The organism is Thermocrinis albus DSM 14484, assembly GCF_000025605.1.
Taxonomy (GTDB): Bacteria; Aquificota; Aquificia; order Aquificales; family Aquificaceae; genus Thermocrinis; species Thermocrinis albus.
In genome coordinates this window covers 340153-395434 of the sequence record NC_013894.1, presented here as the reverse complement: position 1 = coordinate 395434, position 55282 = coordinate 340153, and the positions used below count along the sequence as shown (strand labels likewise).

At 47.9% G+C, this 55282-nt stretch carries 60 protein-coding genes, 1 tRNA gene, 1 pseudogene and 1 CRISPR repeat array (2 of these 63 running past the window's edge); of the genes and pseudogenes, 40 read left to right on the top strand and 22 right to left on the bottom strand.

From position 1 onward, the window contains the following. The 3 genes in view from THAL_RS01980 to THAL_RS01970 are tightly spaced (at most 34 nt apart) and all read right to left on the bottom strand, a layout consistent with a single transcriptional unit that may run on beyond the window. On the bottom strand, nt 1-12 hold the beginning of the coding sequence (locus tag THAL_RS01980) for an iron-containing alcohol dehydrogenase (RefSeq protein ID WP_012991441.1). 1143 nt of this gene lie to the left of the window's left edge; 12 of the gene's 1155 nt are visible here — the first part of the coding sequence; the start codon lies at nt 10-12; its stop codon lies off the left edge, out of view. Continuing rightward, nucleotides 9-455 (bottom strand): TraR/DksA family transcriptional regulator, encoded by a 447-nt coding sequence (locus tag THAL_RS01975; protein WP_012991440.1) that lies wholly within the window; start codon nt 453-455, stop codon nt 9-11. Before THAL_RS01975 ends, THAL_RS01980 begins: the two co-directional genes overlap by 4 nt. A 34-nt stretch (nt 456-489) precedes the next feature. After that, entirely contained in the window at nt 490-1383 is an 894-nt protein-coding gene (locus tag THAL_RS01970; protein ID WP_012991439.1) for a bile acid:sodium symporter family protein, read from the bottom strand. A gap of 27 nt (nt 1384-1410) precedes the next feature. Here THAL_RS01970 and THAL_RS01965 point away from each other — a divergent pair, with 27 nt between their 5' ends. The 3 genes and pseudogenes from THAL_RS01965 (at nt 1411) to THAL_RS01960 (ending at nt 7420) form a co-directional block, all read left to right on the top strand. Next, nucleotides 1411-2919, top strand: coding sequence for a sigma-54-dependent Fis family transcriptional regulator (locus THAL_RS01965; RefSeq protein WP_012991438.1), 1509 nt, complete (start codon nt 1411-1413; stop codon nt 2917-2919). Between the two features lie 9 nt (nt 2920-2928). Further along, nucleotides 2929-3393 (top strand): annotated as a pseudogene (locus THAL_RS08560) (TlpA disulfide reductase family protein); the annotation flags it as partial. Between the two features lie 35 nt (nt 3394-3428). Further along, nucleotides 3429-5808: a CRISPR direct-repeat array (repeat unit 29 nt; unit sequence CTTTCAACTCCACACGGTACATTAGAAAC). A 340-nt stretch (nt 5809-6148) separates the two neighbouring features. Beyond that, the gene (locus THAL_RS01960) at nt 6149-7420 is read left to right on the top strand and encodes an NfeD family protein (RefSeq protein WP_012991436.1); all 1272 of its coding nucleotides are present in this window, start codon (nt 6149-6151) and stop codon (nt 7418-7420) included. Here THAL_RS01960 and THAL_RS01955 read toward each other — a convergent pair. Next, nucleotides 7380-8216: a lysylphosphatidylglycerol synthase domain-containing protein gene (locus tag THAL_RS01955; protein ID WP_012991435.1), complete on the bottom strand. Its 837-nt coding sequence runs from the start codon at nt 8214-8216 to the stop codon at nt 7380-7382. The two genes, THAL_RS01960 and THAL_RS01955, sit on opposite strands and share 41 nt — an antisense overlap. Continuing rightward, nucleotides 8213-8818, bottom strand: coding sequence for an FAD/NAD(P)-binding protein (locus tag THAL_RS01950; protein WP_012991434.1), 606 nt, complete (start codon nt 8816-8818; stop codon nt 8213-8215). The genes THAL_RS01955 and THAL_RS01950 overlap by 4 nt, the downstream gene beginning before the upstream one ends. Nucleotides 8819-8849: 31 nt before the next feature. Between THAL_RS01950 and metK the strand changes: the two genes are divergently transcribed. The 21 genes from metK to THAL_RS01845 all read left to right on the top strand — a co-directional run bounded on the left by metK (nt 8850) and on the right by THAL_RS01845 (nt 28212). Beyond that, a complete protein-coding gene (metK, locus tag THAL_RS01945) occupies nt 8850-9989 on the top strand; it encodes a methionine adenosyltransferase (protein ID WP_041434068.1) in 1140 nt (379 codons plus the stop codon). A gap of 10 nt (nt 9990-9999) precedes the next feature. Continuing rightward, a complete protein-coding gene (gene lysS / locus THAL_RS01940; protein WP_012991432.1) occupies nt 10000-11709 on the top strand; it encodes a lysine--tRNA ligase in 1710 nt (569 codons plus the stop codon). Further along, complete coding sequence (gene purN / locus THAL_RS01935) at nt 11706-12353, top strand: phosphoribosylglycinamide formyltransferase (protein ID WP_012991431.1); 648 nt, start codon at nt 11706-11708, stop codon at nt 12351-12353. Before lysS ends, purN begins: the two co-directional genes overlap by 4 nt. Further along, nucleotides 12353-13240 (top strand): UDP-N-acetylmuramate dehydrogenase, encoded by an 888-nt coding sequence (gene murB, locus THAL_RS01930; protein WP_012991430.1) that lies wholly within the window; start codon nt 12353-12355, stop codon nt 13238-13240. Before purN ends, murB begins: the two co-directional genes overlap by 1 nt. Further along, nucleotides 13203-14069 (top strand): D-alanine--D-alanine ligase family protein, encoded by an 867-nt coding sequence (locus tag THAL_RS01925; RefSeq protein WP_012991429.1) that lies wholly within the window; start codon nt 13203-13205, stop codon nt 14067-14069. The genes murB and THAL_RS01925 overlap by 38 nt, the downstream gene beginning before the upstream one ends. An 86-nt stretch (nt 14070-14155) precedes the next feature. Next, complete coding sequence (locus THAL_RS01920; RefSeq protein WP_148209088.1) at nt 14156-14797, top strand: cell division protein FtsQ/DivIB; 642 nt, start codon at nt 14156-14158, stop codon at nt 14795-14797. After that, entirely contained in the window at nt 14794-16047 is a 1254-nt protein-coding gene (ftsA, locus tag THAL_RS01915) for a cell division protein FtsA (RefSeq protein ID WP_012991427.1), read from the top strand. The genes THAL_RS01920 and ftsA overlap by 4 nt, the downstream gene beginning before the upstream one ends. Nucleotides 16048-16057: 10 nt before the next feature. Next, a complete protein-coding gene (ftsZ, locus tag THAL_RS01910) occupies nt 16058-17137 on the top strand; it encodes a cell division protein FtsZ (protein WP_012991426.1) in 1080 nt (359 codons plus the stop codon). Further along, nucleotides 17134-17400, top strand: a complete 267-nt coding sequence (locus tag THAL_RS01905; RefSeq protein ID WP_012991425.1) for a hypothetical protein — start codon at nt 17134-17136, stop codon at nt 17398-17400. The genes ftsZ and THAL_RS01905 overlap by 4 nt, the downstream gene beginning before the upstream one ends. Nucleotides 17401-17422: 22 nt before the next feature. Further along, nucleotides 17423-18808 (top strand): amino acid permease, encoded by a 1386-nt coding sequence (locus tag THAL_RS01900; RefSeq protein WP_012991424.1) that lies wholly within the window; start codon nt 17423-17425, stop codon nt 18806-18808. A 1-nt stretch (nt 18809) separates the two neighbouring features. After that, on the top strand, nt 18810-20192 hold the full coding sequence (locus THAL_RS01895) for a phosphoglucomutase/phosphomannomutase family protein (protein ID WP_012991423.1): 1383 nt from the start codon (nt 18810-18812) through the stop codon (nt 20190-20192). Nucleotides 20193-20214: 22 nt separating this feature from the next. After that, nucleotides 20215-21414 carry a methionine adenosyltransferase gene (locus THAL_RS01890; protein ID WP_012991422.1) on the top strand — a complete coding sequence of 400 codons (1200 nt, stop codon included), beginning with the start codon at nt 20215-20217 and terminating at the stop codon, nt 21412-21414. An 11-nt stretch (nt 21415-21425) separates the two neighbouring features. Continuing rightward, nucleotides 21426-21782 carry an NADH-quinone oxidoreductase subunit A gene (locus THAL_RS01885; protein WP_012991421.1) on the top strand — a complete coding sequence of 119 codons (357 nt, stop codon included), beginning with the start codon at nt 21426-21428 and terminating at the stop codon, nt 21780-21782. 180 nt (nt 21783-21962) lie between these two features. Further along, nucleotides 21963-22499, top strand: a complete 537-nt coding sequence (locus THAL_RS01880) for a NuoB/complex I 20 kDa subunit family protein (RefSeq protein WP_012991420.1) — start codon at nt 21963-21965, stop codon at nt 22497-22499. 3 nt (nt 22500-22502) lie between these two features. After that, a complete protein-coding gene (nuoD, locus tag THAL_RS01875; RefSeq protein WP_012991419.1) occupies nt 22503-24260 on the top strand; it encodes an NADH dehydrogenase (quinone) subunit D in 1758 nt (585 codons plus the stop codon). Further along, on the top strand, nt 24257-25270 hold the full coding sequence (gene nuoH / locus THAL_RS01870) for an NADH-quinone oxidoreductase subunit NuoH (RefSeq protein ID WP_012991418.1): 1014 nt from the start codon (nt 24257-24259) through the stop codon (nt 25268-25270). Before nuoD ends, nuoH begins: the two co-directional genes overlap by 4 nt. After that, nucleotides 25198-26202, top strand: coding sequence for a lytic transglycosylase domain-containing protein (locus THAL_RS01865; protein ID WP_245522246.1), 1005 nt, complete (start codon nt 25198-25200; stop codon nt 26200-26202). The genes nuoH and THAL_RS01865 overlap by 73 nt, the downstream gene beginning before the upstream one ends. Beyond that, a complete protein-coding gene (gene mobA, locus THAL_RS01860; protein ID WP_012991416.1) occupies nt 26199-26795 on the top strand; it encodes a molybdenum cofactor guanylyltransferase MobA in 597 nt (198 codons plus the stop codon). Before THAL_RS01865 ends, mobA begins: the two co-directional genes overlap by 4 nt. Nucleotides 26796-26800: 5 nt before the next feature. After that, nucleotides 26801-27013: a heavy-metal-associated domain-containing protein gene (locus tag THAL_RS01855; protein ID WP_012991415.1), complete on the top strand. Its 213-nt coding sequence runs from the start codon at nt 26801-26803 to the stop codon at nt 27011-27013. After that, a complete protein-coding gene (locus THAL_RS01850) occupies nt 27003-27605 on the top strand; it encodes a hypothetical protein (RefSeq protein ID WP_012991414.1) in 603 nt (200 codons plus the stop codon). The genes THAL_RS01855 and THAL_RS01850 overlap by 11 nt, the downstream gene beginning before the upstream one ends. Next, entirely contained in the window at nt 27559-28212 is a 654-nt protein-coding gene (locus THAL_RS01845; RefSeq protein ID WP_012991413.1) for an endonuclease III domain-containing protein, read from the top strand. Before THAL_RS01850 ends, THAL_RS01845 begins: the two co-directional genes overlap by 47 nt. Here the strand turns inward: THAL_RS01845 and THAL_RS01840 are convergent. The 3 genes from THAL_RS01840 to petA are packed head-to-tail and all read right to left on the bottom strand — an operon-like array spanning nt 28190 to nt 30574. After that, complete coding sequence (locus tag THAL_RS01840) at nt 28190-28819, bottom strand: cytochrome c1 (RefSeq protein WP_012991412.1); 630 nt, start codon at nt 28817-28819, stop codon at nt 28190-28192. The genes THAL_RS01845 and THAL_RS01840 overlap by 23 nt on opposite strands. Further along, nucleotides 28816-30027: a cytochrome b gene (locus tag THAL_RS01835; protein WP_012991411.1), complete on the bottom strand. Its 1212-nt coding sequence runs from the start codon at nt 30025-30027 to the stop codon at nt 28816-28818. The genes THAL_RS01840 and THAL_RS01835 overlap by 4 nt, the downstream gene beginning before the upstream one ends. A gap of 28 nt (nt 30028-30055) precedes the next feature. Continuing rightward, a complete protein-coding gene (gene petA, locus THAL_RS01830) occupies nt 30056-30574 on the bottom strand; it encodes a ubiquinol-cytochrome c reductase iron-sulfur subunit (protein ID WP_012991410.1) in 519 nt (172 codons plus the stop codon). A 91-nt stretch (nt 30575-30665) separates the two neighbouring features. Between petA and yajC the strand changes: the two genes are divergently transcribed. Next, on the top strand, nt 30666-30995 hold the full coding sequence (yajC, locus tag THAL_RS01825) for a preprotein translocase subunit YajC (protein ID WP_012991409.1): 330 nt from the start codon (nt 30666-30668) through the stop codon (nt 30993-30995). Nucleotides 30996-30998: 3 nt separating this feature from the next. Then, nucleotides 30999-33485 (top strand): AMP-binding protein, encoded by a 2487-nt coding sequence (locus tag THAL_RS01820; RefSeq protein ID WP_012991408.1) that lies wholly within the window; start codon nt 30999-31001, stop codon nt 33483-33485. Here the strand turns inward: THAL_RS01820 and THAL_RS01815 are convergent. After that, nucleotides 33439-34050, bottom strand: a complete 612-nt coding sequence (locus THAL_RS01815; RefSeq protein WP_012991407.1) for a ribonuclease HII — start codon at nt 34048-34050, stop codon at nt 33439-33441. The two genes, THAL_RS01820 and THAL_RS01815, sit on opposite strands and share 47 nt — an antisense overlap. Beyond that, nucleotides 34047-34421, bottom strand: coding sequence for a 50S ribosomal protein L19 (gene rplS / locus THAL_RS01810; protein WP_012991406.1), 375 nt, complete (start codon nt 34419-34421; stop codon nt 34047-34049). The genes THAL_RS01815 and rplS overlap by 4 nt, the downstream gene beginning before the upstream one ends. A gap of 72 nt (nt 34422-34493) precedes the next feature. Between rplS and hpf the strand changes: the two genes are divergently transcribed. Then, a complete protein-coding gene (gene hpf / locus THAL_RS01805; RefSeq protein ID WP_012991405.1) occupies nt 34494-35096 on the top strand; it encodes a ribosome hibernation-promoting factor, HPF/YfiA family in 603 nt (200 codons plus the stop codon). 7 nt (nt 35097-35103) lie between these two features. On the opposite strand, the gene dxr is transcribed toward hpf, so the two are convergent. The 3 genes from dxr to ppa are packed head-to-tail and all read right to left on the bottom strand — an operon-like array spanning nt 35104 to nt 37726. Then, nucleotides 35104-36231, bottom strand: coding sequence for a 1-deoxy-D-xylulose-5-phosphate reductoisomerase (gene dxr, locus THAL_RS01800; RefSeq protein ID WP_012991404.1), 1128 nt, complete (start codon nt 36229-36231; stop codon nt 35104-35106). Beyond that, on the bottom strand, nt 36228-37193 hold the full coding sequence (locus THAL_RS01795; RefSeq protein WP_012991403.1) for a KpsF/GutQ family sugar-phosphate isomerase: 966 nt from the start codon (nt 37191-37193) through the stop codon (nt 36228-36230). The genes dxr and THAL_RS01795 overlap by 4 nt, the downstream gene beginning before the upstream one ends. Further along, nucleotides 37190-37726, bottom strand: coding sequence for an inorganic diphosphatase (ppa, locus tag THAL_RS01790; protein ID WP_012991402.1), 537 nt, complete (start codon nt 37724-37726; stop codon nt 37190-37192). The genes THAL_RS01795 and ppa overlap by 4 nt, the downstream gene beginning before the upstream one ends. A 122-nt stretch (nt 37727-37848) precedes the next feature. On the opposite strand from ppa, the gene THAL_RS01785 reads away from it, so the two are divergent. Genes THAL_RS01785 through THAL_RS01775 form a run of 3 tightly spaced genes read left to right on the top strand, consistent with a single transcriptional unit; the run spans nt 37849 to nt 39446 of the window. Next, on the top strand, nt 37849-38928 hold the full coding sequence (locus THAL_RS01785; RefSeq protein WP_012991401.1) for a DnaJ C-terminal domain-containing protein: 1080 nt from the start codon (nt 37849-37851) through the stop codon (nt 38926-38928). A 25-nt stretch (nt 38929-38953) separates the two neighbouring features. Beyond that, entirely contained in the window at nt 38954-39193 is a 240-nt protein-coding gene (gene rpsP / locus THAL_RS01780) for a 30S ribosomal protein S16 (RefSeq protein WP_012991400.1), read from the top strand. A 13-nt stretch (nt 39194-39206) separates the two neighbouring features. Further along, nucleotides 39207-39446, top strand: coding sequence for a KH domain-containing protein (locus THAL_RS01775; protein WP_012991399.1), 240 nt, complete (start codon nt 39207-39209; stop codon nt 39444-39446). On the opposite strand, the gene THAL_RS01770 is transcribed toward THAL_RS01775, so the two are convergent. The 5 genes from THAL_RS01770 to THAL_RS01750 are packed head-to-tail and all read right to left on the bottom strand — an operon-like array spanning nt 39438 to nt 43456. Beyond that, a complete protein-coding gene (locus THAL_RS01770) occupies nt 39438-39767 on the bottom strand; it encodes a YraN family protein (RefSeq protein ID WP_012991398.1) in 330 nt (109 codons plus the stop codon). The two genes, THAL_RS01775 and THAL_RS01770, sit on opposite strands and share 9 nt — an antisense overlap. Next, nucleotides 39764-40696, bottom strand: a complete 933-nt coding sequence (locus tag THAL_RS01765; RefSeq protein WP_012991397.1) for a bifunctional heptose 7-phosphate kinase/heptose 1-phosphate adenyltransferase — start codon at nt 40694-40696, stop codon at nt 39764-39766. The genes THAL_RS01770 and THAL_RS01765 overlap by 4 nt, the downstream gene beginning before the upstream one ends. Next, the gene (locus tag THAL_RS01760) at nt 40686-41930 is read right to left on the bottom strand and encodes an aspartate kinase (protein WP_012991396.1); all 1245 of its coding nucleotides are present in this window, start codon (nt 41928-41930) and stop codon (nt 40686-40688) included. The genes THAL_RS01765 and THAL_RS01760 overlap by 11 nt, the downstream gene beginning before the upstream one ends. Continuing rightward, on the bottom strand, nt 41923-42534 hold the full coding sequence (gene rdgB / locus THAL_RS01755; protein ID WP_012991395.1) for an RdgB/HAM1 family non-canonical purine NTP pyrophosphatase: 612 nt from the start codon (nt 42532-42534) through the stop codon (nt 41923-41925). Before rdgB ends, THAL_RS01760 begins: the two co-directional genes overlap by 8 nt. After that, nucleotides 42524-43456 carry a mechanosensitive ion channel family protein gene (locus THAL_RS01750; protein ID WP_169301982.1) on the bottom strand — a complete coding sequence of 311 codons (933 nt, stop codon included), beginning with the start codon at nt 43454-43456 and terminating at the stop codon, nt 42524-42526. Before THAL_RS01750 ends, rdgB begins: the two co-directional genes overlap by 11 nt. 115 nt (nt 43457-43571) lie before the next feature. On the opposite strand from THAL_RS01750, the gene THAL_RS01745 reads away from it, so the two are divergent. The 5 genes from THAL_RS01745 to THAL_RS01725 all read left to right on the top strand — a co-directional run bounded on the left by THAL_RS01745 (nt 43572) and on the right by THAL_RS01725 (nt 48480). Further along, nucleotides 43572-44951: an RNA-guided endonuclease InsQ/TnpB family protein gene (locus THAL_RS01745; protein WP_012991393.1), complete on the top strand. Its 1380-nt coding sequence runs from the start codon at nt 43572-43574 to the stop codon at nt 44949-44951. Nucleotides 44952-45046: 95 nt separating this feature from the next. Continuing rightward, entirely contained in the window at nt 45047-45289 is a 243-nt protein-coding gene (locus THAL_RS01740) for an AbrB/MazE/SpoVT family DNA-binding domain-containing protein (protein WP_012991392.1), read from the top strand. Further along, nucleotides 45286-45897: a flagellar hook assembly protein FlgD gene (locus THAL_RS01735; protein ID WP_012991391.1), complete on the top strand. Its 612-nt coding sequence runs from the start codon at nt 45286-45288 to the stop codon at nt 45895-45897. Before THAL_RS01740 ends, THAL_RS01735 begins: the two co-directional genes overlap by 4 nt. A gap of 2 nt (nt 45898-45899) precedes the next feature. Next, a complete protein-coding gene (locus THAL_RS01730) occupies nt 45900-47264 on the top strand; it encodes a flagellar hook protein FlgE (RefSeq protein WP_012991390.1) in 1365 nt (454 codons plus the stop codon). Between the two features lie 43 nt (nt 47265-47307). Further along, nucleotides 47308-48480 (top strand): type III PLP-dependent enzyme, encoded by a 1173-nt coding sequence (locus tag THAL_RS01725; protein WP_012991389.1) that lies wholly within the window; start codon nt 47308-47310, stop codon nt 48478-48480. Here THAL_RS01725 and THAL_RS01720 read toward each other — a convergent pair. From THAL_RS01720 to mog, 4 genes are all read right to left on the bottom strand, one after another. Beyond that, the gene (locus tag THAL_RS01720; RefSeq protein ID WP_012991388.1) at nt 48443-49282 is read right to left on the bottom strand and encodes a P-loop NTPase family protein; all 840 of its coding nucleotides are present in this window, start codon (nt 49280-49282) and stop codon (nt 48443-48445) included. The genes THAL_RS01725 and THAL_RS01720 overlap by 38 nt on opposite strands. Beyond that, the gene (locus THAL_RS01715; RefSeq protein WP_012991387.1) at nt 49279-50232 is read right to left on the bottom strand and encodes an acetyl-CoA carboxylase carboxyltransferase subunit alpha; all 954 of its coding nucleotides are present in this window, start codon (nt 50230-50232) and stop codon (nt 49279-49281) included. The genes THAL_RS01720 and THAL_RS01715 overlap by 4 nt, the downstream gene beginning before the upstream one ends. Before the next feature lie 17 nt (nt 50233-50249). Then, a tRNA-Val gene (locus THAL_RS01710) sits at nt 50250-50322 on the bottom strand. Nucleotides 50323-50341: 19 nt separating this feature from the next. Continuing rightward, complete coding sequence (gene mog, locus THAL_RS01705; RefSeq protein WP_012991386.1) at nt 50342-50872, bottom strand: molybdopterin adenylyltransferase; 531 nt, start codon at nt 50870-50872, stop codon at nt 50342-50344. Between the two features lie 19 nt (nt 50873-50891). Here mog and cysS point away from each other — a divergent pair, with 19 nt between their 5' ends. The 5 genes in view from cysS to THAL_RS01680 are tightly spaced (at most 12 nt apart) and all read left to right on the top strand, a layout consistent with a single transcriptional unit that may run on beyond the window. Then, nucleotides 50892-52364, top strand: a complete 1473-nt coding sequence (gene cysS / locus THAL_RS01700) for a cysteine--tRNA ligase (RefSeq protein ID WP_012991385.1) — start codon at nt 50892-50894, stop codon at nt 52362-52364. After that, entirely contained in the window at nt 52349-53236 is an 888-nt protein-coding gene (folD, locus tag THAL_RS01695; protein ID WP_012991384.1) for a bifunctional methylenetetrahydrofolate dehydrogenase/methenyltetrahydrofolate cyclohydrolase FolD, read from the top strand. The genes cysS and folD overlap by 16 nt, the downstream gene beginning before the upstream one ends. 12 nt (nt 53237-53248) lie before the next feature. Then, nucleotides 53249-54229, top strand: coding sequence for a DHH family phosphoesterase (locus THAL_RS01690; RefSeq protein WP_012991383.1), 981 nt, complete (start codon nt 53249-53251; stop codon nt 54227-54229). Further along, nucleotides 54229-55074, top strand: coding sequence for a deoxyribonuclease IV (locus tag THAL_RS01685; protein ID WP_012991382.1), 846 nt, complete (start codon nt 54229-54231; stop codon nt 55072-55074). The genes THAL_RS01690 and THAL_RS01685 overlap by 1 nt, the downstream gene beginning before the upstream one ends. Next, nucleotides 55058-55282 carry the 5' portion of a damage-control phosphatase ARMT1 family protein gene (locus tag THAL_RS01680; protein WP_052293037.1) on the top strand. 648 nt of this gene lie beyond the right edge of the window, so 225 of the gene's 873 nt are visible here — the first part of the coding sequence; it begins with the start codon at nt 55058-55060; the stop codon falls past the right edge of the window. The genes THAL_RS01685 and THAL_RS01680 overlap by 17 nt, the downstream gene beginning before the upstream one ends.

Genomic DNA, 55282 nt, shown 5'->3' with positions numbered 1-55282 from the left:
CTCAAACTTCATGCCTCTGTGATGTCTTCTCTTTGAATCTCTATGTCCTCCGGTATGGTTCCCTCAAAGCCTCCGGGTACCGTATAGGTGGGCATTATACCCTCCTCTTCCACTTTCTCCGCACACTGAGCATGATAACGGGTCCACGGTATGGCTCTCAGTCTTTCCAGTTCTATATACTCGCCACAGTACTCACATATACCGTACGTTCCTGCCTGCATTTTCTGAAGGGCATAGTCTATCTCTCTCAGTAGGAAAACCTCGCGGGAGGAGAGATTGTCCAGAACTTCCTGCGTGTAGGTCATCTGGCTTATGTCTTCAAGATCTCCGGGCTCTTTCACCTCCTCCCCTATTCTGGCCTGCGTGTCTTCCATCTTCTGTACCCTCTCCAGAAGTTTTCTCTTCTCCTCCAAAAGTTTCTCTTTCAGTTCACTGAGCTCCTGGCTGCTGTACATCTTAGATACCTCCCTTCTAAGATAATTCGGTAAATTATAACCATCTTCTATAAATATGTGCCAGCAGTAGTCCGTTCACATTTTGCACTACACTAAAGACAGCACCTGGCAGTGCAGAGCTGGGAGAAAAGTTACTGAGAGCTAAGGCTACCGCCAGTCCTGAGTTCTGAGTACCCACCTCTATGGACAGAGTTCTTGCCATGTACCTGTCCAGACCCGTGAGTTTGCCGATGAAAAAACCCAACGCGAGTCCCATCAAATTATGAAGAAAAACCGCCACGAAAAGTGGCACAGACACCTGCAGTATTCTATCCTTACTGACAGCTACCACCACACCCACTATAAGACCTATAACCAATATAGAGAAAACTGGGAAGAAAGATTCCAGCTTGCTGAGCTGAGGGAACGTACGCCTCAGTGAAAACCCCAATACCACCGGCAACACCACAACCGCCAAGGCCTCCTTGGCCAGTTTTAAAAGATCTACCTCCACCACGTGGCCGGCCAGCAAGTAAGTCCAGAGAGGTGTCATTATAGGTGACAGTAGAGTAGAGAAGACCGTTACACCCACCGCGTAAGGAAGATTACCTCCCGCCATGTAAGTGAGCACGTTGGAAGCTGTACCGCTGGGAGAAGCACCTACCAGTATCATACCTACGTAAAGATCTTTATCAAGCTTGAGTAAATGGGACAAAACATAGGCCAAAAGTGGCATAACGGTGTAGTGAACAAAGGCTCCGTAAGTAACCAACAGAGGAGACTTTATAACCTTCATCAGGTCCTCTTCTCTCATAGAAAAACCTACACTCCACATAACCAACACCAAAAGGGGCACAACAAACCCTTTCAAGTTAGCCAACGTTGAGCTGAAGAAGAAACCTATCAGGACAAAACCCAGAATGACCAGTATCCCCACTATTTCCCGCATGAAGGAGATATTTTAAAATTTATAAAAATGAGACACAGTATAGAAGGTCGCTCTCTAAGTGTGATTAATCAAGTGGCTAAGACGATGAGCAGAACCCTCAGTTTTAAGGAGAGCGTAGAGGAAGTTCTTAAGACGCTATACTCCTTTTGGGACGTTAAACACAGTTACGTGGCTCTCTACGATAAACAATCCAGGCTTCTTAGAATAGTGGGTGCCTTCGGTCTAACGGAAGAAGAGATAGAAAGAGGGCTTTTTAAAAAAGGAGAAGGTATAGTGGGGAAGGTGTACAAAAGCGGTGTTCCCACAGTACTTTCTGATCTCAGTATAGCCTCCTACCTTAACAGAACAGGTCTCAGGAACCGGTTGGAGGGTGACGAAACTTTCATAGCGGTACCTATAAGGGTAGGAGAAGAGATAATAGGTGTGCTGGCTATCTTTAAGAGGTTCGAAAAAGAGAGCGTGGAAGAAGGACTACAGCTTGCCCTCATATTAGGTACTATGCTGGGTATGATGTACAAACTGAGCCAGAGGGTGGACGAAGAAAGGAGAGAGTGGGAAGAAGAGAAGAGGATGTTGACGGAGGCTCTTAGTGAGCGTTACAACCTAGAAGGTATCATTGGCAGAAGCACCGCTATGAGGAATATAATGGAGCTTGTCAAAAAGGTGGCCCCCACTGACATAACGGTTCTCATAACGGGAGAAAGTGGTACAGGAAAGAGCCTTCTGGCCAAGGTTATCCATTTCCTCAGCCGTCGCAAAGATAAGCCCTTCGTTACCATAAACTGCTCTGCCATTCCTGAGACCCTCTTGGAGGCGGAACTCTTTGGCTACGAGAAAGGTGCCTTTACAGGCGCATACACCTCCAAGAAAGGGAAGTTTGAGTTAGCCGACGGTGGAACGGTATTTCTAGATGAGATAGGGGATATGCCCTTGAGCCTACAACCCAAACTCCTCAGAGTCATACAGGATAAAGAAGTGGAGAAGTTGGGAGGTGAGAGAACGGTTAAGGTAGATGTGCGAGTGATAGCTGCCACCAACAGAGATTTGGGACAGTTGGTAAAGAACGGTCTCTTCAGAGAGGATCTTTACTACCGCCTTAACGTTTTTCCTCTCCACATACCACCTTTGAGGGAAAGAAGAGAGGATATACCTCTTTTGATAGATCACTTCCTGAGGGTTCTTTCCGCACGGTACAACAAGAAGGTGAGTATATCACCTCGTGCGGTGGAACTTATGATGGAGTACCCGTGGTACGGAAACGTGAGAGAGCTGGAGAATCTATTGGAACGCCTCGTTATCCTTAAGGAAGGCACCATAACGGAGAAAGATCTCCCCTCGTACTTTTGGGTAGAGCTCCAGAAAGATAAACCGAGAAGCATACCGGAGTTAGTCCAAAATACAGAAAGAGAAGAGATCCTTAAGGCCCTTCAGATGACAGGATACGTAAAATCAAGAGCAGCCAAGCTTTTGGGTTTAACTCTGCGCCAGCTGGACTATAGGATAAAGAAGTACGGAATAGAAATAAAAAAGATATAATCTCTCACTATGCGGAGAGAACTTGTACCAATCGCTTTAGCAGCCATCCTGTTAGGTATGATCCTCTTCTTTGCCTTTCAACACGAAAAGGAAGATAAGCAGGGCGTAAGTGTGCAGACCGGGAACATTCAACTACCGGATATGGTATTTAGGACTTTGGACGGAAGAGAGGTGAGACTTTCTCAGTATAGAGGTAAGGTGGTACTCCTCAACTTTTGGGCCAGCTGGTGTCCGCCTTGCAGGGAAGAGATGCCTATATTTGAGCAAGTTTACAATCGCTACAAAGACAAAGGCTTTGAAATCTTAGCTGTCAACATGGATGACTCAGAGGAATCCATGAAGAGGTTCTTGGAAAAAAACAAACTATCTTTCACCATATTGAGACCTACAGGAGACTTAGAGAAGGAGCTGCGCTTAATGGGTCTTCCCACCTCTTACCTTATAGACAGAAACGGTAAAGTGGTTAAGATGCACCTTGGAGTGTACAGAGATTTGGAGAAAGACCTAATCTCTCAACTCCACATGGTACGTTAGAAACTTTGAGCAAAGGATTTTTACCGATTTATCATAAGCCTGCTTCCAACTCCACACGGTACATTAGAAACCGGGAGTACTGGACAGACGAAAAAATAGATACAGAACTTTCAACTCCACACGGTACATTAGAAACCCCAGCGTAGGAAGACCTCTCGTCAGCACTATCCCCATCTTTCAACTCCACACGGTACATTAGAAACATAGAGTTTGAGCAAAGGTTTATCCAGACAGAACCAAGACTTTCAACTCCACACGGTACATTAGAAACTTTGAGAGTGGTGATTTTAGGAAAGCTTTGAAAGACACTTTCAACTCCACACGGTACATTAGAAACTTGACAAGGGGCTTGGGATAATGAGCATAGATCCTAACTTTCAACTCCACACGGTACATTAGAAACCCCGGGCTTCTCCTCAAAGCCTTTATGCAGGCTGAGAACTTTCAACTCCACACGGTACATTAGAAACATAGAGTTTGAGCAAAGGTTTATCCAGACAGAACCAAGACTTTCAACTCCACACGGTACATTAGAAACGAGGACTTCATCAACCGTGTCATCATTTCATTGACTAACTTTCAACTCCACACGGTACATTAGAAACCAGAATGGCTTATCAGATAGCTGACCAGCTCGTATCAGACTTTCAACTCCACACGGTACATTAGAAACCTCGTTACTGGTAGGATGAAACAATAGAAAAGATAGCCTTTCAACTCCACACGGTACATTAGAAACCGGTGGGTCACGAGTCCACCGCAAGGATCCTAAGCACACTATTCTTTCAACTCCACACGGTACATTAGAAACCCATACATTAGCAAAGCCGACACCTTTCCTGATGTCCATCTTTCAACTCCACACGGTACATTAGAAACGCTATTTCTACCTTTACTGCTCTCTCAAGAATGGTCTCTTTCAACTCCACACGGTACATTAGAAACATGAATACTACGATATAGGGCGTAAATGGAAAGCAGACTTTCAACTCCACACGGTACATTAGAAACCCCTATGCTTTTGAGTATCTCAAGCATGTTAACTACATCTTTCAACTCCACACGGTACATTAGAAACTTTCCGACAAAAAAAATTTTTTTCTCAACTGGGACAAAACTTTCAACTCCACACGGTACATTAGAAACGTCCCTATCACAAACAGAAGCACACATCCTTATATGAACTTTCAACTCCACACGGTACATTAGAAACCTGTATGCCCTAGATGCTACCTCTATCAGCAGATAGTCTTTCAACTCCACACGGTACATTAGAAACCAAATTAGGGCAATTTACAGGTCAGGCATTTTAGCTAACACTTTCAACTCCACACGGTACATTAGAAACAGCCACAAAAGAACACTCTTTCAGTGAACGCCCGTCCTTTCAACTCCACACGGTACATTAGAAACTTTTACGGAAATACAGGATTGAGCTTCTTCGCCCTCACTTTCAACTCCACACGGTACATTAGAAACAAGATGTCCGTGTATGAGAGTGCCATCTATCTCATAGATGACTTTCAACTCCACACGGTACATTAGAAACCTCTACGAACTTACAGAGGAGCACATAAATCGCTATAGCTTTCAACTCCACACGGTACATTAGAAACGCGAAGAAGAGGTGAAAGCTCTTCCTTACAAACTTCTTTCTTTCAACTCCACACGGTACATTAGAAACTCCAGCCGTTCTCTTCCGAGAGCCAGGAGACACTCCTCCTTTCAACTCCACACGGTACATTAGAAACGGGCTTGAAAGCCACTATCGGCTATACACATGTGCCTTTCAACTCCACACGGTACATTAGAAACGCTGGTAAAGGATGGCACAATGAAAAAAGTTCCCATCCTTTCAACTCCACACGGTACATTAGAAACGCTGGTAAAGGATGGCACAATGAAAAAAGTTCCCATCCTTTCAACTCCACACGGTACATTAGAAACGATTTTCCTGAGTATAGGGGGGATATACCCATATCACTTTCAACTCCACACGGTACATTAGAAACTAGCTTCAGGAATGGAAATAATAGTAGAAGATGTTTACCTTTCAACTCCACACGGTACATTAGAAACACAGCAAGGGTCGCCCAGTAAAACCTGTAGAGTTAAACCAGTATATCTTTCAACTCCACACGGTACATTAGAAACACAATTATAGCAGGAAGAAGTAAAATTTCAAAGCATGACCTTTCAACTCCACACGGTACATTAGAAACATATTACCACGAGCGCTTAGTGTATGAAGTCAAAACCCTTTCAACTCCACACGGTACATTAGAAACAGACTTTAAACATGCTTTTAGACCAGCCAGCAAATACCCTTTCAACTCCACACGGTACATTAGAAACCCCAACTCATCATATTAATCTTATCCTACAGAATCAATAACTTTAGAGAGGGGGTACCCTTCGCAAAATGAAGTTTATTTTCGGAAACTCCAGATGTCTCGGAGAGCACCCAAAAGTACCCCTCTCTGAGCTTACTCTCTCAAGCATTAGAAATTTCTGCATCAAGACATCAATACTAAAAAATGTCCAGATGCCTAAAAGTCACTCTTGTAAAGAAATACCAACCCTCTATTCAGTTGCCAAGATAACAAGGGTCCTATGTGGACCCTCCTTACTTACCTACAGCTATATGATATAACCAAACCCTTTTTGTTGTCAAGATAGGTTTATTCTATATCCTATGAGGATACTACTGATTCTTTTTGTTCTTTTGGTACAGGGCTGGGGCAAAGTGCTGATAGGACAGTGGGATGATGTGGTGAGTCCTGTTATGGAGGAGTACGTAAAGAGAGCCATAAGAGAAGCGGAGGAAGGATCCTTTCAGATCTTTGTTTTAAAACTCAACACACCGGGAGGGCTTGAGACCTCTATGAGGAAAATACTTCAGGAGATAGAAAAAACGCCGGTTGTGGTGGTAGTCTATGTGTATCCTCCGGGTGGTAGGGCTGCTTCTGCCGGTGCTATTATTACCACCTTCGCGGACGTGGCAGCTATGGCACCGGGCACCAATATAGGAGCGGCACACCCCGTGCAGATGGGAGGAGATGGAGAGGATAAAACTCTTAAAGAAAAAGCTCTTCAGGATATGTTGGCTTTTGTAAGAAGTATGAGTCAGAAGAAGGGAAGGAACGCTACTGTTCTGGAGAGGATGGTAAAAGAGAGTTTGGCCTTAACTCCCCAAGAAGCTCTCAGAGAAGGTGTTATAGACCTCATAGCTTCTGACGAAAAGGAACTTCTGCGCCTTCTAGACGGGCGTACGGTGGTAAAGCACGGCAGAAGTATTCAACTTAAGACAAAGGATACTCAGGTGGTATACATAGAACAGAGTTTCAAGGAGAAGTTTCTTATGACGGTTACAAACCCTACAGTAGCCTATCTGTTACTTCTGATAGGGTTTTACGGCATCTTCTTTGAACTTTATAACCCGGGTACCGTGCTACCCGGTGCGGTGGGAATCATCAGCCTCCTTTTGGGGCTCTATGGCCTTGGCATTATAGGAATCAACTGGTTGGGTCTTTTGTTGTTATTGGCAGGTATAGTCCTTCTGGTACTGGAACTTGTGACACCTTTCTCGGGAGCTCTGGCGGTGGCGGGTAGTTTGGCGGTTGCCATAGGATCCTTTATACTGGTGGATCCCAACTCTCCCTACGGTAGGATTCCCATAAGCTTGGTGGTCAGCATGGCGGTGTTTACCGCCCTATTCTTTCTGTTTATAGGACGTCTTGGGCTTCAGGCTCAGAAGAGGAAGAAGATGACAGGTGCTGAGGAGTTGATAGGAGAAGAGGCAGAGGTTATAACAGATTTTGTAAAGGGAAAAGGTAAAGTAATGGTGAAAGGTGAGATATGGAACGCTGTATCACAGGAAGATCTCCGCAAAGGTGACAGAGTGAAGATACTGGATGTGAAGGGCCTTACCCTCTACGTGGGTTATAAAGGTGAAGAAGAACCATAGAAGGAATTCCCAGAAGAGCTGAGGAAACAAGGAGAAAGCTGTGAACAGTGAAAGCATGAGCCAAAAAAGGACGGATAGATTCACCCAAAAGCTTCACAGGTAGAGCAAAGGCAAACTCGTAGGTACCCAAACCCCCTAAGCTGTGTATAGGCAGAACTGTACTGAGCTCACCTCCCACAAATCCAAGCACTATAGGAACACTGGGTTTGATACCTAAAAGTACCAGAACAGCCGCCAGTTTGAGGATTACAGAGAGGGAAGAGAAGAGTAAAAGAAGAAAACTAACGGACAGATTCATGTTATTAGACACGTGTTCCCGAAGCTGTTTCAGCCAACCTACAGAAGGCAAAAGAAAAACCAGTTTATAAAGGAAAAGGGATAAAAAAAGTAGAATAGGTAGAGCAAACCACATGTAGTGAGCTAACAGAAGAAGGAGAGCCAAAAAATCGTAAAGCCTCCCCACTAAAAAGGTCCAAAAAGAGGCTGTTAGGTTCACACCCGCTCTGCTGGCATAAAAGAACCAGCTAAGTTCACCCGTTCTGGCAGGAAGAAGGTTGTTGAGAAATACATTGGCGCTGTTGATGAGAAAAACATCCACTGTAGAAAGCTCTTTCAAAAGTATTTTCCACCTTAAGCTTCTCACTATCTGACTTAATGTGTAAAACAGAAAAGCATAAAACACTGAGGTGGGCGAAAGCTGCTGCCATATATGCCATAAAGTCTCGTGAGGTATCAGAAAATGAAGAAGAAGGGCGGAGGCGAGGAAAAGAAAGGTTGGTACTATGTATCTTCTCACTCCTGAGGCACGTCGTGTATGACTATGCGTTTACCCGCCATACGAGAAAGTATCTCCGCAGCCACCTCCACCCCGGAACCTGCACAAGAAGTAAAGTGGGAGCTAAGACCTGCCAATGTACCCGTTACAAACAGGTTGGGAGCTACCTCAAAATCCACGTGTTTTATCATGATCCTTCCGGGCTTTGGTGATCTGGGATTTTCCACAACCTGAATGTCAGCACCTTTTACTTCTATGTCAAAACTGTGAAACCCAGTGGCCAGTACCACAAAGGAAGCCTCATACTCCTTACCTAGTTCGGTAGACAGTTTCCAACCGTCCTCTGTTCTCTCTATCCTGCTCACCTTCTCCTGGAAAAACTCAGCACCACCCCACTCTTGGATCTGCTTCCTGATGAACTCTATGAGTTGTGAACCTGTTTTAGGCTCTACACCCGGTACGTTCTTGAGATAGGCCTTATACAGATCCGAACCGTTGGTGTCAAAAAGGGCGTATTTTCTGTTTTCTGCCCACGCCCAGCCTCTGGACCTGGAAGAAACCAAGGTGAGAATACATGACAACCCAGAAGCGCCTCCTCCTACCACTATCACGTCGTACTTCATAAGAATGGAATTATAATATAACTTAGCTATCATGGGAATATCTGTTCGTATGGCAGAGTCACCCACAGAAGGCCATCCCGATAAGCTGGCGGATCTTATAGCCGATGCTCTCCTGGACGAGTTTTTGAAGAAAGACCCATACAGCAGGGTATCCCTCGAAGTGGTTGTCATATCAGGTATGACCTTTGTGGCAGGTCACGTGTCAACGGAAGGGTACGTGGATATACCTACGGTAGTGAGAAACACCATAAAGGAGGTAGGTTACACAAGACCCGAGTACGGCTTTGATGCGGATGCCTCTGCTGTGATAACTTCCATAGAAGAGCAGAGCCCTGATATAGCCTTAGGTATTTCAGGGGAAGGTGCCGGAGATACAGCCACGGTGGTGGGTTACGCCTGTAACGAGACAGACAGTTACATGCCTCTACCCATAACCCTTGCTCACTCTATCTCCAAGCGTCTGGCCGATATCAGAAAGTCTGGTAAAGCCCCTTTTCTTAGACCGGACGGGAAAGTTCTCATAACGGTGCTGTATGAGAACCATAAACCTGTTTCTGCCAAGGATATCATTGTTTACACACAGCACGATCCAGATGTGTCTCCCGAAAAACTCCGTGAGTTTATCTACGAGGAGGTAATAAAGAAGGTCCTACCGGAAAAGTATATGACCTCTCACACCCGTGTTTTGGTCAATCCATCTGGCAGGTTTGTGTTGGGTGGTCCGGTGGCGGATGTGGGACAGACGGGCAGAAAGATAGTTTCAGATGCTTATGGTGACACCGCTTACTCTGGAGGAAGTGCCTTCTCTGGTAAGGATCCCACCAAAACGGACAGATCAGCCTCTTACTTGGCTCGTATGATGGCAAAGCATGTGGTAGCTTCCGGTCTTGCCGACAGATGTTTGGTGCAGATGGCCTACGCCTTTGGTGTAAGTGAAATGATAGCTTTTGATGTAGAAACCTACGGTACTGAAAAACTGGAGAAAGAAAAGATAGTAAAGGCTCTACTGGAGATTTTCCCTACAAGTCCACGCCAGATAATAGAGTTTTTGGATCTTAGAAAACCCATATACAAGAAAACAGCCTGCTACGGACACTTTGGCAAGGAAGGACTACCCTGGGAGGAGCTACGCTACTTGGAAAAACTCAGAGATATCGCAACAGCTTTATAATTTTCTGCTTATGGAAAGGTCTCGTCTGGAAAAACTTCTCCGCCTAAAAGAACAAGGAAAAGCCTACCCTTACCGGTATCCCACCAGCGGATCTATAGGAGACATAAGAAGAGAGTGGGAAGAAGATCCCAAAGGTGAGAACCTGAGAGTGCGCGGAGTAGTCAAGAGGGTGTCCGCTTTACAGGAAGGCTCCTTCTACGTGAGACTGGCAGATCCCGAAGGTGGTGAGCTGGTGGTCATCACCACCGAAAGCCTTCAGACAGGAGAGGAGTGTGTTCTGGAAGGTAGTCTCGTAAGAAAGGATGGAAAACTCACCCTCCTGCAGGCGTGCAGATCCCAGGACCCTGCCCTAAGTGTAAAGGAGATCCTCCGCAGATACGACAAAGATCCGGACAACAGAGAAGTATCGGTAGCGGGAAGACTTATAAGCCTCAGGTTTATGGGTAAAGCGGTTTTTGGGCATCTACAGGACGCTACCGGAAAGATACAGATATACATAAGGAAGGATCTGCTGGGGGAAGAGGCCTTTAAAGAGTTTGAGGATACTGTGGATCCCGGGGATGTCATCGGCGTTAAAGGTAAGCTCTTTAGAACAAGTACCGGAGAGCTTACGGTGGAGGTTCAGGAATACACCCTGTTGGCAAAGAGCCTTCACCCTCTACCCGAAAAGTGGCACGGTCTTAAAGATGTGGAGGTACGCTACCGCCAGAGGTATCTGGATCTGATAGCTAACCCCAAGACCAGGGAAATCCTTTTACTCCGATCAAGGGTTATCACTGAGGTGAGGAGGTTTCTGGAGAGTAAGGGTTTTGTGGAGGTGGAAACACCTATCCTGCAGCCTGTGGCTTCAGGAGCTAACGCCAAACCTTTTGTTACCTACCACAACTACTTAGAACAGAACCTTTATCTGCGCATAGCGCCTGAACTTTACCTGAAGAGGTTGATAGTAGGTGGTCTTCTGAAGGTTTACGAACTAGGAAAGAACTTCCGCAACGAGGGTGTAGACACCACCCACAACCCAGAGTTCACCATGGTGGAATTTTACTGTGCTTACTGGGATTACAAAGACCTCATGGCCTTTACAGAGGAACTCTTCACCCACATACTCACTGAGGTGATGGGAGGTCTTACCATAACCTATCAAGGCAGACTGTTGGATTTCACACCCCCCTACCGTGTTTACCGTTACTTTGATCTTCTGAAGGAGAAAACAGGTAAGGATAAGGACTTTTTCCTCAGAGACGAGGAAGGTGTGAGGAAGCTGGCGCTGGACATAGGTATACCCAACGCGGAAAAACTGACCCACGCTAAGCTTATTGACAAGATATTTGACAGGTTGGTGGAAGAGGAACTTTGGGGACCATGCTTTGTTATAGACTTCCCTGCCCTTCTTTCTCCCCTTGCCAAGAGACACAGGGAGGATCCTGATCTGGTAGAAAGATTTGAGCTGTTTGTGGCAGGCAGTGAGCTGGCCAACGCCTACTCGGAACTTAACGACCCTATAGAGCAGAGAGAAAGATTTTTACAACAGCTGAGAGAAAAGGAGATGGGTGACGAAGAGGCTATGGAGCTGGACGAGGACTTTGTAAAAGCTCTTGAGTACGGTATGCCTCCCACGGCAGGAGAGGGGATAGGTATAGACAGACTGGTGATGATACTGGCTGACGTTGATTCTATAAGAGAGGTGATCCTGTTTCCCGCTCTGAGGAGAAGAGAATGAAGGTGGGAGTTTTGGTATCGGGAAGGGGGTCCAACTTACAGGCCCTCATAGATGCCATGGAGCAGGGAAAACTGGGTGCTTCTATAGTCTTCGTTATATCTGACAGAGAGGATGCCCTTGCCATAAAGCGTTGTGAAAATCATCGTATACCTTACGCAGTTGTAAGAAGGAAGGATTTTAAAGACAAGGTAGAGTTTGAAAAACGCATGGTGGATCTCTTGAGAGAGAGAGATGTCGAGCTGGTGGTGTTGGCAGGTTTTATGCGTGTTCTGTCATCGGTTTTTCTCTCCGCCTTTCCCCACAAAGTCATCAACATCCACCCATCCCTTATACCTGCCTTTCAGGGAGTAAGAGCCCAAAAACAAGCTGTAGAGTACGGTGTGCTCATATCGGGATGTAGTGTTCACTTTGTAACTGAGGAGCTGGACAACGGCCCTGTGATAATACAGGCTTGTGTACCTCTTTTACCCCACGACGATGAGGAGAGTTTGTCCCAGAGGATACTAAGTTACGAACACAGAGTGCTACCGCAGGCGGTCAGATGGATAGCGGAGGGTAGAGTAAAACTGGAGGGTAGAAGGGTGCGCGTGGAGGGTGCAAAGTACGGCACACTGCCTGTGAATCCGCAGCTGGAGCATTTCTGATGCAGAAGGAAGAGAAAGTGAGCCTCTCACCCTTTACAACACTGAAGATAGGAGGCGTGGCTGACCTCTTCTGTAGTCCGCAGAGGGAAGAGGAACTAAGGCAGTGTATACAGATGGCCAAGGTGAAAGACGTTCCTATACTGGTTATGGGAAGGGGAGCTAACTTGCTGGTAGGCGACGTAGAGGGTCTCGTGGTGAGTACCAGATATATGAGAGGTATGTGGGTAAGGGAAGAGAAGGATGGTTTGAAGGTTAAAGTTATGGCAGGAGAACCCCTGAAGACCCTCATCCAGCTGGCCCTTAAGGAAAACTTGGAAGGTCTATACCGGTTAGCGGGTTTCCCGGCCACCGTGGGTGGTGCGGTAGCTATGAACGCGGGAGCCTTTGGCTACGAAATATCTCAGCACCTTACCCATGTGGCCTTTCTGGACTGGGACGGTCGGCTGCACCGTGTTCCTGCAAAGGAGATAAACTTCTCGTACCGCCACTCACCTTTTCCCAGGTGGGGAATAGTGGTGTGGGCAGAGTTCCTCTTTCCAAGATCCGAAAAGCCAGTTTATGAAGAGTATCTCCAGATAAGAGAGAGGAGGAAGAAGACCCAACCCATCCACCAACCCACCTGTGGATCCACCTTCAAAAACCCACCTGGAGATTACGCTGGTCGACTCATCCAGCTGGTGGGTTTGAAAGGCTACCGATTGGGCAGAGTTGCTTTTTCAGAGATACACGCCAACTTCATCATCAACTTAGGAGGCGCCACCTTCCAAGAAGCCACAGAGCTTATCCAGATAGCCAAAGATAAAGTTTACAGAGAGTTAGGTATAACCTTGGAAGAGGAGGTGAGAATCGTTGAAGGTCGTCGTTCTGATGGGTGGAAGATCCTATGAAAGGGAGATATCTTTAAAAACGGGGGAGGCCATTCTCAGAGCTCTCAGACAGTTGGGACACGAGGCAGTTCCCCTTGATGTGACAGAGGATCTCTGTCAACGCCTCTTGGAGATAAAACCCGATAAGGTCTTCATAGCCTTACACGGCCCTTACGGCGAAGATGGAAGGGTTCAGGCTGTTCTTGATCTTTTGGGTATTCCTTACGTGGGTAGTGGTGTTTTGGCCAGCGCCCTTGCTATGGACAAGGACTTCACGAAGAAGATACTGGCTTTCCATGGTATACCTGTGCCCCGTTGGATCGCCGTAAAAAGAAACGCTCCCTTCCGGTGGAACCTATTTCCTGCGGTGGTAAAACCCGCCGACCAAGGATCCAGCATAGGACTACATGTGGTGGAGAAAGAGGAGGATCTTACGTTAGCTCTTGAAGAAGTCTGGAAAGTTTCCCAAAAAGCCCTTATAGAGGAGTTCATACAAGGAAAGGACGTAACGGTGGGTATACTTAAAGACAAACCCCTTCCACCCATAGAGATAAGACCAAAGAAGGGAGTGTACGATTACGAAAGTAAATACACGAAGGGAATGACCGAATATGTATTTGTGGAGGATCCCTCTGTGGTGGAAAAGCTACAGGAAATAGCTCTAAAGGTACACACCTTACTGGAACTGAAGGATATGTCGAGGATAGACTTCAGGCTGTCCGACGATGGTACCCCCTACGTACTGGAGGTGAACACTATACCGGGGATGACGGAGCTAAGTTTGTTCCCCATGGCTTGTAATAAAGCAGGCATTGATTTTGCTCAGATGGTACATATCTTGTTATCATAATTAACATGATGAACAAAGGGGGGAGCAAAAATAGACATAAGATATTAGATAACAGCCTAATAGGCCTCTGGATAATTTTCATGTCTGTGGCGGGCTTTTTTCTTCCTTACTTCCTTGACTCCATAGAGTTCTTTAAGGTACGCGGAGTATACCTGGAGGGAAACAGGTTTCTGCCACAGGATGTTTTCTTCAAAACTCTGATGTATTTCAAAAACAACTGGCTTTTTATGACGGAGGATAGGTTTCTGAGGACCCTTCAAAGCTACTCGGGTAACTCTGTCAAAAGCCTTCACATAAAGAGAACCTTTCAAAAGGACGGCGTCTATCTTACCATCCAGGTTCAGGAGAGGGAGCCTCTCTTTGCAGCCATGGTGGAGGACAAGGTCCTCTACTTTGATACTGACGGTCAACCCTTCTACTACCCTACCTTTCCCACACCCCCCATCATAGTCTACACCCATAGCCAAACATACCTTCTGGAGGTAAGTAAAAAGTTGGTCCAGCTTACCTCCTCACTTAAAAAACTTTCAGAGGATAAGTGGGAGATCTATCTCACAGACGGTGCCACTGTGCTATATGGAGAAGGCAAGAAGTTGGTGTTACCCCCCTGTCAGGAGATTGAAGAACCAATACTCTCAACAATAGAAAGAGTCTATAATGTTTCTAAGGGGGTTAAGGAGATAGTGGTTTTGAGAGAGAACTTGGCGGTGGTGAAGGAAAAGCCATGAAGTTGCTTATGAGTCTAGATGCGGGTACCAGCAAAACAGTAGCCCTTGTGGGGGAGATGGACAGCTATGGAGACATACATATCATAGGTATAGGCGAAACACCCTCCAAAGGAATAGACAGGGGGTACATCACACGTCTCGATCTGGCTGTTCAGACAGTGACACGCAGCGTTAAGGAAGCCCAGGAGATGGCCGGCACGAGAGTTGACAATATCATAGTGGGTGTGGCGTCGGCAGGAATAAAGAGTCAAAACGAGAAGGACACCATAAGTGTGGCGCCTCAACCTGTGGAGATTGACGAGTCCCACATAGAACGGCTGATAGAGAGGGCCACCACTAGAGCCCGTGAAGAAGGCTACGAGATAATAGCTGCCATACCCAGGAAGTTTATTCTGGATGACCAGGAAGGAGTGATCGATCCGGTAGGTCTCTTAGGATCCAGACTGTCTGCGGAGGTACACGTCACAAAGGTACACGTCAGTAGCTTAAGGAACATGGAGAAGGTGTTACACACAGCAGGTCTTAAGATAGCGGGGAGATACCTATCGGTGCTGGCGTCTGCGGAGGCTGTTCTTTCTCAGGAAGAGAAGGAGGAAGGGGTTCTTCTTTTAGACATGGGGGCAGGCTTGACCAGCTTCATCCTATTTGTGGAAGGTTCTCCCTTGCTTACAGGGAGCGTGCCTATGGGAGGTAACAGTATCACCAAAGATATAGCTCACTTTATGAAGATAACTACAGAACAGGCAGAGAAGATAAAACTGGAACACGGTTTCGCTTTAGCGGACCTTGTAAGTGAATCAGACAGGATAAAGATAAAACCCAGGGGTGAGGAGAAGGAGACAACTGTAAGCAAGAGGAGTCTATCGGAAGTTATTCAGATAAGACTGGAAGAAATAATGGACAGTGTACTACAGTCTGTAGAGTATCAAGGTATAAGCCTGAGCTCCCTTCACGCAGGCGTTGTGGTAACAGGAGGTGGTGCTAAGCTGGCAGGTATGAGGGAGTTTCTGGAGAGGTACACCGACCTCCCGGTTAGGGTAGGTTACCCCACCGGAGTGATAGGTCTAAAGGAGAGGGTACAGGATCCGTCCTATGCCACCGCGGTGGGACTCATAAAGATGGGCTTTCAGGACATAGAACGTGTAAAGAGGAGTACATCTTCGCCCAACGTCAACAAGCTTCAGGACAGTAAGAAAGGCTTTACTTCTTTACTGGAGAGGATAAAATCTTTCTTTAAGGAAGTGTTATGAGGAGGGACTTATGCAGGGACTTAACCCTACAAGAATAAAGGTCTTCGGTGTGGGTGGTGGAGGTTCCAACGCCGTCAACAGAATGTACCTGGACGGCATAGAAGGAGTCGAGTTATATGCCATAAACACGGACGTGCAACACCTCACCTCTCTGGCGGTACCTAACCGTATACAGATAGGAGAGAAAGTGACCCGTGGTCTTGGTGCGGGAGCAAAACCTGAGATAGGGGAACAGGCTGCCTTAGAGGATATAGATCGCATAAAGGAGGTGTTACGGGGAACAGATATGCTGTTTCTGGCTGTAGGCTTGGGAGGAGGGACAGGTACGGGTGCGGCTCCTGTGATAGCAGAAGCTGCCAAGGAGATGGGTATACTGACAGTGGCTGTCGTGACAAAACCCTTTCATTTTGAAGGACCCAAAAGGATGCAGACAGCTTTAGAGGGACTGGAAAGGCTAAAGGATGTTGTGGATACTTACATAGTGATAAATAACCAGAAGTTGGTAGAACTGGCTGATAGAAACTTCAGTATAAAGGATGCCTTTCGTCTGGTGGATGAGGTCCTCTCCAAGGCGGTCAGAGGGATAACCAACATAGTGGTGACGCCTGCCTTGATAAATGTGGATTTTGCGGATGTAAGAACGGTAATGGAGAAAGGAGGGTTAGCCCTTATAGGAATGGGAGAAGCAAGGGGAGACGGTAAGAGAGAAACAGCTATAGAACAGGCTGTGTCCTCTCCGTTGCTGGAGGGTAACACAGTGGAAGGTGCCCGTAGACTTCTCGTAACTTTGTGGGTGAGTGAGGATGTTCCTTTCAGGGATGTGGAGGAGGCCATCACCAGGATAAGGGAGGCAGCTCACGAAGATGCTCTCATCATATTCGGTGCTGTCCTGGAAGAAGGTAAGGAGAACTTTATGCGTGTGGCTGTTGTGGCCACCGACTTTGAGGGTGCCAAAGAACAGAGCCAGTTTAAGGTGGTAAAGAAGGAGCAGAAGGACCTGAAGAAGGTGGTACCTGAAACTCCCATAGAACCGGTACAGCCTGAGGTAGAGGACATCCCAGCCTATCTCAGGAGGAAGAAGAAACTTTGAGAAAGTTGGAGGTAAACAAAGATAAAAGTCTGGCCTTCCTGTTGGGTATCATCTACGGGTACAGAACAGCCCACATAGGTCTGGAGATAAAGGACCTTACCGAGTTTGATAAGAAGAATCATATCAACGATAGGGTGTACTACCTTAACAGGAAGAGTAACACGGTGAGTAGTGAAGAGTTGGAGGAACCTACCCATATCTGTGCTATAAGGGAGGAAAAACAGTCGGGGAAGGTCCTGATCTTCATATACAAAAGGCGTTAGGGAACTTTTATAATTTTATCCTATGGATCTTCTCAGAAGAAAGTGTTACACAGTAGAGGAGGGTAAGTTAGTAAGAAAACTGGGTGTCGTAGACCTGGTGGCTTTAGGTATAGGAGGTATCATAGGCGCTGGTATATTTGTCATAACAGGTAAAGTAGCTCACGCGTACGCAGGACCCGGTATAGTGTTGGCATTTTTGCTATGTGCTGTGGTAGTAGGTATAAGTGCCTTCATCTATGCTGAACTTAGTACCGCGTATCCTATATCAGGAAGCGCCTACAGCTACACTTACGCTACTGTAGGAGAGTTTGTAGCTTGGCTGGTGGCTTGGAACCTTATAGTGGAGTACGGAGTGGCCACCGCCGCCGTTGCCACAGGTTGGTCAGGTTACATGAGGACTTTACTGAAAGAGAATCTTGGTCTTGAGCTTCCCACCTTTCTGTCTGGTCCCTTCAATCTGGAAAAAGGAACCTTTATAGATCTTCTGGCCTTTCTTGCTCTCGTGGCTGTCTTCCTGTTACTCACCGTAGGCATAAAGGAGAGTGCTACTGTTAACAACATTATGGTGGGCATAAAACTGATCACTTTGTTGGTTTTTGTTGTCTTCGGTCTACCCCATATAAACTTTGATAACCTAAACCCCTTCCTCCCTTATGGTCTTACAGGTGTGTGGCATGCCGCTTCTATGATAATATTCGCTTACTTGGGTTTTGATGCAGTATCCACCGTGGCAGAAGAGGCGAAGGATCCCAAAAGAACGCTGCCTGCGGGCCTGATACTGTCTTTAGCTATAAGCACAGCCCTCTACATAGTTGTAAGCTTTACTCTGGTGGGGATGGTGAACTACAAAGAACTGAACGTGCCGGATGCCCTTGCTTACGCCATGTTTCGCACAGGGAACCACACACTGGGATCTTTGATAGCCACCGGAGCCATCATCACCATCACCAGCGTGATGATCGTGATGGGACTGGGGTTCACACGGGTTGTGTTTGCCCTCTCCAGAGATGGACTCTTACCCCTTTGGCTTTCTGAGGTGCACCCACGTTTCAGAACACCTTACCGTGCTACCCTTTTGGGGGGTCTCGTCATCTCTCTCTTGGGTGGCTTCCTCCCTCTGGAAGATCTAGCCAAGTTGGTCAACATAGGTACTCTCTTTGCCTACTTTTGGGTGGCGGTAGGTCTTATTCTCCTAAGATGGCGGGGTGACGCAGAGCCTACCTTTAAGTTGCCAGCTGCCTGGTTCTTCGTGCCTCTTAATATGGCCCTCTTGCTGTTTGTTATGGCAGGTCTCGGAAAGGAGACGTGGGTGAGGTTCCTTCTCTGGAATCTGCTGGGACTTGTCATCTACTTCTTTTACGGATATAGGAACAGCAGATATTACGAAAGAACACCTGCGGAGATGTAAGATGATAAAGTTCGGTACAGATGGTTGGAGGGGAGTTATAGGGGATACCTTTACTTTTGAAAACGTACGCAGGGTAGCTTTAGCTCATGCGAGGGTTCTGGCAGATAAAGGTGCCAAAAGGGTAGTGGTGGGATACGACAGAAGATTCTTGAGTGAGGCTTTTGCTACTCAGGTAGCTGGTGTTTTCAAAGAAGAGGGGTTCGAGGTGTTCCTTTCGGAGAAGGAATGTACAACCCCTATGGTGTCCTTTGCAGTGCGATACATGGGCTTTGACGGAGGTGTTATGATAACGGCATCCCATAACCCTCCCCAGTACAACGGGTATAAGATAAAGGAATCTTCAGGTGGAGCAGCAACCACAGAGTTTATAAGAGAGGTAGAAGAGCACTTGGAGAAGATAACTAACGTGAAACCTCCACCCACTACCGGAATTGAGAGAATAGACATAGAGAAGACATACATAAACATTGTAAGACAGAAGGTGAACATGGAGCTTCTGAAAGAGTACCCTCTTTTGGTGGTGCATGATCCTATGTACGGTTCCTCTGCCGGTCTTCTGGAGAAGGTCCTCGCAGGTACGGAAGTATCAGTAGTGTCAATAAGGCACAGACACGATCCTCTTTTCGGTGGACATGCACCCGAGCCAGTAGAGAAGTACCTTTCTCCCCTCATGGAGAAGGTGAGAAGTATAGGAGCCCATCTGGGAGTGGCCAACGACGGAGACGGCGACAGGTTAGCTTTAGTGGACGAAAAGGGAAGTTTTGTAAACACTCAGCTGGTTTACGTGCTTCTACTTCTTCATCTGGTGAAGGATAAAGGTATGAAAGATGGTGTGGTGGTAAAAACGGTATCTACTACTCAGCTGGTGGATGTTGTGTGCGCGAGGGAGGGCTTGAAACTGATAGAGGTACCTGTAGGCTTCAAACACATTAACGAGATAATGCAGCGGGAAAAGGTGCTGATGGGTGGAGAAGAGAGTGGGGGTTTTGGTCTCACCCATTTCCTACCTGAAAGGGATGGTATATTCTCGGCCCTCAACATAGTAGAGATGCTTTTAGAGAGAGGTAAAAGCCTCTCAGATTTGGTGCAGGACGTATGGAGAGAATACGGGCGCACCTATTACAGCAGAATAGATCTCCACGTAGATGAGAAAACCAAGGAAAAGCTGAAAAACTTGCTGCAAAACCCACCTGAGAAGGTAGGGAGGTTTTCTGTTAGCCACGTGAGTACCTTGGACGGTCTTAAGCTCTTCTTCCAAGGAGGAGGATGGCTTTTGATGAGAGCATCCGGAACGGAGCCTCTCATAAGGGTTTACGGTGAGATGAACACACAGGAGGATCTCCAGCAACTTTTAGCCTCGGCTACAGATATGCTAGGTTTATAATTTGGGATAGGAGGTTAAGAAGGTGGGTCAGATAGTAGTGTCACCTATGACTTTTGAACCTGTTTACCAGCAAGATGTGGAGATAGTGGAGAGGAAGGGTACAGGCCACCCTGACACCATATGTGACCTTTTGGCGGAGGAGCTTTCCAGAAGGCTCTGTCGCTGGTATTTAGATAAGGCGGGTTTTGTATTACACCACAATGTGGACAAGGCGTTACTGGTGGGTGGTGTGGCAGAACCTGTCTTTGGTGGGGGTGAGGTAAAAGAACCGATAGAGATATATCTGGTGGGAAGGGCTGTTCTCCAAGTGAACGGACATAAGCTAAATGCGCAGGATCTGGTAGAAGAAACCGTCAGAGAATGGCTTTCGGAAAACATAAGACATCTGGACTTTAACAGACACGTGAAGGTAGAGGCTCGCATAAGACCGGGTAGTAAAGACCTGGTTGGTATTTTCGAGCGTTACCAGAAGGAGGGCGATGTACCGCGTGCCAACGACACCTCCTTTGGTGTAGGTTTTGCACCCTTTGACCCTCTGGAAAAAGCCGTTTACGAAGCGGAGCGGTTTCTCAACGAGCATCTAAAGGAAGAGCATCCCGAGATAGGGGAAGACATAAAGGTGATGGGAGTGAGAACCAAAGATAGGATTCGTATCACAGTAGCCTTAGCCTTCGTAAGCAGGTACATCAAAAACTTGGACGACTACTTCCAGAGGAAGGAAGCTATACAGCTAAAACTGAAAGAGTACCTTCAGAACCTTTTGGGAAGAGAACTGGAGGTATTCATTAACACAGGCGATAAGAAAGAGGAGGGGAACGTTTACATAACGGTGACAGGTACATCTGCGGAGAACGGAGATGACGGACAGGTGGGCAGAGGCAACAGGGTCAACGGTCTAATAACACCCTACAGACCCATGAGCTTGGAGGCTGCTGCAGGTAAAAACCCCATCTCTCACGTGGGTAAGATCTACAACACGGTGGCCAACATAATAAGTAAGAGAGTGGTGAAAGAAGTGGAAGGTGTGGAGGAAGCCTACTGCTACATAGTTTCCCAGATAGGGAAACCCATAAACGAGCCACAGGTGGTGGACGTGAAAGTGAGGACCAAAAGGGATATAAAGGGTATAGAGGATGTGGTACAGAAGATAGTGAAGGAGGAGCTGGAGTGTATGCCAGAGATATGGAGAGCTTTTGTGGAAGGTGAGTTTTCTGTAGCGTGAGGGTTGACAACATGGAGTACGTAGGTATTCTCATCTTCTTTTTGGTGGCGGTTGTTATAGGTCTTGTGATGACCCTTATCAACGACCTTCTGGGGCCTAAGACAAAGGAGAGGATGGAAGACTATCCTTACGAGTGTGGTGTCCCTCTGTATGATCCTGAGGCCAGGGGTACTTTCAAACAGGGCTACTATCTGCTCGGCCTTCTCATAATCCTGTTTGATATAGAGGCTGCTTTTCTCTTTCCCTGGGCGGTGGTGTTTAGGGAGATAGGTCTTTACGGTCTTGTAACAGCCCTCCTCTTTATCCTCATACTGGCGCTGGGCTTTGCCTATGCGTGGAAGAAGGGAGCACTGCGTTGGCAAATATGATATGAATCATACTTTCTTGGTACAGAGGTTCCTTGGGCTTATCTTATTATTGCTCCCGTTTCCTGGGGCGGGAGCTGTGGTTGGGGAAATAGCGCCTGCCGGGTTCTCCCCAACGTGTAAAGGCGCTATATAAATAGCCCGGCACTCCGGTCGTTAGGCCGGAGTAACCAGGATGGTGTCATGGTTATGTTGAACTCTAACGGATTTGTACTTACAACAGTGGAAGAACTACTCAGTTGGAGTAGAAGAAACGCCCTGTGGCCTGTGACCATAGGCTTAGCTTGTTGTGCTATAGAAATGATGCACGCTGCCGCCTCTCGTTTTGATCTTGACAGATTAGGAGTCATCTTCAGGGCTTCTCCAAGACAAGCAGATCTCCTCATAGTGGCCGGAACGGTGGTCAACAAGGTGGCTCCCATGCTTAAACTTATATGGGAGCAGATGCCCGACCCTAAGTGGTGTATAACCATGGGAGGATGCGCATCCGCCGGTGGACCCTTCCCCACCTACTCTACTTTGCAGGGTATGGATAGGATAATACCTGTGGATGTGTATATACCCGGTTGTCCTCCCCACCCACAGGGCCTCCTTTACGGTATACTTCAACTTCAGAAGAAGATAAAGGAACAGGGAGTGAGAAAGTACGATAGAGCCTTTGAAGAGTTCAAAAGGGATATGCAGAGACAAGGGTTGCTTCCTCAAGAGGTGGAGGTCTGAATTATGCCCTGGATGAACAGGGCCACGGTAGACAGAGTAAAACAGGTGTTTAAGGATGTGCAGGTAGAATGGGGTGAGCACACAGTCAGCTTTCACGTAAGCAAAGATCTACTTCTTTCTTTTCTTAAACATCTCAAGGAAAAAGAGGGCTACCGTCACTTCATAGACTTTACCTGTATAGACTTTCCCGAAAAGGAAGACAGGTTTCTGGGTGTGTACATTCTGTATAACCCGGACGACAACGAGAGAGTTATTGTCAAGAGCTGGGCCAAACACGGCAAGCTACCTTCTGTGGAAAAACTCTGGCCATGCGCTCGCTGGGCAGAGCGGGAAGCTTACGACATGTTCGGCGTAGAGTTTGAGGGACACGAAAACCTACGACGTATGTTCATGTGGGAGGGTTATCCTTACCATCCCCTAAGGAAGGACTTCCCGCTGGGTGGTTTCCCTGAAGTGGAACTTCCCTCTTTAACGGAAGTGTTGCAGGGTAGAACAGACCCTCCCAGCCATGATTTTGAACTCTTACACACAAAGGTGGCAACGCTAGAGGACCTTGAGAGGACTGAGAAGAGCCGTCTCCAGAAGAAGGCCCAGTTGGTTCTCAACTGGGGTCCCCTTCATCCAGGAACTCACGGTACTATATGGTTCCTCTTTGATCTGGATGGAGAACAGGTGGTTCAGTGTGACATCATACTGGGTCAGCTTCACAGAGGGATGGAGAAAATTGCCGAGAACCTCTACTACTTTCAGTTTCTTCCTTACACCGACAGAATGGACTATATATCCGCCATATGTAACGAGCTTGCTTACGTCACAGCGGTGGAGAAGCTCCTGAAGGTGGAGGTTCCAGAGAAGGCTCGTTACATAAGGACTATGTTTGCCGAACTACAGAGGATAAACTCCCACCTTCTGTGGCTGGGAACTGGTGCGTTGGATCTGGGGGCCCTCACCGTCTTCCTATACGCCTTCAGGGAAAGAGAGAAGATAATGGACATCATAGAGGGTAACGCAGGTATAAGACTCACATCCGCCTTTCTCAGAATAGGAGGGGTCCATTATGACCTGGCAGAGGGAACCTTGGATGTGGTTAAAGCCTTTGTGAAAGACTTCCCTAACAGACTCAGGGAGTATCATCAGCTCCTTACAAGAAACAGAATATGGCTACGTAGAACGAAGGAGGTGGGTATAATAACGCGCGAAGATGTTTTTAACTACGGACTTACCGGTCCGGTTGCGCGAGGCTCAGGTGTTCCTTATGACATAAGAAAGCTGGAACCTTACGCTGCCTACGATGAGGTGGACTTTGATATCCCGGTGGGAGAGGTGGGAGACGTATATGACAGGTACTTGGTGAGAATGGAGGAGATGTGGCAGAGCCTGAGGATAGTGGAGCAGTGCGTTCAGAAACTGGAGAAACTTCCTAAGAGTGCACCCTACCTTAACACAGATCATCCCGCTGTTATGGCCCCCAAGGAGGAGGTCTTCAACGCTTTAGAAAGTATGGTTAAAAACTTCCACATAGTGGTACACGGAGAGAAGGCACCTCCAGGTGAGGTGTACGCCAGCGGTGAGAACCCAAGGGGTGAGCTGGGATTTTACATATACTCTAAGGGTGGCTCCAAACCCTACCGTCTGAGGATAAGGTCCGGAGCCCTTTATAACCTCTCCATATTTCCTAAACTGATAGAGGGTAGGACTATAGCGGATGCTATAGCGTTACTGGGAAGCCTAGATCCTGTGGTGGGGGAAACGGACAGATGAGTAGTTGGGTAGTTGATCTGATAGTGACTTTCGTAAAGGTACTGGTGGCGGTAGGTGTGTTTATGGGTTTAGGTGCATACCTTACGTGGTTTGAGCGTAAGCTGGCGGGCCACATACAGGCACGTATGGGTCCTAAGTTGGTGGGTCCTTTCGGTCTCCTCCAGCCTCTGGCGGACGGCCTTAAGCTCCTCACCAAAGAGTCCGTGATTCCCAGAAACGCAGATAGGGTGGTTTATTACCTTGCCGTGGTGATGGCCCTTACTCCTTCTCTTCTACTCTTCTCGGTAATACCCTTTGGTCCGGCCTTCACCATCTTTGGTTATCAAGTGAAACCGGTAGTGGCAGACGTAAACATAGCTCTTCTTTTGGTGTTTGCCTTTGGTTCTCTTTCTGTTTATGGAACCATATTCTCCGGTTGGGCTTCCAACTCTAAGTACGCTTTCATAGGTTCGCTGAGAAAAGCGGCTGTGGTGATAGCTTACGAGGTGGTGTTGGGTTTCTCAGTCTTAGGAGTTATCCTACTGGCGGGTACTATGAGTGCTTCTGGTATAGTGCAGGCTCAGGTAGAAAGGGGTGTGTGGTTCATCCTGTATCAGCCTGTAGCCTTTGTTCTTTACCTCTTCTGTATGTTGGCCGAGTCAGGGAGAGTTCCCTTTGATATACAGGAGGCGGAAGCAGAACTGGTGACAGGCTACAATGTGGAGTACGGGGGTATGCGTTTCGGAGCTTTTCCTTTGGCAGAGTGGTACCTTAACGTGGTGGCCCTCTCTGCTATAGGAGTCATACTCTTTTTTGGTGGATGGTCTGGGCCTCACATCTTTGGTCCACTATCTCCTTACCTTTGGTTCCTCATAAAAACCTTTGGTCTTGTTTTCTTCGTCCTTTGGCTCCACTGGACTTTACCCAGATTTCAAGCCAAAGACATAACGGAGATAGGTTGGAAGGTTATGTTACCTATCGCTCTCGTAAACGTGGTAGCAACAGCTGTGGTATACTACCTCTTAGCGTAGACATGCTAAAGGGGGTACTTCTGTTCCTCACGGCGTGCTTTCTCACCTCCTGTACACCTACCCTGAGGCAGACCCTCTATCCCGACAAAGACAATGCGGTTTTTCTACAACGTGGACAGTTGGTCTTTTCGGAGGAGGAGGAACGCTTCTTGCAGGAAGAAGCTCGCCAGTTTCAGATAGAGGTTCCTGACAGAGAGGAGATAAGAAAGTACATAAGATACTTCCTCTCCAACAAAAGATTCACCCAGTATGCTCTCAAAAGAGCTAACTACTACATGCCCCTCATAAAACCCGTACTGGAAAAACATGGTTTACCTCCAGAGTTGGCCCTACTGCCAGCCATAGAGAGTGGTTTTAATCCTTTTGCCGTCTCCAGATCGGGAGCCGCAGGCCTGTGGCAGTTCATGCCTCAAACCGCACGCAGGTATGGGCTCAGAGTAGACAACTTAGTGGATGAACGCTACGACATACAGAAGTCCACAGAGGCGGCGGCCCGTTACCTCAAGGATCTTTACTCTTTCTTTAAAAACTGGGAACTGGCTTTAGCTGCCTACAACTGTGGTGAGGGATGTGTGTTCAGCAGGACCGGTGGTGTAGACTTTTGGCAGACAAAAGAGTTCCTCCCTTTGGAAACAAGGAACTACGTGCCTGCCTTCATGGCTTTACTACTCTTAGCTAGGTTCCCAGAGAAGTACGGTCTTGACATAAGCGTGGACAGTATAAGCGTTGTGAGAAAGAGGGTTGAGGAAGATACATCCGTAAAGGATCTTATAACGGAGGCACAGATACAAAAGAGTGTGTTTTACGATCTTAATCCCCACATAAAGACGGATAAGATACCTGCCGGTGCGTACGTGTATCTTCCTGCTAACCCTGAAGAAGAGAGAAAGGTCATAAGGTGGGATAACGGTGCCAAATTCATAGTTAGATGATAGATGAAGTCTTCGTGCTGGCAGGTGGTCAGAGCAGGAGATTTGGCAGTGATAAAACCCTCTATCCCATAAGAGGAAAACCTGCCATAAGCTTTCTCATAGAGAACATCCTTCCTGTGTGCCGGCGTGTGGTAGTGGTGGCTAAGGATACAGAAAAGTTCCGTTTCATAGAAAAGGTGGAACTAGTAGAGGATCTTATGGAAGAGCAGATGGTCTTAGCTGGCGTATACACTGCCCTGAAGGAGGCACGAGGCAAAAAAGTGGTCATTCTGTGTGCCGACATGCCTCTTGTAAAACCCCACCTGCTTTTGTATCTCTGGGAGATGTCTCATGACCATCTTGTGACCATCTTCAAAGTGGGTGGAAAGCTCTATCCCTTTCCGGGTGTTTACCCCGTAAAGACGCTACCGCATGTAGAGAGATTCATAAGGGAGGGTGACAGAAGGCTCACCAAACTTTTAGAGCAGGTAGGGTACATAACGATACCCACCACCCATGTCCTTTCCATAGATCCGCTGATGCAGTCCTTCTTCAATATGAACACACCCAGTAGTCTTCACCTGTTGGAGATGCTCTTAAAGTGGTTACAATAGATAATATGAGAGAGATAAGGTTAAAGGTAGAAGGTATGACGTGTCAACACTGTGTACAACGTGTGAGGACTGCCCTTTTGCAGGTAGAAGGTGTTTCTTGGGTAGATGTAAACTTAGAGGAGGGTACGGTGACGGTAAAGGTTGAGGATAACGTGCCCTTAGAATCCTTGCGGGAGGCCATAGAGAGCTACAACTACCGAGTGGCCGGTGAGGTTTAAGGAGTTCAAAAAGCTCCTTAGGGATGTACAGATCTTCAACAAAGGGTGGAGGGGTTACATCTACACGGGGTTTTGGGAGGGTAGAAAGGTAGCTGTTAAGGTGGCAAGGTCTCCCGAAAAGGAGTACGCCATAAAGAAGGAAGCGGAGATCCTCACCCTTCTTAAAGGGCTGAAGAACTTCCCTCAGATACTTTACAGCGGCGAAGATTTCTTTGTGTACCAGTTTATTGAGGGATTACCTCTTCAACAACTCTCCCTCTCTCCGGAAGAAAAAGTACGCATTTACAGAAAGGTTCTCGATTTAGTGGTTCTTTTAGATAAGATGCGCATCAACAGAGATGAGCTTCAACGTCTAGATAAGAACCTATTAGTGGGAGCGGACGGAGAGGTGTATCTCTTAGACTTTGAAAGAGGGCAACCAAACGCTACGAAACCTCATAACTTTACCCAGTTCCTCCAGTTTCTCAGAAAGGAGGGTATTCTCTCTCAGGAAGAGGCTGTACGTATAGGCAAACTCTATAGAACAAACCCTGAGGAGGCCTGCAATGAAGTTAAATCCCTCCTTGATGGGGCTTTACCAACTCCTCCTTGACACCTACGGTCCACAGAACTGGTGGCCTGTGGATCACCTATATCACCGAGAGCACAAGACAGACCCAAAAGACGAAATCATAATAGGAGCCGTACTGACTCAGAACACCTTGTGGAGTAGGGTGGAGATAGCCTTGGATAGACTCAAGAGGATGGGCGAGCTGTCTCTTAACTTTGTGAGAAAGTGTCCTTCAGAGATATTGGAGGAGATAGTAAAACCCGTTGGTTTTTACCGTCAGAAGGTCCGCACTCTGAAGGCGTTGGCAGAACTTTTAGAAAAGGTTAGAGAACCCAACTACGAAGACCTCATAAAGTTAAAAGGTATAGGACCAGAGACAGCCTGTGTTATCCTTCTTTATGCCTTCCATCAGCCTACTTTTGTGATAGATAAATACACCCTCAGGATATTACAGAGGTTATACGGTTTGAAGTTAACACCTAAGAAAGCTAAGAAATTCATGGAAGAACATCTACCGAAGGATGTAGGGATCTACAAAGAGTATCACGCTCTTTTGGACCAACACGCTAAAAAGTTCTGTAAGAGCACCCCCCTGTGCGGAGGGTGCCCTGCGGCCACTTACTGCCTCAGTGCAAACCCATCTTTTTGAGAAGTCTCCCACGCCACACGTAGAGAAGTACTCCCATCAGTATGAGGTAGCCTATGGTAGCCACTCCCATGACCACTCTCTTGGCTTTCTCCTGAGGTGGTGGTTCTGACACAGACTTAAGATAGGCTATTATCTTGGCGGTTTCTTCTGGCCTTCCCGTCATGACAGGTGGCATGGTAGTCCCCGGCAGAACCTTCTGAGGTTCCAGAATGAAGTTAAAGAGATACTCCTTACCCTTCACCAGATAAATGGTGGATAGGTCGGGGGGTACCTTACCGAAGGATTCTTTAAGGGCATTCAGGTCGTTCATGAACACCGACTCGTATATATCTCTGGGCAGTACCTTACCGTACTCCTTCTGAAGCTGTCCCAGTAAAGGATTTGACTGCACAGAAGCTACGTACACTCCATCGTACCTAACTGAGTGACAGGAGTTGCAGTTTTGTAGAAAGAGCTCTTTGCCTTCCTTGGCATACTTGACATCATCCGCTATCTTGGCATACTGGGCGGGCATGCTGTACTCCTCGTGGGGTGCAAAGGGGTTTTCGAACCATATGATGGCAAAAAACACTAAGGTAATGGCCGTTAAGAAAACCGTCCTTATCATGACCTGTTACCTCCTTTAGCTTTGTACCATCCCCACTCCAGTATGGATATGACGGGCAGTGAGAGGAAGAAACTGAGGAATCCCAACGTGAATATCATACCCAGCATGGCGTTGGTGGGAGTGGGAGGCATGGTTCCCAGTATAGTGAGGGCCATGGAGGATATAACAAGCACCAAGAACATGGCGAAGAAGAGGGGCCTGTTGCGGGCACTACGTATAGGAGAGAAGTCTAAGAAAGGTAGTAGTAGCAGTAAGAGCAAAGCTAAGTTGAAGACAACAAACCCTAGGAACTTGTCGGGTATGGAGCGGAACATGGTGTAAAAGGCAAGCAGGTACCACTCGGGAGCTATATGGGGAGGTGTCTTGAAGGGGTTGGCGGGATCAAAGTTGTCGGGTGGTAGGAAGTGATGCATGTAGAAGAACACAAAGAAGAAGAAGACGGCAAGATAACCCATCAAATAGGCACCTTCCTTGAGGGTTATGTAAGGATGGAAAGGTACGCCTTCCTTCTTCTTGTCTATCTCCCTACCGTCCGGGCTGGATATACCGTTGGCCCTTACCAGGTACAGGTGTAAACCTACCAGGCCGAGAAGTATCAGAGGTAGTAGCCATATGTGGAGACCGAAGAATCTACCCAGTGTTATCTGACCTAGCTCATAGCCACCCTTCATCCACACGGAGATAGTCTCTCCTATCTTTAGACTGCCTATTATGGGAGCACTGTCTATAGAAGTTGGTATCTCTGTAGTAACCACCATTCCCCAGTAGGAGAGCTGACCCCATGGGAGGAGGTAACCAGACAGAGCGGTCATGAGAAGTACAAAGTATATGAAAAAGCCTACTATCCACGTGAGTTCCCTGGGTTTCTTGTAAGCGTTGTAGTATATACCCGTAAATATGTGCAAGTAAACTATAGCGAGAAAGAAGTTAGCTCCTGCAGCGTGAATGTGCCTTATGAGCCACATGAAAGGTATCTCTTTCATTATGGTGTAGTTGACACTGTCAAAAGCTGTGTGCACGTTGGGCTGGTAATACATTACCAGAAATATCCCCGATATTATCTGTATGGCAAAAGCGACGAGGGCCATAACACCAAAGGCGTAAGGGAAGGTGAGATTTTTGGGGACTTTGTAATCCACCATCTGAGACTGCCAAAGTTGGCTGAACTTACCCCTCTCGTCCAGCCATCTGACTATACCTTTCAACATGTTTCCACCTCCTGCGAGAGTGTCTTTTTTACGTTAGATCTTTAATAAATCCGGGCTCTCCTATAACCAGTTTGTTACCTTCCCTCTTCTGAGGAGGCAGGTGTAGAGGTCTGGGTGGTGGACCAGCTATGTTATCACCCCAGGGAGAGTAAAAACCTCCGTGACAGGGACAGTGAAAAACGGGATAGTTAAACTCTCCCTCACCGTTGGGCTTCCACAAAGGAACACATCCCAAGTGGGTACACACAGCTACCATGGCGTAAGCATCCTGTCCCTGCAGGAGCTTTCTGTTGTTGTCCTCCTTCGTCTTGCCGTTCCACTGGAAGTTCTGAGGTAGTTTAACCACAAAGACCGGCTTTCCCTTCCAGGAGACGACCCTCACCTGCAGGTCAGGTATCTGGGATACGTCCACCTCTACCCTTGCTCCTGCAAGGGAAGCAGCACTTGGTGCTAGAGACTTCACGAAGGGATACAAAGCGCCCACCACACCGACGGCACCCAGTCCGCCGATGATGAGCCCCAGAGCATCTCTTCTTGAGGTTTCCATGGGCTCACCTCCTGACGAGAGTCATACCTGCTTAATTATAACACCATATAATGATAAGGGCCATGCAGCTACGTTGTGGTAGAATAGTATCATGGTGAAAATGGCTTACGCACAACAGGGTGCACCACACGGATCCGATCCTCTGTCAGCACTACTTTTCCAATTCGTTTTCTTCTTATTCCTGATGGCCATCTTTTACTTCTTACTTATAAGACCTCAACAGAAGGCTAGAAAGAGGCATCAGGAGTTTCTGGCAGGTCTTAAGAAGGGGGAGAGGGTCGTGACCAGTGGTGGCATAATAGGAACGGTGGTGGAGATAGGAGAGAAGACGGTCACCCTCCGCGTAGATGCCAACACGCGTGTGACCTTCCTCAAAGAGAACATAGTGGGTTACTATACGGAGAAAGAAGAAAAAGAATGATGCATGAGGCTGGACCTTGAAAACGGTTTCCTCGTTCCGGAAGTAAGAGACTTTGGCAAGACGGCCCTCGTACAGGGAGAGAGGGAGATCTCCTATGCGGAGCTGATAGAGAACTCAAGGGCCTTCGCTTCTCTACTGGATGTCCTGCCAGAAGACAGGGTGGTGATTTTTATGGAAAACAGAGCCGAATGGGTCTATGCCCTTTTCTCCATATGGCAGAGGGGAGCTATAGCGGTACCTGTGGACTTTATGTCTTCGCCAGAGGATCTGCAGCTTGTCCTTACGGAAACAGAACCGGCGGTGGTGTATTGCTCCGAAAGAACAGAAGGTCCTCTAAAACAAGCCCTCTCCATGACAAAAGTAAGCCCTCATATCCTCAACGTGGACACCCTGATTCCTCCCAAACCTGTTGAGAGAATAATGCACAGAAATCTTCAGGACGTAGCTCTGATCCTCTACACCTCTGGAACTACAGGAAAACCGAAAGGCGTCATGCTCACCTTCAAGAACATTCTGTCCAACATAAGATCAGTGGAGAAATTGAAGATGGCGGGAAGTGAGGACAGCACGCTAGCCCTCCTGCCTTTCCATCACGCTTACCCCCTGGTGGTCTCCCTCCTATTACCCCTCTATTTGGGTGCCACCATCGTGTTTTTGGAAAGGCTAAGTACTGAGGATCTTATGCGCACCATGCAAAGACATCGCATAACAGTTCTCATAGGTGTACCCAGACTGTACCAGGTATTGCACGCACGTATAATGGAACGTGTGAAAGCCAGCGCCGTAGGTAGATTCTTGTTCCTTTTAAGCCCTTACCTTCCCATGGGTCTACGAAAGCTTCTCTTCAGGAGGGTACACTCTGCCTTCGGCGGAAACCTAAGATACATGGTAAGCGGTGGTGCAGCTCTCCCCCTTCAAGTGGCCAAAGATCTTACCTATCTGGGTTTCACCGTACTGGAAGGGTACGGACTCACAGAAACGTCTCCCATAGTCTCCTTTAACCCTCCCCACAGAATAAAACTGGGATCGGTAGGTACTCCCATAGAAGAGGTATACGTGAAGATAGCGCCCGATGGGGAAGTTTTGGTAAGAGGTGTAAACGTTATGAAAGGATACTACAAAAGGCCTGAGGACACAAAAAAGGCCTTTGTGGACGGTTGGTTCATGACGGGAGACCTGGGATACCTGGACCAAGATGGATACCTCTATATAACAGGTAGGAAGAAAGAGATAATAGTGCTACCGGACGGCAAGAAGGTGAATCCGGAGGAACTGGAAGATCTGATACTGAGGGAAAGTCCGGTGGTGAAAGAGGTGGGAGTTCTGGAGATGGAGGGTGTCCTACATGCCCTGCTGGTACCCGATATGGAGAAGGTAAAGCAGATGGGTATAGTGAATCTGGAAGAGTACATAAGGTGGAACGTTTTGTACAAGGTAAACAGAAAACTGCCTGAGTGGAAGAGGATAGGAGGCTTTAAGCTAACAACAGAGGAACTCCCTCGCACCAGGTTAGGTAAACTTAAAAGGTTCCTACTTTATGACCTTTACAGAAAGGCAGGCGAGATAACGGAACGTGAAGAAGATGATACGATGCGTACAGAAGAAGCGGAACTTATAAGAGAGTTTCTCACCAAGCTATCAGGAAGAAAGGTGATGGGACACCACCACATAGAGCTGGACTTGGGGTTGGACTCTCTCGCTAAGGTAGAGCTCCTCTCTTTCCTGGAAATGAGGTTCGGTGTGGAAATGGAGGAGGAAGAGCTCAGTAGGTACTCCAAAGTACGGGACCTTGTGAACTACGTCAGGGAAAGGAAAGAGGGCCTTTATCAGGAAGAGATAGGTTGGCAGAAGATACTTACCCAAGCACCTTCCTTCTTACCTTATCACAACGGCTTTCTTATGAGGATGGGATTGATACCCCTCAAAGCTTACTTTAAACTTTACCATAGGTTGGAGGTGGAGGGTACGGAGAACTTCCCGGAAGGACCCTTCATAATAGCTCCTAACCACGCCAGCTATTTGGATGGGTTCGCCATAGCATCCGCTCTTCCTTGGAACGTGCTGGAGAGAACTTACTTTGTAGGTGAGGAAACCTACTTTAAAGGTCCTCTAAGGCAGGCTTTTGCAAAGTTAGCTCATATAGTCCCGGTGGATCCTACAAGGCGCGTCAAAGAATCCCTTCAGAAGGCTGCATGGCTTCTGAGACTGGGCAAAGTCGTGGTGATATTTCCGGAAGGTGCAAGAACAAGAGACGGCAAGCTCCTCCCCTTTAAGAAAGGGTTTGCCATACTCAGTAAGGAACTCAGTGTACCTGTCGTACCCACAGCCCTCATAGGAACTTACGAGGCCATGTCCTGGAGGGACAAGTTCCCCAAACCCTATCCCATAAAGGTGATCTTTGGAAAACCTATACAGCCTGATGGCAAAGGTTACGAAGAGATCGTCAGGGAGACGGAGTATACTCTGAGAACAATGCTTTTACAGGTCTGAAACTCTTTCTGTGAATGGGACTTTCTCTGTACTGGAGGAGCCTCTGTAGGTGCTCCTTAGTAGGGTAACCTTTGTGGGATGCAAAGTCATACTGAGGATAGAGCCTATGGTAATGTTCCATGATCTTGTCCCTTAGGACCTTTGCCACCACAGAGGCACAGGCACAACACAGACTCCTCTCATCACCTTTGGGAATAGCTATACAGTTATCCACATCCAGCTTCACCCAGTCTGTTATGACCACATCATAGGGATGCTTGAGATCCTCCAAAGCTCTCTTCATGGCCAGACGTGTGGCCTGCAGGATGTTTATCCTGTCTATGACCTCACTATCCACCACCGCCGTACCTATGCTGAGGGCTCTCTCTTTGATGATCCTGTAGGCCTCCTCCCTCTCGGAGGGGGAGAGTTTCTTAGAATCTCCCTTCAGAAAGGGTTCCGTATAAGGAGGGAGTATGACAGCGCAGGCCACCAGGGGACCAGCCAAAGGTCCCCTACCTGCCTCATCAACACCCGCCACCAAAAGTCCCTTTTCCCAGAAGGGAAGCTCGTATATCTCCTTCACTTCTTCTTCAATTCCCAGGGCTTGATCTCCCTTATCTTTCCTGCGGCTTCTTTACCTCTGTAGTCTCTTAGGAAGTACAGCTTAGCCCTTCTCACTTTTCCGTACTTAACTACCTCTATCTTCTCTATGTTGGGACTGTAATAAGGGAATGTCCTCTCTATGCCCACACCGTAGGACTCCTTACGCACAGTGAAAGTCTTGCCTGCACCCGATCCCCTTATCCTTATAACCACGCCTTCAAAAGGCTGAATTCTCTCCTTGTCACCTTCCACTATCTTGTAATGTACGCGTACTGTGTCACCCACCTTGAAGGGTGGATAGTCTTTCTTGGGTAAGTATCTTTCCTGTAGCTTCTGGAGAATAAGATCCATGGCTAAAACCTCCGTTTTCCGTAAGTGAGATAGGTTATTATAATACACAACGATGAAAAGGGGGTGTAGAGAATGAACGTGGAGTTCATAGGCAAGGGTATTGAGTGGACTGATGCCATGAAGGCTTTTGTGGAAAGTAAGCTGGAGCGCCTTAAGAGATACCTAAAGGAAGCCGAAGAGGACCAGGTAGAGGTGGTGATAACCCTCTCCACATCCAGAGCCAAACAGAAGGACTATGCAGGAGACAGTAGACCGACCGTTTACAGGGTGGATCTGGACATATACCTGAAGACGTGGGGTGGTGGTACCATACACGCGTGGGAAGAGGATGTGGATCCCTTCTCCGCCCTTGACCTGGTATTGGACGAGGTGGAAAGACAGCTTATAAAACTTAAACAGAGGAGACTGGAGTTTCGCAGAAGAGGAGCAAAGCTTAAGGAAGAACTTCACACAGCCCCATCAGAACCTCCAGAGGAGAGGGAGAGACCTCTTATAGTGGAGGAGGACCTGATTTTGGATAAACCGATGAGTGTGGAGGATGCCCTCTTAGCTCTTCAGGATAGTGGTATGTACTTTTTGCCCTTCTTGGATATAAAGACGGGTAGCCTGAAGATCATCTACAGGAAGAGGGGTGGAAACTACGGCGTTATTGATACCAAGTGTAAGGGACTGTAGTGGCAGTTTACAAGACCTTTGCCATCTCCCTGGCCTTGTGGTAACCCCAGCGCACCGCTTCTATTATGTCTTCCAGACTCTTCGGATCAGGAAGATTCACCGCGTTGAGAACTTTCTCTATAGTTTCCACTATACCGGTGAAGGGTATCTCACCAGCCAGGAACATCTCAACGGCGGCCTCGTCGGCCCCTAAAAGGACAGGTACGTAGACACCTCCCCTCTTGGCCACCCATCTGCATATGTCCACAGCCCTAAACTTTTGGGTATCAACAGGCTCAAAGGTTATGGGAGATAGATCTAAAAGGTCCATCTGCTGGAAAGGATACTCCACCCTTTCAGGATAAAAGAGAGCATGCAGAAGGGGTACCTTCATATCCGTTTGGGAGGTGTGAAAGAGGAAACTCCCGTCCTTCAGACTCACTATACCGTGTACATAACTCTGGGGATGGATGACCACCTCTATCGTCTCGGGAGAGAGGTCGAAGAGTACCTGAGCTTCTATTATCTCTATCCCTTTGTTGATGAGGGTGGCAGAGTCCACGGTGATCTTTTTACCCATTTTCCAACGAGGGTGGTTGAGGGCTTGCTCCACCCTAACGTAGGGAAGTTCCTGCAAAGGTGTGTCCTTAAAAGGTCCACCGGAGGCGGTGAGGTACACCTTCTTAACGTGATGGGGATCTACGAAAGATAAAAGCTGAAATAGAGCGTTGTGTTCGCTGTCAACAGGCACCACACGAGATATGTGCTCTCTGATAAGATCTGGAAGACATATGACAGACTCCTTGTTGGAAGCCAGAAGAACCTTTCCTTTTGTGAGTGTGTGATAGGTGGGTAAAAGACCGTCTACACCCGATATGGCGTTGAGGATACGTTCTGACTCTTCCAGAAGGGCCATGAGACCTTCCTCACCTCTGAGATACTTAGTACCCTCAGGAAGGGAAGAGAGCCAGTGGGAAGTAGGTTCTTCGTAGGACACCACATAACGCGGTCTGAGTTGCTGGGCCTGAAGTAAGAGTTGGGGAGAAGCTCTCCGGGCCATTATACCCACCAGTTCAAACCTACCGCGGTATGCGGAAACTATCTGAAGAGCGTTGCTACCCACAGAGCCTGTAGATCCCAACACGCTAAGCTTCATACTATACCCGCTCTCAGAATATCGTGCATGTGAATTATACCTATGGGTCTGTTCTCTTGGTCCACTACTATGAGAACCGTTATCTTGTAACTTTCCATACGACTCAGAGCCTGTGCCGCCAGCTCGTCTGGGTAAGCTACCTTGGGATTTCTGGTCATGGCGTCTTTGGCGGTACTTCTCGATAGGTCTCCCCCTCTGTTGATGAACCTCCTTAGATCTCCGTCCGTGATTATACCCACCAACTTACCCTCCTTGTTGACTACGGCGGTAGCACCAAAACCTTTACTGGTTATCTCCAGTACCACTTGAGGCATAGGCGTGTCTTCTTCCACCACCGGTAACTCCTCTCCTGTATGGTAAAGATCACGTACCAGCTTGAGTTTTCTCCCCAAGCTACCGGCAGGGTGGCGTAGGGCAAAGTCTTTCTCTGTAAAACCTCTCAGCTCCAGCAGAACCATAGCCAGAGCATCACCCAGTACCAAAGAAGCGGTGGAACTACTGGTGGGTGCCAGGTGAAGGGGACAGGCTTCTTTCTCCACGTTGAGGAATATATGAACATCGGCGTGTTTTGCCAAAGTGGAGTCCCTCCTGTTGGTGATGGCTATAAGAGGAACACCCAGTAGTTTGACGTAGGGCAGAAGATCCAAAACCTCCTTGGACTCACCACTGTTGGATATAGCGAGGAGAACATCCTTCTTGTCTATGACACCTAGATCTCCGTGCAACGCTTCCGAGGGATGTAGAAAGTGGGCAGGTGTACCTGTAGAGGATAAAGTGGAAGCTATCTTACGCGCTATGTGTCCCGATTTACCTACACCTGTGGTGATAACCTTTCCTTCACAGGAAAGAAGTATCTCCACCGCGCGCACAAAACTGTCATCCAAACTGTCCATAAGTCTCTTTATCTGGCTTATCTCTATCTCAAAAACACGCCTTGCCTTCTGTAAGATGTCCTCCTTCATCCACCCGCTTTCTTTTTATAGTTCTCTATGCCCTTCTTTATCTCCTCTATAGCAAACTGGACACCCTTAAACTCCTCCACCTTCACCCATTTGCCCGGTTCCAACTCCTTGTAGTGTTCAAAGAAGTGTTTTATACGATCAAGAACCACAGGAGGAAGATCATCCAACGTCTTGACTCTGTCGTAAGTAGGGTCCAGTTTGGTGTGGGGGACCGCTATCAGCTTTGTGTCTACACCTTCCTCATCCCTCATCTGAAGGGCTCCTATGGGCCTGCAACGGAGGACGCTACCCGGAACCACCGGATACCGGGACACCACCAGCACGTCTACAGGATCACCATCATCTGCTAAGGTCTGAGGTATGAATCCGTAGTTAAAGGGATAATGCATGGCGGTAAAGAGAAACCTATCTACGAAGAGGACACCACTCTCTTTGTCCAGTTCGTACTTTATGGAGCTATCCTGAGGTATCTCTATCACCACGTATATGTCCTCGGGAGGGTTCTTTCCTGGAGGTAGATCCCTAACACTCATGGGGTGTGTCCCTTCCCGGATACTACCATACCGGGGCCGGGCTATTTTTAACGCGCCCTTTATGGGTGTCCAGAGACCCGGCAGGCGCCATTTGGACACCCAGAGGATTATTATAATCTGTAGTGGCCGTGAAGAACTATTACGAGATACTGGGCGTCAGTAAGTCTGCCACAAAGGATGAGATAAAGCGGGCTTACAGGAGATTAGCCAAAGAATGGCACCCTGACGTAAATCCTGATCCACGAGCTGAAGAACAGTTCAAGCTCATCAACGAGGCTTATCATGTATTGTCCGATGACGAGAAGAGAGCTCAGTACGACCGGATTCTGGAGAGCGGGGACGAAAGGAAATACCGGGACTTTATGGAGTACATACAGGAGTTTTTACAGGAAGTTTGGAAAGGTATAAGGCGGAAGCCGGGACCTCGTAAAGGAGAAGATATAAGACTTAGACTGGAACTAAGTTTGGAAGAGGCTGCCTTCGGCTGTGAGAAAAGTATAGAGTACGAAAGGTGGGTGGACTGCCCACAATGTGAAGGTAAAGGATACTTAGGGGAGAGTATAGAGAAAGAGACATGTCATGCCTGCGAAGGAACAGGTAGAAGGGTGAGCGGTATATTTGACTTTCCACGTCCCTGTTCTGTTTGTAGGGGCAGAGGTTACCTGATAAAGAACTCCTGTAGCTTGTGTGCAGGAAGAGGTAGAGTGGCACGTTTGTCCACCGTTAAGGTGAGCATACCACCGGGTACCGACGAAGGAGATGTTCTGAAGGTAAAGGGTTTTGGCCATACGGGAGAGAGGGGAGGAGAACCTGGCGATCTTTATCTGCGGGTTGTTCTCAAACCTCACCCTGTTTTCAGAAAGATAGGCAAAGACCTTCATAGGGAGGTCTTCATATCCTTTCCGTTGGCTGTTTTGGGAGGTGTAGTTAAGGTCAAAACTCTGTCGGGAGAGGAACTGGAGGTGTTTCTTCAGCCAGGTGTGGAGTGTGGATCCACCAAAACTATACCTGGTATGGGTTTCCCATCCAGTGGCTCTGCAGGAAACCTCGTTCTCACCTTCCGTATAGAAGTTCCCAAGGACCCTTCTGGCAAAATCAAAAAACTACTGATGAAACTGGCAAAAGAACTGGGAGAGAAGGGGGTAGATACAGAGCCTCACCTGATGGAGAAGATAAGGAGAGCCATACAATCTGTGTTATAATACTCCCTTCGAGAGGAGGTTTCAGATGGCTGTGAGGATAAGACTTGCCAAAATGGGAAGAACTCACCACCCCATTTACAGAATAGTGGTTATGGATTCCAGGTCACCGAGGGAAGGTAAGTATATAGACATACTGGGAACCTATGACCCCAAAAGGGGGGAGATACTTGAGATAAAGCCTGAGAAGGTGAAGGAGTGGTTAGCCAAAGGTGCACAGCTGACGGACCGCGCCCAAAGTATACTCAAAAAGGCCAACATACTCTGAAGGAGGTGGAAAGATGAGCCAACTGAGAGATCTTGTGGAGATAACCGCCAAGTCCCTTGTAGACAATCCTAACGCCGTGAACGTGGTGGAGATAGAAGGAGAGAAGACTATAGTTATAGAGCTGAGAGTAGAGAAAGGGGACGTGGGTAAAGTCATCGGAAAACAGGGTAGAATAGCCCGCGCCCTGAGAACCATCCTGTCCGCCATGGGCAGGAAACAGAACAAGAGGGTGGTTTTGGAAATACTAGAGTGAGATGTTCTTTAAGTGTTCTACTTCACTACCTCTTATAACTAAGAGATCTACCCTACAGTCCTGTGCGGGGAACTCGGCCATGAGCTTCTCCGCACATTTTAGTATTTTGGCTAGCTTAGTGGTATCCATCCTGTAGGCGGGGTCCGTCGAGCTGTGCCCTGCACCTCCCTTCACTTCCACAAAAACCAAGGTATCACCATCCAAAGCCAAAATGTCTATCTCTCCATATCTACAGTGTACGTTGCGCCTCAGAACCTTGTAACCTATCCGGGTAAGGTACAGGCAGGCCACATCTTCAAACTCCCTTCCCTTACCTTTCATCTCAGATTTTCCAATATTTCGTGAGGTTTTACGGTGGCGGTTCCCAATTTACCTACCACTATTCCCGCACACACATTAGCCAGCTCACAGGAAAGCTCCCAATCACCACTCACCAGATAGGATGCTGTAAGTACTGCAACCACTGTGTCACCTGCTCCGGAAACGTCGTACACTTGCTTAGCTCTTGCCGGAAAGCTCTTCTCTCTGCCTTCTCTAAAGAGCATCATACCTTTTGGTCCCATAGTTATGACAAGGGTCTTCAAACCAAGGTAGTCTTTCAAACTGAATCCTAAGTCTCTCAGATCTTCTATCGGAAGCATCTGGCGTGCTTCCTTTTCGTTGGGAGTCATCAGATCCACACCGCGGTACAGGTCCCTGTTGTGAGGTCTTGGATCAACAGCCACGAAAACACCCTTAGCCTTTACCCTCTCCATCAAGGAGCCTGTTACCACACCCTTAGCATAGTCGGAAACAATGATCCCGTCCACCACCACCTCCAACCTCTCTAAGATGTCCTTTAACACGGAAGGGTCCGGTGGCCTTCTCACCTCTCTATCTACTCTCAGAAGTTGTTGAGATAGAGCAACCATGCGGGATTTTTCTGTGGTAGGTCTTCCCCTCTCTTGAATGGTAAGGTCCCTTATACCTCTCTCAAGTAGCATATTCTTTACCTTGTTGGCAGCCTCATCGTCTCCCAGAAGACCACACAGGTATGTCTCCACTCCCAGATCCGCCAGATTGGCCGCTACGTTACCTGCACCCCCCAATCTAAACTCCTCCCTCTCCACTTCCAAAACTGGTACAGGTGCTTCCGGAGATATTCTCTCTACCCTTCCGAAAACGTATCTGTCCAGTATTATGTCACCCACCACAAGGATTTTGAGGCCTCTGAAGGATTGAAGAAGGCTCCTTACTCTCTCAGGTTCCATCGTTGACGATCTTTATCTCCTCTCCTTCCTCCACAAAGGCGGAGTGCAGTTCTCTGACCGCTAACTCCCCGTACTTTTGATCTATGAGACAGGATATCTTTATCTCCGACGTGGATATAGCCATGATGTTGATGTTGTTCTTATAAAGAACCTCAAACATCTTGGCAGCTGTACCGTAAGAACTTTTCATACCGATACCTACTACCGACACCTTAGCCACGTTGTCATCCCTCACCACTTCTTGGGCACCTATCTCCTGAGCCACCTTCCTCACTATCTCTTCCGCTCTCGGAGCGTCTGCTTTGTTGACGGTGAAGGAAAGATCCGTATAACCTTGGTGGGAAACGTTCTGCACTATCATGTCCACCACTATGTGGGCATCCCCCAGCGCTTTAAAGATTCTGTAGGCGATACCCGGTCTGTCGGGAACTCTCACCACCGTTATTCTGGACTCCTTAGTCTCCAGGGTTATAGCCCTTACAGCCACTTTCTCCATGACTTCCTCCTCCGGTACTATCCATGTACCTTCCTGATCAGAAAAGGAACTTCTGACATGTATTCTCACGTTGTATTTCATGGCAAATTCCACGCTACGCGCTTGCATAACCTTTGCTCCCAGAGAAGCCATTTCCAACATCTCCTCGTAGGATATACGAGCTATCTTACGGGCAGAGGGAACAATACGTGGGTCTGCGGTAAACACTCCCTCCACATCGGTGTATATCTCACAGTCTGCTCCCAAGGCGTAGGCGAGGGCCACCGCCGTCAGGTCAGAGCCTCCCCTTCCCAAAGTGGTTATTTCCCAATCTTCCGTCACGCCTTGAAAACCTGCCACCACCGGTATGTAGCCTTCTTTCAGTATATTTTTAAGGCGCTGAACACCTATCTTTCTCACACGGGCCTTGGTATGAACACTGTCTGTGATGATGGGAACTTGCCAACCACACAGACTTACGGCAGGATACCCCATACTGTTCAGTACCATGGCAAAGAGGGCTATCGCCTGCTGTTCTCCGGTGGACACCAGCATGTCTAGTTCCCTTTCGGGAGGTAACGGATCTATCTCTTTGGCAAGATTTATGAGTCTGTCTGTTTCTCCCGCCATGGCTGAGGATACTACCACCACCTTATAACCCTGTTGTACCTTGTCGATTACTTTACGGGCTGCGTTCTTTATCCTCTCTATACTTCCAACAGAAGTTCCTCCAAACTTGACCACCAGCAGTTTATCCATAGGTGAAGTATTTTAAGATATGTAGCAGTTTTCTCAGTGCTTTACCTCGGTGAGACACACTGTCCTTTTCTTCCGGAGAAAGTTCTGCCATAGTTCTGTGATCACCTTCGGGTACAAAGACAGGGTCGTAACCAAAACCCCTGTTTCCCCTTCTCTCGGTAGTTATACTTCCCCAACACCTTCCCTCTGTCCACACACCCCAGTCTCCTGCGTACAGAACCACGTAGGCCACAAAGTAAGCCCTTCTGTCTTCCTTACCTTCCATAAGACGGAGAAGCTTCCTTATGTTGGCCTCATCCTCTGTTTCTGTAACTTCCTCCCTTCCGCCCCACTCTATCTGGTAAAATCTGCTGGAGAAAACTCCCGGATATCCTTCCAAAGAAGGCACCACGAGACCTGAATCATCCGCCAGAGTGGGTATCCCGTAACGCTCCCAGTAAGCCCTTGCCTTCAGATAAGCGTTTTCCAGGAAAGAACATCCACCTTCCTCCACCTGCAGGGATCTGTCAGGCAGGATTACCTCAATACCGGAGGAAGAGAGCAGCCTGATGATCTCCTGGGCCTTCTTAGGGTTAGCGGTGGCCAGAAGTACTCTATCCAGCATTTTCCCTCAGAACCTTGTGAAACCTCTTTATAAACTCGTGACGAATCAGGGCTCTATCTTGGAAGGATTTAAAAGGTATCAGCACATCCAGCAGTACACCAGTATCTTGAAAGGTATGAAACCGGACCTTTACCTCCTCCTCAGGCATGTCAGAGGGGTAGAGTTCCTTCAAAACCGCCTGCGCCACATCTATGGCCAGTAGCTCTGCGCGGTAAAGCTCTACCGAGTGGGGTACATGAAGGGTTACCACCAAGAGACCATCGTCCCTTCTGTAGTTTTTAACTACCGATTGAGACAACCTTTCGTTGGGAATGAGAATCAAGTTTCCTTCTTTATCCTTTAACAGGGTACTCCTCCACGTTATATCCAGAACCGTGCCTTCCTCACCTGTGGAGAGGCTTATCACGTCACCCGGCCTAACCTGCCTTGCCATGGTTATGTATAGGCCAGCGAAGAGGTTTGCGAGAGTGTCCCTCAAAGCTAAGGAGACCGCTAAACCCGCCACACCTAAGGTGGTGAGTATAGGTGTGACGGATATCCCCAAGTTGTCCAAAATTATCAGCAAAGCCAGTAAGAGAAAGGCAGCCCTCAGAATATACACGGAGAGAGCGGTTACCTGTATGCCTCTCCTGGTAGCAAAAGATGTCCAAAGATGGATAAAAAAGCTGGAAACAAACAGAGAGATTATCAGCACGTAGGCTGTCATGAGACCTCTGTTGAGAAGTTTCTCGTATCTGGGAGGAACCCCTTCCATTTGGACAGCCACGTGCAGAGATACCACCATCAGAAAGGGATACAACCACTTTCTGAGGGAAGCCACCAAACTTCCAAAGGGACCCCGCCTTTCCCAAAAACGCAGAAGACTCACATCTATAAAGAAAGCCGCTATTAAACCCACCAATGGAGCTACCCAGACCAGCATAGGCATGATAATAACTTTATAGAAAAACTTGCGGGCTAAAACCCCGTATCTGTATGGTTGACCATATAATTAAATCTTAAATGGTTGCGGAAAGCGAAAAGAGGTATATTGAAGAATGCCAAAATCTCTAAGATGTATCACCATATCCTTAAACGACCTTCCCGAAGAGTACAGGATTGTCCTCGGGTATCTTACCTACCACTCGGGCAAGCTCTACAACCAGGCTCTCTACCTTCTCAAAAACAAACTCGCCAAGGTTAATATGTTTGACCTCTACAATAAGCTAAACTCCTCAATCCACCTCAAAGCCCTCCAGTCAAGAACAGCTCAGATAGTCTTAGATGAGCTTGTGAGAGCCTACAAAAACTGGTTTGAGTTCCTCAAAAACCCTCAGAAGTTCAAAGGACAGGAGATAAAGCATCCCAAATTCAGACCCAAGAGAAAACCCCACAGAACCTTAACTTACGACAGGACAGGCTTTAAGGTGATAGGCACTAAAGTGAGGCTCAGTCTCTCTAAGGAGCTAAGAAGGTGGCTCAGAGAAAAGCACGATATACACGTCAAATACCTCTGGATAGAAACAGGGCTTGAACTGAGAGAGGAGCTCGTGAAGAATATTCAGATTGTTCCGAAAGGGACTGGATATGAGCTTCACATAATCTACGAGCATAAAATAGAAAACAGGGAGTATTCAGGAAACAAGGTAATGGTAATAGACCCAAACTCAGGAAACTTCATGGTGGTGGGGATAGAAGGGATAAAGACTCCTTACATAATAGACGGAAAAGGATTGAAAAGCCTGCTAAGGAAGTATTTAAAGAAGATAGCAAAGCTTCAGAGCTTAAAAGACAATCTCAAGAACAAGGGACTTCCCTACCACAGGGTGGAGGAGAGGATAAGCAAGCTCTGGGTGAAGATAAAGAGGCTTTTAAGATACTACGCTCATACGGTATCAAATCTGATACTTGAGCTTGCAATCAAGCACGGAGTGAAAGAAATCTACATAGGAGATGCGGTGAAGAATAAGAACAAAGAAAGCAAACTGAACTCGGTGGCGGACCAGATATGGAGCCTGCTTCCACACGGTAAAGTGAAAAAGTATCTGGAGTATAAAGCTCTGGAATACGGTATAAGTGTGGATTACATAGATGAGAGCTACACTTCAGGGGTAGACTCCACGCTCTTTTGTGGAGTTAGCAAAGAAAACTACACCCCTGAAGGAAGGATAAAGAGAGGACTTTTCAGAACCTCTCTTGGACTTTTGAATGCTGATGTTAATGCTGTGAGGAACTATCTTAAGAAGCTCGGAAAGTTTGACCTTGAAACCGCTTTGGGAAGACCTGTGAGGCTGAGGGTATTTTACAAGCTAAAGGGAAGTAGCTCCGCTATACCGCTGTATTGTGGTATGGGCAGGAGTAGGGGCGGTGTGAACCCGCCAGTGGTGGTAAGGAACGCGTTAAGCGTTCAAACCTACCACGAAGCTCCGCATCTTTGATGCGGGGTAGTTCACAATAACAGAGCCACAGGTTAGATATATCATATATGTCAAACATATTGACAGCATCCAACTTACTGTGTATATTTACCTGTATGGAGGATGTGGCCAGAGTCATGGCCAGGGGGCTGATAGCTATACCCAGCGAGTTGAGGAAAAAGCTGGGTCTAAAGGAGGGAGATCTTGTTAAAATCCAAGTAGAGGGGGATAAGCTCATCATAAGGAAAGAGGCCCGTGTGTATGACCTGAAGGGTAGGCTTGCAACCTCAGAGGGAGGTTCCGTCTCCTTCGCTCAAGTGCTTCAGGAGGAGCTTAAGAAAAAATGGGGGAGAGTATGACACAGGTGGAGAAGGTTCGTATCTTACCGCCCAATTACACACAGGGAGTGGATAACCTGTCTCCACAGGACTTTTTGAAGATATATTTGGAGACGTTGAGGTTTCAGGATCCTTTCCAGCAACAGGACCTTTCCAAGATGTTGGATGATATGGTAAAACTGAACCAGGTGAAGTTCTTCAATGATGTGAGGAACACTCTGGAGAACTTGAAAGATCTCACCCTTCAGATGACTCTGGCTGCGGGTCTGAGTGTGCTGAACAGGGAGGTGTATGTATCTTCGGAGGATATCATACCCAACGGAGCCACCTACTACCTTATGTCGGACCGAGATATAAAGGGTGCCGTTGTGCAGTTTACCAACGACAGAGGTGATGTTAAGACTATCCGGATGGATATAGAAAAGGGTGTGAATGTGTTATCTACGGAGGCTCTGTCTGAAGGAACGTGGAAAGTTAACGTGCTGTATGGGGGGGAGCAGGTGCAGGGTGTTTCTCTTCTTGTGAAGGACAAAGTAAGGTCCGTAGAGCTTATGGGCGGGCAAGTCATGCTGGAGCTTTACAAGGGGGGAAACGTTCCCATCACAAAACTTGTACGCGTGGAGGGTTGACCATGCTGAGAAGTTTCTTTAATGCGGTCACAGGACTCAACGCCTACAGGACATGGATGGATATAACTTCTGACAACCTGGCCAACGTGAACACCATTGGGTTCAAGGCTAGCAGGCCTATATTTCAGGATGTCATCTCCTCTGTGACGGTGGGTCTCAACACTGTAACCAACACTATAAAGACCACCACATACGGTGCCGGAGTTTTGATAGACAGCACCCAGAAAATATGGACAATAGGAAACTTCAAGCAAACGGGAATAAACACGGATCTGGCCATACAGGGCAGAGGGCTCTTTATACTGAAGGATCCTATCAGCGGCGCTCATTACTACACCAGAGACGGTGAGTTCCGTTTGAGTAGGGATGGTTTCATGGTTAACTCTGCTGGACTCAAGCTGCAAGGTTTCCGTGTTGATGAAAACGGGAGAACAGTAGGAACGGGTTTAGAAGACATAAAGGTTGTTCCTCAACTGGAACCCAAACCCACTGGAGTTATAAACTTCCTGCAACCTTCTAACCTTAATGCCACGGCCACTGAGCCACCTAATCCCTTTAATCCTCTGGATCCTTCCTCTTACAACTACAGATACACGCTGACCATCTACGACAGCTTAGGGACACCCTACCAAGCGGACATGTACTTTAGAAAAACCAATCTACCTAATCAGTGGGAGATACACCTCAGAGCTGACATAGACCCTAACAGTCCGGGCTATGAACTCAGTGGGGATTGGACCGTTACCTTTGACAGCTACGGTAAGCTGATCTATGACAACGCCACCGTTCTGAGAGAACCTCAGGGTAGTAACTTCGCCTACTATCTTAATCCCGCCAATTTAAGCGTTCCTGCCTCAACTCCCAGTGGTGGTACTTTCCCATCTGCCTCTGTGTGGAGAATCTACGTAGGAACCTCCCTTCAATCCGGTGCCCCAAATCCAGGACAGCCTATACCTACATCCTTCGTAACTCAACACGCTTCTGATTTTGTTGTTACTGCAAGTCAGAACGGTTACGCCAGAGGAGATCTGGTGGACGTATATGTCCTTTCGGAGGATGGTGCCGTGGTGGGTGTATACTCCAACGGAAAATCTCTGCCCCTTTACAGGGTCGCTGTGGCGGTGTTCTCGGATCCTGAAGAACTCATTAAAAAGGGAGCCAACCTATACACCTCCATATCCACTCCCACCGTTATGGTACCCGGCGGAGCCGAAAAGGTAAGATCCGGTATGCTGGAAATGTCCAACGTGGATATAGCCACCGAGTTTGTGAACCTCATATCGGCACAAAGAGCTTATCAGGCCAACGCTAAGACCATAACCGCCACCAACGCCGTGCTGGATGAGACGGTCAATCTGGTAAGATAGTTACCTTGACATTTCTTCACTACAGGACTACTATTAAGCCTCTATGGTGGAGGAAGTTGTAGACAGGCGTAGGGTTCAGTTTGAGTTTGCTAAGAGGAGTTTTGAGGCCTTCTTGTCGGAGAGGGAGCGTTTTCTTCCTTACTTAAAACCACAGGTTACACCTGTTCTGTACATGGACCTGGAAGGTATAAAGAGCAGGTATATCGAGCTAAGGTATCACCTGCCACAGGTGAAGGTCTACTACGCTGTTAAAGCTAACGATCATCCCGAGATCATAAGGGTCCTGGCGGAGCTAGGATCTGGTTTTGAGGTAGCTTCTTCCGAGGAGTTGAGGAGAGTGTTGGAAATGGGGGTGAGTCCAGACAGGGTTATATCCAGCAACCCTGTAAAGCCTATGGACTTTATAGAGTACGCTTACAGTAAGGGTGTAGACCGGTTTGCGGTAGACTCCTTTACGGAGGTAGATAAACTGGCTAAGGTAGCAAAGAGATCCAGGGTTTACGTAAGGCTTGTGGTACCCAACGAAGGGAGCGACTGGCCACTCTCTAAGAAGTTCGGTGTTGACGTAAACACAGCTCTGGATATACTGGAGTACGCAAGGGAGAAGGGACTTATACCCTATGGAGTAACATTTCACGTGGGGTCTCAGTGCAACAACTACAGAAACTGGTTTATCGGTATAAGGACGGCTGCGGAACTTTGGAGTAAGGCTAAAGAGAGGGGTTTGAGATTACAGATGTTAAATCTGGGAGGAGGGATACCAGTACGCTACACCTACGAGGCCCTGAGTGTGGAGGACATAGCCTATTACGTGAGGGGTCTCCTCCAGAAGTTCTTTCCCAGTATGCCCCATGAACTCCAGATAGAACCGGGAAGGGGTATAGTAGGTGATCAGGGAATAATGGTAACGAGGGTTATAGGTAAGGCTCGGAGGGGTAACGAAAACTGGATATACATAGACACAGGTGTTTTCAACGGTCTTGCAGAAGCGTTGGGGGGTATAAGATACGCCTTCTATCTGGATAGGGAAGGGGAACTGGAGGAGTGGACCATAGGGGGTGTGTCCTGTGACAGTATGGATGTGGTGGCACGCAGTGTACCACTACCTGAACCAGAAGTAGGCGACTACCTATACATACTGTCCGCAGGTGCCTACACGACGGTTTATGCGGCCAACTTCAACGGTTTTCCGGTTCCTCAGGTAGTGTTTCCATGATCTGAACCTTAAGCTTTCCTGATACACCTGAGGGCCGTACCTCTATCTGCACAACTCCTGTAGAGTGAAGGAGATGTTCCTCCGCCACAGGAGCCTGAAGTAGAACTACAGTACCCATGTGGGACAGACGTACCAACAGGTCCAGCTCCCTTTGGGACATTACATCCTGAAAGTTGATGTACAAAATATCTGGGTTTATGCGCATAGCATCCAGCAGACCCTCCTCGAAACTCTCCACGTCTAAACCTACCTCCCTCTGTACCACCAGGGAACTACCGTGTTTCAAAAGAAAAGTTAGGTTCTTTTCTAGCACGAAGATAACCTTAGACATGGTGTTTACTATGTGCTGGAGTAGAGAGTAGACAAAGGTGGAGGTTCTTATGGGATCCCTTCCCTTTATCACGTAAAGGCGTTGATGGCTCAGCCTGAGAAGCTCCTCCAGTCTTGGTATTATACCTTCATCTTCACAGAGGGTGTAGAGGCGTGGTATCTCCATAGGCGTTTTGATGATAGATACTACATAACTTCCTCTCTGGGTGATGTAACTCACTCTGAAACGTCCCACGCCGTGCATGCCGAAGGAAAAACTACCCTCTCTACCAAGAGGTCCCATGAGAGTGGGAGCATGTGTCCTTAGAGCTACAAGGGTGTCTCTCACGTCATCGGCACTTAGTACTACATCCATAAACTTTATGAGTTTACCTTCCCTTCTTTCGGTGGGTGGCGCTTTAGGTACCAGCAGCACCTCCGTTATGTCTTTGGAGCTACTCATGTAGCTGAGGATCTCCGGCGCGTAGTTCATGGCATCACCTCTTGGAAGACTCCCATGGAGGAGAACTTTTTAATCCTATCTTCTACGAGGCGCTCTGGAGTTAACTCCAGCAGTTCTCTCAGGGCTTTCCTCAAGCATCTTTTTATAAGTCTTGCTGTCCTCATATAGTCCCAGTGGGCTCCACCCAAAGGTTCTCTTATTATACCGTCTATAACACCCAGTCGGAGTAGATCCCACGAGGTGAGTTTGAGAGCTTTAGCTGCCTCCTTCACCTTGCTCTGATCCTTCCACAGAATGGCGGCACACCCTTCGGGAGATATAACAGAGTACACAGCGTTCTCCAACATGTAAACTCTGTTGGCCACTCCAAAGGCCAGTGCACCTCCCGAACCACCTTCTCCTATCACCACCGACACCACCGGTGTTCTCAGGTATCCGAAGGTGTAAAGACACTGGGCTATAGCCTCCGCCTGTCCCCTCTCCTCCGCACCAACACCTGGGTAAGCTCCCGCAGTGTCCACAAAGGTTATCACCGGCATACCGTAACTTTCTGCCAGTTTGGCTATTCTCACCGCCTTTCTGTACCCTTCGGGATGAGGCATACCAAAGTTCCTCTCCATCTTCTCTTTAGTACTTCTACCCTTTTCATGGCCTATCACCGCCACGGGCATACCCTCAAAGTAAGCAAACCCTGCTACCACCGCTCTGTCATCTCCAAAAAGTCTGTCTCCGTGGAGTTCTGTAAACTCCTCAAAGAGGATAGGTATGAGGTCCATGGTGTGAGGTCTCTTAGGATGGCGGGCTAACTGTACACGGTCCCAAGGATCCAGCTTCTGATAAGCCTTCCTGGCCTTTTCCCTGAACTCCCTTTGCAGTCTTCTCAGCTCACTCTCTCTGTGTCTCTCTCCTAACTGAAGGAGCTTTTTGAGTTGTAGTATCTTTTGAGCCAGTTCCTCAAGGTCTTTCTCTATCTCCAGCATGGTGTGTCTCGCATAAATAGGCGCGGGCGGACTTGAACCGCCGACCTCTGGCGTGTCGGGCCAGCGCTCTGCCTACTGAGCTACGCGCCTTACCTTAGAAATTATAACATCACCCTTTTGGCCTGAAGGCCTTAACCTTATTCTCATCGGTAGTGATGTAGGGACCACCTATGAGATCTATACAGTAAGGTACTGCAGGAAAAACAGCATCCAGACAGAGTTTTATAGACTGGGGTTTTCCTGGCAGGTTGATGATGAGGGTTCTGTTCCTTATACCTGCCAGTTGACGGGATAGTATGGCGGTAGGAACCTGCTGCAGAGATACCTGCCTCATGAGTTCTCCGAAACCCGGTAGTATCTTGTGGCAAACGGCCATCGTGGCTTCCGGGGTCACGTCACGGGGGGCTGGGCCTGTGCCTCCTGTGGTTAGTATAAGACAACAACCCTCTTCGTCCGCCATATGGATGAGGGCACCCTCTATGATGTCCCGCTCGTCCGGTACCACTCTGTAGACTATCTCGAAGGGTGATGTCACCACATCCTTAAGATACTCTATTATGTATTTTCCGCTTATGTCCTCGTACTCACCCCTACTTGCTCTATCGGACACCGTAAGGACACCGAACTTGGCCTTTTCCATGATTTAATATATTAATGTAATGAGTCTGCGTCTTTACAACACCCTCACAGGTAGAGTAGAGGAGTTTGTACCTCTGAACCCGCCCCAAGTGCTCATCTACACCTGTGGTGTCACCGTCTATGATGACTCTCATGTAGGGCACGGCAGAAGCCTTATAGTGTTTGACGTGCTGAGAAGGTACCTGGAGTATCTGGGTTACAGAGTGAAGTTTGTGAGAAACTTTACCGATGTGGATGACAAGATAATAAACAAAGCAAGGGAAGAGTGCACCCATTTCATGACGGTGGCCAACAGATACATAGCCAGTTACTACCGTGACATGGAAGCCATAGGTGTAAGACCGGCGGATGTAGAACCTAGAGTTACAGAACATATACAGGAGATAATACAGCTTATACAGGGACTTATAGATAAGGGATACGCCTACGTGTCGGGCGGTGACGTTTACTTTTCGGTGAAGGCTTTTCCTGAGTATGGGAAACTGTCCCGTAGAAACCCCGAGGAACTGGAGGCAGGCGCACGCGTTGAACCTTCCGAGAAGAAGAGGGATCCCTTAGACTTTGCCCTTTGGAAAGCTGCCAAGGCGGGAGAACCGGCATGGGACTCACCGTGGGGTCCGGGAAGACCTGGCTGGCATACCGAGTGTGTGGCCATGATCTTCAAGCACCTGGGCACCACTATAGACATACACGGTGGTGGTCTTGATCTTGTCTTTCCCCACCACGAGAACGAGATAGCTCAGGCGGAAGCTCTCACAGGAAGGCCTTTTGCCAGATACTGGGTACACAACGGACTGGTAACGGTAGGTGGGCAGAAGATGTCCAAATCTTTGGGAAACTACGTGACCCTTCGGGAAGTTTACAGTCGGTATCATCCAGATGTGCTGAGGCTTCTTGTGCTTATGACCCATTACAGAAGTCCCTTAGATTTTTCATGGGATAAAATGGAAGAAACAAAGCGTTCTTACGAGCGCCTAAAAAACGCCATAACCGACGCAGAGCTTCTGAAGGAGCTTCCTTCGGAGGAAGTCAGAGAGAAGCACCCACTTCTTGATAAGATAAGAGATGCGGAGGAAAAGTTTTTTGCGGATCTTGCCGACGACTTTAACACACCCTCTGCCCTTGGAAGGCTCTTCACCCTCGTGAGTGAGATGGGAAAGCTGAAGAAGGAGGTTTTGGAAAGAAGGCGGGTAAAAACATCGGAGCTGGATGCCTATCAGCAGGCCTCCGAAACTCTTCTTAAGCATCTGAGGGGTATCTTCGGTCTCTTTGAGGATCTTTATCCTGTGTGTAGCGTAAGGCGGGTGGTGGAGAAGGAGATGGAGGCGGGGCATGTGCTGGACGAAAGGCTCATAGAACTACTCATAGAAGTGAGATCCAAGGCCAGACAAGAGAAAGCTTATGCCATAGCGGACCTCATAAGGGATAGACTGAGAGAACTGGGCATAATCTTAGAGGATACTCCGGCAGGTACCAAATGGAAAAGGGCGTGATACCCCAGATTTTGGACGGCAAGGCGGTAGCAGAGGTCATAAGAGAACAGATAAGGAGAGAGATAGAGTTTTACGTAACGAAAGGTTTAAGACCCCCGTGTCTGGCGGTGGTTCTGGTGGGAGACGATCCTCCAAGTCATATATACGTAAAGAACAAACGCCTTGCCTGTGAAAAGGTGGGTATAACTTCCTTACTGTACCATCTTCCTGCCAACACATCCAGTGAAGAGCTTTTGGATCTCATAGCGGATCTTAACGCTCGCGATGAGGTGGACGGTATACTGGTTCAATTGCCTTTACCTCCCCATATACCCCTACACGAAGTGATAACGGCCATCTCTCCTCGCAAGGACGTGGACGGTTTCACACCCGAAAACATGGGTAAACTGATAGCCCGCATGGAGGATGGTTTTATACCCTGCACTCCCTTAGGGATAGACCTTCTCCTCCGTCACTACAACATACCCCTCAAAGGTAAAGATGTGGTGGTGGTGGGTGCAGGTTTCATAGTGGGAAGACCTCTCAGCATGCTACTGCTGTGGAGGGATGCTACCGTAACCGTATGCCACATTCACACCAAGGACCTGAAGCGCCACACCCTTACCGCAGATATCCTCATATCTGCCACAGGAGTCCCACACCTCATAAAAGGTGACATGGTGAAGGAAGGTGCCGTGGTCATAGACGTAGGCATATCCCGTTTGGGAGACAAGATAGTGGGGGATGTGGATTACCAATCTGTGAAGGATAAGGCTTCGGCCATAACTCCCGTACCGGGTGGTGTGGGTCCCATGACGGTAACAGCTCTCCTTCTTAATACTCTAAAAGCTTACAAGAGGAACATAAAGGGATTAAATTTAAACAGGTTATAAGGAGGCCACACCATGTTGGAGGAAAGGGTACCTCTCATAGATTTGCTGAGTAGAGAAGAGGGAAGTATTCTCATAGCTTCCCACGAAAACCCGGATGCAGACACTTTGGGTAGTGCGTTGGCCCTTTATCTCTTCCTCAAGAAGAAGGGTAAGAGGGTTTACGTAGGTTGTAAGGATCCTGTGCCTCACTTTTTGGACTTTCTGCCAGGAGCTTCGGAGGTGGTGAGACTTCCCCTACCTCAGGTTTTCAGCGTGGCGATAGTGGTGGATGCCTCCGGCTTTTACAGGGTAGGAGCGCCCGTTGATGCCTACACACGGGTACGTATAGACCACCACATAGGAGGAGAGTTTTACGGAGAGTACGATTACATAGATACGGAGGCTCCTGCCACAGCCAGTTTAGTTTACAAACTCCTCAAACTCTGGGATGAGAAGGAGATAGATCCTCAGATAGCCGAGTGTCTCTATGCGGGACTTGCTACCGATACAGGCTTTTTCAGGTACTCCAACACCAACGCCGAAGTGTTTCAGATGGCCAAAGAACTAACTCAGCTGGGAGCAGACCCTTACAGAACTTACACCATGTTCAGCGAAAGAGAGTCTTTGGCCAAGATGAAGCTCATATCCCGTGTTCTGGATACCCTCACCCTCTACGAGGACGGTAAGGTGGCCGGTATAGTGATTCTGGACCGTTTCCTCCGTGAGACAGGTGCCCAGTATCCGGACACAGAAGGTTTGGTGAACTTCCCACGTAGTATAGAGGGTGTAGAAGTGGCCTTTGCCCTGATAGAAAAACCCGACGAAGGTGTGTTTAAGGTGTCTTTACGATCCAAAAACGGTGTCAACGTGGCACGTATAGCGGAGAGATTGGGAGGTGGTGGTCACAGGTACGCCAGCGGTTGTAAGATAAGAGCCGGTTCTGTGGAAGAAGCCCTTCAGAAACTCCTACACTCCATACGGCAAGAGCTGGTGGAGGAAAAGGTAAAGGTCTGATGCCCCTTTTTGGACTTCACGTCTCTTCAGCGGGTTCTTGGGTCCTCACCTTTGAAAGGGCTAAAGAGCTAAATGCGGAGGTTTTTCAGTTCTTCCTTAGAAGTCCCAGAAGCTGGAAGATAAAAGAGTATACCCCCGAAATCTTACATCAGTTTATTGAAAAGCGTAAAAACTGGAAAGGCCCCCTCATGGTACACGCACCTTACCTTATAAACTTGGCCACAGATAAGGAGGATCTCCTGGAAACTTCCGTCAGAGTTGTGGCGGAGGAATTAGCGCTGTGTGACCAGCTTCTGATAGACTACTACGTTTTGCATCCTGGAACCGCTCACGGAGATGTGAGGGAAGCCGTCAGAAAAGTTGTGTCTTCCTTAGAGAAGATCCTGAGTATCTACGAACCTAAACACACCATGCTACTCATAGAGAACACTGCCGGGGAGAGGGGAGATATAGGTAAGAGTGTGGAGGAACTGGCCCTTCTTACAGAGCCTTTTCCTCACGATAAGGTGGGGGTGTGTATAGACACTTGTCATGCTTTTGCTTATGGTTATGCCATCAACACAGCAGAAGGCTTTGAACTCTTTAAGCTATCCCTGGACGGTAAGGTGGGTATACAGAGGGTTAAGGCCATACACTGCAACGACTCTAAAGTACCTCTGGGAGCAAGGAAGGATCGTCATCAACACATAGGGTATGGTTACATAGGGCGTGATGGCTTTGCCAACTTTCTTCGGGACGAGTATTTTTCCCAACTACCCTACTATCTTGAGACACCTAAGGAAGGGGATTGGGATACTAAGAACCTAAACACCCTTAAGGAGCTCTACAGTGAGGTCACATCCTGAGTGCGTTCCGTGTCTTCTTCAACAGGGACTCAACGCAGTACAGAAGTTGAACCTTTCGGCAGACCAACAGATGCATATACTTCTGGAACTGGCACGCTACTTAGCTTCTCATCAGGACCTTACCCTCTCACCGGCTCACTACGCTTATCACATACAGAGACTGGTAAAGGAAGTTACGGGAGTGGAGGACCCCTTCTACCAAGTCAAA

Excerpts from the sequence above, each read along its gene's own strand:
- THAL_RS01975 (WP_012991440.1), bottom strand. The coding sequence starts at position 455 with ATGTACAGCAGCCAGGAGCTCAGTGAACTGAAAGAGAAACTTTTGGAG.
- THAL_RS01970 (WP_012991439.1), bottom strand. The coding sequence starts at position 1,383 with ATGCGGGAAATAGTGGGGATACTGGTCATTCTGGGTTTTGTCCTGATA.
- THAL_RS01965 (WP_012991438.1), top strand. The coding sequence starts at position 1,411 with ATGAGACACAGTATAGAAGGTCGCTCTCTAAGTGTGATTAATCAAGTG.
- THAL_RS01960 (WP_012991436.1), top strand. The coding sequence starts at position 6,149 with ATGAGGATACTACTGATTCTTTTTGTTCTTTTGGTACAGGGCTGGGGC.
- THAL_RS01950 (WP_012991434.1), bottom strand. The coding sequence starts at position 8,818 with ATGAAGTACGACGTGATAGTGGTAGGAGGAGGCGCTTCTGGGTTGTCA.
- metK (WP_041434068.1), top strand. The coding sequence starts at position 8,850 with ATGGGAATATCTGTTCGTATGGCAGAGTCACCCACAGAAGGCCATCCC.
- lysS (WP_012991432.1), top strand. The coding sequence starts at position 10,000 with ATGGAAAGGTCTCGTCTGGAAAAACTTCTCCGCCTAAAAGAACAAGGA.
- purN (WP_012991431.1), top strand. The coding sequence starts at position 11,706 with ATGAAGGTGGGAGTTTTGGTATCGGGAAGGGGGTCCAACTTACAGGCC.
- murB (WP_012991430.1), top strand. The coding sequence starts at position 12,353 with ATGCAGAAGGAAGAGAAAGTGAGCCTCTCACCCTTTACAACACTGAAG.
- ftsA (WP_012991427.1), top strand. The coding sequence starts at position 14,794 with ATGAAGTTGCTTATGAGTCTAGATGCGGGTACCAGCAAAACAGTAGCC.
- ftsZ (WP_012991426.1), top strand. The coding sequence starts at position 16,058 with ATGCAGGGACTTAACCCTACAAGAATAAAGGTCTTCGGTGTGGGTGGT.
- THAL_RS01900 (WP_012991424.1), top strand. The coding sequence starts at position 17,423 with ATGGATCTTCTCAGAAGAAAGTGTTACACAGTAGAGGAGGGTAAGTTA.
- THAL_RS01895 (WP_012991423.1), top strand. The coding sequence starts at position 18,810 with ATGATAAAGTTCGGTACAGATGGTTGGAGGGGAGTTATAGGGGATACC.
- THAL_RS01885 (WP_012991421.1), top strand. The coding sequence starts at position 21,426 with ATGGAGTACGTAGGTATTCTCATCTTCTTTTTGGTGGCGGTTGTTATA.
- THAL_RS01880 (WP_012991420.1), top strand. The coding sequence starts at position 21,963 with ATGGTTATGTTGAACTCTAACGGATTTGTACTTACAACAGTGGAAGAA.
- nuoD (WP_012991419.1), top strand. The coding sequence starts at position 22,503 with ATGCCCTGGATGAACAGGGCCACGGTAGACAGAGTAAAACAGGTGTTT.
- nuoH (WP_012991418.1), top strand. The coding sequence starts at position 24,257 with ATGAGTAGTTGGGTAGTTGATCTGATAGTGACTTTCGTAAAGGTACTG.
- mobA (WP_012991416.1), top strand. The coding sequence starts at position 26,199 with ATGATAGATGAAGTCTTCGTGCTGGCAGGTGGTCAGAGCAGGAGATTT.
- THAL_RS01855 (WP_012991415.1), top strand. The coding sequence starts at position 26,801 with ATGAGAGAGATAAGGTTAAAGGTAGAAGGTATGACGTGTCAACACTGT.
- THAL_RS01845 (WP_012991413.1), top strand. The coding sequence starts at position 27,559 with ATGAAGTTAAATCCCTCCTTGATGGGGCTTTACCAACTCCTCCTTGAC.
- THAL_RS01840 (WP_012991412.1), bottom strand. The coding sequence starts at position 28,819 with ATGATAAGGACGGTTTTCTTAACGGCCATTACCTTAGTGTTTTTTGCC.
- THAL_RS01835 (WP_012991411.1), bottom strand. The coding sequence starts at position 30,027 with ATGTTGAAAGGTATAGTCAGATGGCTGGACGAGAGGGGTAAGTTCAGC.
- petA (WP_012991410.1), bottom strand. The coding sequence starts at position 30,574 with ATGGAAACCTCAAGAAGAGATGCTCTGGGGCTCATCATCGGCGGACTG.
- yajC (WP_012991409.1), top strand. The coding sequence starts at position 30,666 with ATGGTGAAAATGGCTTACGCACAACAGGGTGCACCACACGGATCCGAT.
- THAL_RS01820 (WP_012991408.1), top strand. The coding sequence starts at position 30,999 with ATGAGGCTGGACCTTGAAAACGGTTTCCTCGTTCCGGAAGTAAGAGAC.
- rplS (WP_012991406.1), bottom strand. The coding sequence starts at position 34,421 with ATGGATCTTATTCTCCAGAAGCTACAGGAAAGATACTTACCCAAGAAA.
- hpf (WP_012991405.1), top strand. The coding sequence starts at position 34,494 with ATGAACGTGGAGTTCATAGGCAAGGGTATTGAGTGGACTGATGCCATG.
- dxr (WP_012991404.1), bottom strand. The coding sequence starts at position 36,231 with ATGAAGCTTAGCGTGTTGGGATCTACAGGCTCTGTGGGTAGCAACGCT.
- THAL_RS01795 (WP_012991403.1), bottom strand. The coding sequence starts at position 37,193 with ATGAAGGAGGACATCTTACAGAAGGCAAGGCGTGTTTTTGAGATAGAG.
- ppa (WP_012991402.1), bottom strand. The coding sequence starts at position 37,726 with ATGAGTGTTAGGGATCTACCTCCAGGAAAGAACCCTCCCGAGGACATA.
- rpsP (WP_012991400.1), top strand. The coding sequence starts at position 38,954 with ATGGCTGTGAGGATAAGACTTGCCAAAATGGGAAGAACTCACCACCCC.
- THAL_RS01775 (WP_012991399.1), top strand. The coding sequence starts at position 39,207 with ATGAGCCAACTGAGAGATCTTGTGGAGATAACCGCCAAGTCCCTTGTA.
- THAL_RS01770 (WP_012991398.1), bottom strand. The coding sequence starts at position 39,767 with ATGAAAGGTAAGGGAAGGGAGTTTGAAGATGTGGCCTGCCTGTACCTT.
- THAL_RS01765 (WP_012991397.1), bottom strand. The coding sequence starts at position 40,696 with ATGGAACCTGAGAGAGTAAGGAGCCTTCTTCAATCCTTCAGAGGCCTC.
- THAL_RS01760 (WP_012991396.1), bottom strand. The coding sequence starts at position 41,930 with ATGGATAAACTGCTGGTGGTCAAGTTTGGAGGAACTTCTGTTGGAAGT.
- rdgB (WP_012991395.1), bottom strand. The coding sequence starts at position 42,534 with ATGCTGGATAGAGTACTTCTGGCCACCGCTAACCCTAAGAAGGCCCAG.
- THAL_RS01750 (WP_169301982.1), bottom strand. The coding sequence starts at position 43,456 with ATGCTGGTCTGGGTAGCTCCATTGGTGGGTTTAATAGCGGCTTTCTTT.
- THAL_RS01745 (WP_012991393.1), top strand. The coding sequence starts at position 43,572 with ATGCCAAAATCTCTAAGATGTATCACCATATCCTTAAACGACCTTCCC.
- THAL_RS01740 (WP_012991392.1), top strand. The coding sequence starts at position 45,047 with ATGGAGGATGTGGCCAGAGTCATGGCCAGGGGGCTGATAGCTATACCC.
- THAL_RS01735 (WP_012991391.1), top strand. The coding sequence starts at position 45,286 with ATGACACAGGTGGAGAAGGTTCGTATCTTACCGCCCAATTACACACAG.
- THAL_RS01730 (WP_012991390.1), top strand. The coding sequence starts at position 45,900 with ATGCTGAGAAGTTTCTTTAATGCGGTCACAGGACTCAACGCCTACAGG.
- THAL_RS01725 (WP_012991389.1), top strand. The coding sequence starts at position 47,308 with ATGGTGGAGGAAGTTGTAGACAGGCGTAGGGTTCAGTTTGAGTTTGCT.
- THAL_RS01720 (WP_012991388.1), bottom strand. The coding sequence starts at position 49,282 with ATGAACTACGCGCCGGAGATCCTCAGCTACATGAGTAGCTCCAAAGAC.
- THAL_RS01715 (WP_012991387.1), bottom strand. The coding sequence starts at position 50,232 with ATGCTGGAGATAGAGAAAGACCTTGAGGAACTGGCTCAAAAGATACTA.
- mog (WP_012991386.1), bottom strand. The coding sequence starts at position 50,872 with ATGGAAAAGGCCAAGTTCGGTGTCCTTACGGTGTCCGATAGAGCAAGT.
- cysS (WP_012991385.1), top strand. The coding sequence starts at position 50,892 with ATGAGTCTGCGTCTTTACAACACCCTCACAGGTAGAGTAGAGGAGTTT.
- folD (WP_012991384.1), top strand. The coding sequence starts at position 52,349 with ATGGAAAAGGGCGTGATACCCCAGATTTTGGACGGCAAGGCGGTAGCA.
- THAL_RS01690 (WP_012991383.1), top strand. The coding sequence starts at position 53,249 with ATGTTGGAGGAAAGGGTACCTCTCATAGATTTGCTGAGTAGAGAAGAG.
- THAL_RS01685 (WP_012991382.1), top strand. The coding sequence starts at position 54,229 with ATGCCCCTTTTTGGACTTCACGTCTCTTCAGCGGGTTCTTGGGTCCTC.